Source organism: Bartonella sp. AU15XJBT (assembly GCF_028618615.1).
GTDB lineage: Bacteria > Pseudomonadota > Alphaproteobacteria > Rhizobiales > Rhizobiaceae > Bartonella.
Window position 1 is genome coordinate 288,358 of sequence record NZ_JAQITG010000001.1, and the last position, 44,205, is coordinate 332,562.

At 39.3% G+C, this 44,205-nt stretch carries 36 protein-coding genes and 2 pseudogenes; 21 read left to right on the forward strand and 17 right to left on the reverse strand.

The genetic code is table 11. The annotated features are described in order from the left end of the window. Positions 1–795: 795 nt before the first annotated feature. Positions 796–5,505 (reverse strand): NAD-glutamate dehydrogenase, encoded by a 4,710-nt coding sequence (locus PVV57_RS01040; RefSeq protein ID WP_273783264.1) that lies wholly within the window; start codon positions 5,503–5,505, stop codon positions 796–798. Between the two features lie 278 nt (positions 5,506–5,783). Here PVV57_RS01040 and PVV57_RS01045 point away from each other — a divergent pair, with 278 nt between their 5' ends. From PVV57_RS01045 to rpsP, 4 genes and pseudogenes are all read left to right on the forward strand, one after another. Then, positions 5,784–6,440 (forward strand): carbonic anhydrase, encoded by a 657-nt coding sequence (locus PVV57_RS01045; RefSeq protein ID WP_273717358.1) that lies wholly within the window; start codon positions 5,784–5,786, stop codon positions 6,438–6,440. A gap of 243 nt (positions 6,441–6,683) precedes the next feature. Continuing rightward, positions 6,684–8,246 (forward strand): signal recognition particle protein, encoded by a 1,563-nt coding sequence (gene ffh / locus PVV57_RS01050; protein WP_273717536.1) that lies wholly within the window; start codon positions 6,684–6,686, stop codon positions 8,244–8,246. Between the two features lie 24 nt (positions 8,247–8,270). Further along, a pseudogene (locus tag PVV57_RS01055) lies at positions 8,271–8,599 on the forward strand (chorismate mutase). Between the two features lie 16 nt (positions 8,600–8,615). Further along, the gene (gene rpsP, locus PVV57_RS01060; protein WP_273717356.1) at positions 8,616–8,999 is read left to right on the forward strand and encodes a 30S ribosomal protein S16; all 384 of its coding nucleotides are present in this window, start codon (positions 8,616–8,618) and stop codon (positions 8,997–8,999) included. 141 nt (positions 9,000–9,140) lie between these two features. Here rpsP and PVV57_RS01065 read toward each other — a convergent pair whose 3' ends face one another. Beyond that, a complete protein-coding gene (locus tag PVV57_RS01065) occupies positions 9,141–9,356 on the reverse strand; it encodes a DUF1674 domain-containing protein (RefSeq protein WP_273717355.1) in 216 nt (71 codons plus the stop codon). An 83-nt stretch (positions 9,357–9,439) separates the two neighbouring features. Here PVV57_RS01065 and htpX point away from each other — a divergent pair, with 83 nt between their 5' ends. The 3 genes from htpX (at position 9,440) to PVV57_RS01080 (ending at position 13,690) form a co-directional block, all read left to right on the forward strand. Next, entirely contained in the window at positions 9,440–10,486 is a 1,047-nt protein-coding gene (htpX, locus tag PVV57_RS01070) for a zinc metalloprotease HtpX (RefSeq protein ID WP_273717354.1), read from the forward strand. Positions 10,487–10,545: 59 nt separating this feature from the next. Beyond that, the gene (locus tag PVV57_RS01075) at positions 10,546–11,910 is read left to right on the forward strand and encodes an RsmB/NOP family class I SAM-dependent RNA methyltransferase (RefSeq protein ID WP_273783266.1); all 1,365 of its coding nucleotides are present in this window, start codon (positions 10,546–10,548) and stop codon (positions 11,908–11,910) included. Between the two features lie 64 nt (positions 11,911–11,974). Continuing rightward, the gene (locus PVV57_RS01080) at positions 11,975–13,690 is read left to right on the forward strand and encodes a heparinase II/III family protein (protein ID WP_273783268.1); all 1,716 of its coding nucleotides are present in this window, start codon (positions 11,975–11,977) and stop codon (positions 13,688–13,690) included. Between the two features lie 1,703 nt (positions 13,691–15,393). On the opposite strand, the gene PVV57_RS01085 is transcribed toward PVV57_RS01080, so the two are convergent. The 3 genes from PVV57_RS01085 to PVV57_RS01095 form a co-directional block, all read right to left on the reverse strand. Further along, on the reverse strand, positions 15,394–15,546 hold the full coding sequence (locus PVV57_RS01085) for a DUF1127 domain-containing protein (protein ID WP_273717351.1): 153 nt from the start codon (positions 15,544–15,546) through the stop codon (positions 15,394–15,396). A gap of 340 nt (positions 15,547–15,886) precedes the next feature. After that, complete coding sequence (purH, locus tag PVV57_RS01090; protein ID WP_273717350.1) at positions 15,887–17,506, reverse strand: bifunctional phosphoribosylaminoimidazolecarboxamide formyltransferase/IMP cyclohydrolase; 1,620 nt, start codon at positions 17,504–17,506, stop codon at positions 15,887–15,889. A gap of 1,114 nt (positions 17,507–18,620) precedes the next feature. Next, a complete protein-coding gene (locus tag PVV57_RS01095; protein ID WP_273717348.1) occupies positions 18,621–19,403 on the reverse strand; it encodes an SURF1 family protein in 783 nt (260 codons plus the stop codon). 299 nt (positions 19,404–19,702) lie between these two features. On the opposite strand from PVV57_RS01095, the gene rpmB reads away from it, so the two are divergent. Both rpmB and PVV57_RS01105 read left to right on the forward strand, forming a co-directional pair. After that, positions 19,703–20,020, forward strand: a complete 318-nt coding sequence (gene rpmB, locus PVV57_RS01100) for a 50S ribosomal protein L28 (RefSeq protein ID WP_100129022.1) — start codon at positions 19,703–19,705, stop codon at positions 20,018–20,020. Between the two features lie 146 nt (positions 20,021–20,166). Further along, positions 20,167–20,850, forward strand: coding sequence for a VUT family protein (locus PVV57_RS01105; protein ID WP_273783271.1), 684 nt, complete (start codon positions 20,167–20,169; stop codon positions 20,848–20,850). 1,125 nt (positions 20,851–21,975) lie between these two features. On the opposite strand, the gene cobT is transcribed toward PVV57_RS01105, so the two are convergent. The 3 genes from cobT to PVV57_RS01120 all read right to left on the reverse strand — a co-directional run bounded on the left by cobT (position 21,976) and on the right by PVV57_RS01120 (position 25,696). Then, positions 21,976–23,874 (reverse strand): cobaltochelatase subunit CobT, encoded by a 1,899-nt coding sequence (gene cobT, locus PVV57_RS01110; protein ID WP_273783272.1) that lies wholly within the window; start codon positions 23,872–23,874, stop codon positions 21,976–21,978. 15 nt (positions 23,875–23,889) lie between these two features. Then, the gene (gene cobS, locus PVV57_RS01115) at positions 23,890–24,870 is read right to left on the reverse strand and encodes a cobaltochelatase subunit CobS (RefSeq protein WP_273717345.1); all 981 of its coding nucleotides are present in this window, start codon (positions 24,868–24,870) and stop codon (positions 23,890–23,892) included. 205 nt (positions 24,871–25,075) lie between these two features. Continuing rightward, the gene (locus PVV57_RS01120) at positions 25,076–25,696 is read right to left on the reverse strand and encodes a J domain-containing protein (RefSeq protein ID WP_012232550.1); all 621 of its coding nucleotides are present in this window, start codon (positions 25,694–25,696) and stop codon (positions 25,076–25,078) included. Between the two features lie 124 nt (positions 25,697–25,820). On the opposite strand from PVV57_RS01120, the gene PVV57_RS01125 reads away from it, so the two are divergent. Continuing rightward, positions 25,821–26,093 carry a BolA family transcriptional regulator gene (locus PVV57_RS01125; protein WP_273717343.1) on the forward strand — a complete coding sequence of 91 codons (273 nt, stop codon included), beginning with the start codon at positions 25,821–25,823 and terminating at the stop codon, positions 26,091–26,093. A 561-nt stretch (positions 26,094–26,654) separates the two neighbouring features. Here the strand turns inward: PVV57_RS01125 and PVV57_RS01130 are convergent. Next, complete coding sequence (locus PVV57_RS01130; RefSeq protein ID WP_273783274.1) at positions 26,655–27,623, reverse strand: tyrosine recombinase XerC; 969 nt, start codon at positions 27,621–27,623, stop codon at positions 26,655–26,657. Positions 27,624–27,626: 3 nt separating this feature from the next. Beyond that, positions 27,627–28,448: a SapC family protein gene (locus PVV57_RS01135; protein WP_273719298.1), complete on the reverse strand. Its 822-nt coding sequence runs from the start codon at positions 28,446–28,448 to the stop codon at positions 27,627–27,629. Between the two features lie 142 nt (positions 28,449–28,590). On the opposite strand from PVV57_RS01135, the gene rimM reads away from it, so the two are divergent. The 11 genes from rimM to PVV57_RS01190 all read left to right on the forward strand — a co-directional run bounded on the left by rimM (position 28,591) and on the right by PVV57_RS01190 (position 37,463). Then, on the forward strand, positions 28,591–29,136 hold the full coding sequence (gene rimM / locus PVV57_RS01140; protein ID WP_273783275.1) for a ribosome maturation factor RimM: 546 nt from the start codon (positions 28,591–28,593) through the stop codon (positions 29,134–29,136). A 307-nt stretch (positions 29,137–29,443) separates the two neighbouring features. Continuing rightward, on the forward strand, positions 29,444–30,142 hold the full coding sequence (trmD, locus tag PVV57_RS01145) for a tRNA (guanosine(37)-N1)-methyltransferase TrmD (RefSeq protein WP_273783276.1): 699 nt from the start codon (positions 29,444–29,446) through the stop codon (positions 30,140–30,142). A gap of 211 nt (positions 30,143–30,353) precedes the next feature. Continuing rightward, on the forward strand, positions 30,354–30,794 hold the full coding sequence (gene rplS, locus PVV57_RS01150) for a 50S ribosomal protein L19 (RefSeq protein WP_273719301.1): 441 nt from the start codon (positions 30,354–30,356) through the stop codon (positions 30,792–30,794). 465 nt (positions 30,795–31,259) lie between these two features. Then, on the forward strand, positions 31,260–31,661 hold the full coding sequence (sdhC, locus tag PVV57_RS01155; RefSeq protein WP_273783277.1) for a succinate dehydrogenase, cytochrome b556 subunit: 402 nt from the start codon (positions 31,260–31,262) through the stop codon (positions 31,659–31,661). 18 nt (positions 31,662–31,679) lie between these two features. Further along, positions 31,680–32,066 (forward strand): succinate dehydrogenase, hydrophobic membrane anchor protein, encoded by a 387-nt coding sequence (gene sdhD, locus PVV57_RS01160; protein ID WP_273783279.1) that lies wholly within the window; start codon positions 31,680–31,682, stop codon positions 32,064–32,066. 6 nt (positions 32,067–32,072) lie between these two features. Then, positions 32,073–33,917 carry a succinate dehydrogenase flavoprotein subunit gene (gene sdhA, locus PVV57_RS01165; protein ID WP_273783280.1) on the forward strand — a complete coding sequence of 615 codons (1,845 nt, stop codon included), beginning with the start codon at positions 32,073–32,075 and terminating at the stop codon, positions 33,915–33,917. Positions 33,918–33,931: 14 nt separating this feature from the next. Continuing rightward, on the forward strand, positions 33,932–34,711 hold the full coding sequence (locus tag PVV57_RS01170; RefSeq protein WP_273719304.1) for a succinate dehydrogenase iron-sulfur subunit: 780 nt from the start codon (positions 33,932–33,934) through the stop codon (positions 34,709–34,711). A 683-nt stretch (positions 34,712–35,394) separates the two neighbouring features. Further along, on the forward strand, positions 35,395–35,808 hold the full coding sequence (locus tag PVV57_RS01175) for a hypothetical protein (protein WP_273719305.1): 414 nt from the start codon (positions 35,395–35,397) through the stop codon (positions 35,806–35,808). 20 nt (positions 35,809–35,828) lie between these two features. Continuing rightward, a complete protein-coding gene (locus tag PVV57_RS01180; RefSeq protein ID WP_273719306.1) occupies positions 35,829–36,233 on the forward strand; it encodes a hypothetical protein in 405 nt (134 codons plus the stop codon). Then, positions 36,221–37,066, forward strand: a complete 846-nt coding sequence (locus PVV57_RS01185; RefSeq protein WP_273783281.1) for a hypothetical protein — start codon at positions 36,221–36,223, stop codon at positions 37,064–37,066. Before PVV57_RS01180 ends, PVV57_RS01185 begins: the two co-directional genes overlap by 13 nt. After that, positions 37,050–37,463 carry a hypothetical protein gene (locus PVV57_RS01190; protein WP_273783283.1) on the forward strand — a complete coding sequence of 138 codons (414 nt, stop codon included), beginning with the start codon at positions 37,050–37,052 and terminating at the stop codon, positions 37,461–37,463. The genes PVV57_RS01185 and PVV57_RS01190 overlap by 17 nt, the downstream gene beginning before the upstream one ends. A 220-nt stretch (positions 37,464–37,683) precedes the next feature. Here the strand turns inward: PVV57_RS01190 and PVV57_RS01195 are convergent, their stop codons facing one another. From PVV57_RS01195 to PVV57_RS01225, 7 genes and pseudogenes are all read right to left on the reverse strand, one after another. Beyond that, positions 37,684–37,884 (reverse strand): AlpA family transcriptional regulator, encoded by a 201-nt coding sequence (locus PVV57_RS01195; RefSeq protein ID WP_273719311.1) that lies wholly within the window; start codon positions 37,882–37,884, stop codon positions 37,684–37,686. Between the two features lie 210 nt (positions 37,885–38,094). Further along, positions 38,095–39,257 (reverse strand): annotated as a pseudogene (locus PVV57_RS01200) (tyrosine-type recombinase/integrase). A 950-nt stretch (positions 39,258–40,207) separates the two neighbouring features. Beyond that, positions 40,208–41,269, reverse strand: a complete 1,062-nt coding sequence (virB11, locus tag PVV57_RS01205; RefSeq protein WP_273719312.1) for a P-type DNA transfer ATPase VirB11 — start codon at positions 41,267–41,269, stop codon at positions 40,208–40,210. After that, positions 41,244–42,386 carry a type IV secretion system protein VirB10 gene (virB10, locus tag PVV57_RS01210; RefSeq protein ID WP_273719313.1) on the reverse strand — a complete coding sequence of 381 codons (1,143 nt, stop codon included), beginning with the start codon at positions 42,384–42,386 and terminating at the stop codon, positions 41,244–41,246. Before virB10 ends, virB11 begins: the two co-directional genes overlap by 26 nt. Beyond that, a complete protein-coding gene (gene virB9 / locus PVV57_RS01215) occupies positions 42,386–43,192 on the reverse strand; it encodes a P-type conjugative transfer protein VirB9 (RefSeq protein WP_273719314.1) in 807 nt (268 codons plus the stop codon). The genes virB10 and virB9 overlap by 1 nt, the downstream gene beginning before the upstream one ends. A gap of 14 nt (positions 43,193–43,206) precedes the next feature. Further along, on the reverse strand, positions 43,207–43,908 hold the full coding sequence (locus PVV57_RS01220) for a virB8 family protein (RefSeq protein WP_273719315.1): 702 nt from the start codon (positions 43,906–43,908) through the stop codon (positions 43,207–43,209). Next, on the reverse strand, positions 43,905–44,048 hold the full coding sequence (locus PVV57_RS01225) for a TrwH protein (RefSeq protein ID WP_120121385.1): 144 nt from the start codon (positions 44,046–44,048) through the stop codon (positions 43,905–43,907). Before PVV57_RS01225 ends, PVV57_RS01220 begins: the two co-directional genes overlap by 4 nt. Positions 44,049–44,205 lie beyond the last annotated feature (157 nt).

Here is a 44,205-nt window from a genome sequence, read left to right on the forward strand (position 1 = left end):
GTGTTTCTCCTTCAATATGCAAAATGATAAAGTTATGATTGTAAATCAAGGCATTATATTTTTATGATGAAGGATATTGAATAGCAGAATTTTAATTTTTTTGGTTCAATCCATAGGGATTCTTGAAACCGTGCTGCGTTTATTGTCTGCGCAAGCTTAATAATCTTTAAGCGTTATTTTAGGGATTGCTTTATCTAAAAATGCGGGTTGGTGTCCCCGTTCTTCCCTTGTTGATTATAGCTTGCCAGCAGATATTTTGTATATTTTGACTTAAGTTTTGTACCAATTCATTTTATTTCTAAATGATTTTTAAGGGGCTCTCAAAGGGTCTTTAAAGAGCTTTCAAAGCCTGTCATCCTTTTTGTGACAAAATTTCGATTTTTACCATTTTTTACATTTTTTCGATTTTCAGATGTCAAAATCCATTTTTACAAAACGCGCATTTAATAGTAAAAAAATAGATACATATCACTTCCTAATTTTACTTGGTATAAAACCTATTGTCAGATTACATGGATATTGGTCACGAATTGATAGAACAAGGATAAAAGCTTAGTCGTTTTGTTCTGCTTTTAAATCTGAAAGTTGATGTTTTTACGTTGAGAAATCAATTGTTAAAATCCATTCCTGTCCTGTTGTCGTTTTGAAATGGTTACAAGCAATTCTGTTGTGATAATGAGCGAGGCTTTTATTTTGGATGCTGCATCTCCAAAACAAAAACTCCCGCTCTACCTTTGTTGGTTCGTTGTGGTAGGATAGAATGGGAGTTTTTGAGTGGGGCGTTTTATACTCATTTTAAGTTTGAAAGCCAATATTTTGAAGTTGAGAAATCAATCCTGCTGCAAAAGTAAAACGAGAAATATTGAGATCATTTTCAATAAGAGCGCTAATGCGGTTTGTGATATTGTGAATATCATCTTCTTTTGTTTTTTTCCAAATGGCAAAAGGATCCTCTTTTTTTCCATAATTTTTGAGGATTTTCATAACGATTTGTCGTAAGCTTTCGGAAACATTTTCTTTGGCTTGGTTTAAAGCCATACTATCATAGTAATCTAGGATAGGAATTGTTCTTCTCGCTTCGTTAATTCGGTTTATACGAATGATCTGCGCAAGTGAAAAATAGATCCCTGCGGTTTTAATAAGATCGCTGTTGCTTTGTTTTGCAATTAAAGAAATATCACAAATGGTTGGAGCAGCTTCCAAAAGAGCTAATTGTTTCGCTAATGCTTTTGGTGCTCCTTCTTCACTGTAGTGTCGTGCTTTTTCTTCAATTTTTTGCTTAATATCGTTATCGTTAGAATGCATAAGCTCTTTTTCAATAACACTACGGGCTTGTTTTATTGTTTTTACAATTTCTTCTAATGGATGTGAGAGATCCATGTTGTACAAACCCCAATTGGTTGTTTCAAAGAGCATTGGGGTCATTGCTGCGTAGAATTTGTTTTGGACAAGACCAGGTATTTTGTTATCAAGCTTATCAATTTGATCAGACAATTGAGGAATTTCAAAACCATCACGGATGGCAATGAAAACGCGAATAATATTTTCAGCCTTTTGTTCTGTTGCATCGTGGAGTTGATTAACAAAAGTGGGACCGCCACGATTGACAATATCGTTGGCAATCAGCGTTGCAATAATATTACGACGCAATTGATGGTTAATAACTTCCTTCTCAAAATTTTCTTGAATTTGGGTTGGAAAATAATTCAGCAAGGCTGCATTGAAATAGTGATCATCAACAATGGGGCTATTGGCAATTTCTTCTTTGAGCGTTAATTTAGCATAGGCAAAAATAACAGCAAGTTCTGGACGGATAAGACCTTTGCCTTGGGTTGTTCTTTGCCGTAAAACTTGCTCATCAGGAAGTACTTCAACTCTGCGATCGAGAAGCTTTTTTTGTTCCAAATCGTGCATAAAGCGTATTTGATAGGGTAAATCAGCAGTGCTTTGACTTTCTGCTAAAGAAAGAGCAAGGGGTTGTAAATAATTGTTACGCAGGACGAGTTGTTCGACTTGAGGCGTCATTTTTTTCAAGAGTTTATTGCGTTCTTCGCGGGTGAGTGTTTTAGCACGAAGGGCTGATGCAAGAACAATTTTGAGATTGACCTCAATATCAGAACAATTCACACCGGCAGAATTGTCAATGGCATCCGTATTGCAGCGACCACCATTTGAGACATATTCAATCCGTCCACGTTGCGTAACACCAAGATTAGCGCCTTCGCCAATAATTTTTGCACGCACTTGTTCTCCGGTAATGCGTATTGCATCATTGGCACGATCACCTACTTGGGCATCACTTTCTGTTGTGGCGCGGATGTAAGTACCAATGCCACCAAACCATAAAAGATCAACAGGGGCTTTGAGAAGAGCAGAGATAATTTCAAAAGGGGTTCCTGTTTGTTTTTCGAAACCAATAGCGCGTGCTGCTTCAGGTGAGAGCGTAATGATTTTTTCTTTTCGTGAGAAGATACCACCGCCCTTTGATAATTTACTTTGGTCGTAATCCTGCCAGCTTGAGCGAGGCAGTTTGAAGAGACGCATACGCTCTGCATAGCTTTCTTCTATGTTTGGATTTGGATCAATAAAGATATCGCGGTGATCAAAAGCAGCAATTAATTTTGTTTGTTTGGAAAGGAGCATTCCATTACCAAAGACATCACCAGACATATCGCCAACACCCACACAAGTGAAAGGCGTTGTTTGAGTATCGTGATTAAATGATTCTCGAAAATGTCTTTTGACGGCTTCCCATGCACCTTTCGCTGTAATACCAATGGCTTTGTGGTCATAGCCTGCTGAGCCGCCAGAGGCAAAAGCATCATCAAGCCAAAAATGGTTTGCTTGGCTGATGGCGTTGGCTGTATCAGAAAAGGTTGCTGTCCCTTTGTCTGCTGCGACAACAAAATAGGGGTCAGGATCATCATGACAGATGACATTGTGGGGCGCACTTATTTTGCCGTTAACCAGATTGTCTGTGATGGAGAGCAAAGCCGTGATAAAGTCCGTATAAGCTTGTCGTGCTGCTTCTATGATGAGAGCACGGTCATTTGTTTGAGGAAGGCGATGGGGATAGAATCCACCTTTTGCACCCGCAGGAACAATAACGGCATTTTTAACTTGTTGGGCTTTGACTAAGCTGAGCACTTCGGTGCGATAATCTAATGCGCGGTCAGACCAACGAATTCCGCCACGAGCAATAGGGCCAAAACGCAAATGGACCCCTTCAACTTCTGGTCCATAAACAAAAATTTCTCGATAAGGGCGTGGTTCAGGCAAACCTTCAATTTGGCGCGGATTTAATTTGGTGGCTAAAATACGCCGTGGACTGCCATCGCTAAGAGGTGTAAAGGCATTTGTTCGTAAACTCGCATCGATAAGATTACAATATCGGCGTAAGATGAGATCATCATCTAAACCAGATACTTTCCGCAATTTTTCTTCGATGCGCTTTTGAATAACCTGTTGGTTTTTTGCCCGTTCTTTTTCCGTATGGCTTTGATGAAATTTGAAATGAAATAAAGCATAAAGCTCTTTGGTAATGTCAGGATAAGCATTTAAAGTTTGGGCGACGCGGTCTTGCGAATAAGGAATTCCAGCTTGTTGGAGATAGCGCCCGTAATGGCGCAAAATAACAATTTCATGCCAATCAAGCTCAGCAGTTTGGGTGAGGGCATTAAAGGCGTCATTATCAGCATTTTGTGCCCAAATGGCTTCAAAGGTTTCGGCAAGCTTTTGACCGTCTTTTTCAAAATCGATACAGAGTTGGAAAATACTTTCTAGTTGCATATCATGAAGATATACGGATTGTCCGTTGCCATTTGGTAATTCAAGCGTTTGTTCCGCGATAACGCGAAATCCCATATTTTCAAGTAGTGGTACACGTTTGGAAAGAGCAAGGGCTTTATGGCGGTGAAAGAGCCGAAGAGAAATGTTCTGTTTTTCTTTGTTTTGCGCGTGATAAAAGGTCACGAAAAGAGGCTTCTTATCATGAAGACTTAGAATATGTCCAGCATCTTTAATGGCATCTTCCGCTGAGAATAAATCACGATAGCTGTTGGGAAATTCACTGGCTAGACGGGTTTGTGGCTCTGTTGTTTTGTGGGTAAGAGCGAAGGTTTGAACACTATCTTCCCAACTTTGTGCGATTGAACGTACATGTTGTTCAAGGGTGGTGCGCTCATGAAGTGGAACAGTTTCGCTACCTTTGCGATGGATAATATAATAGACACGGATAAGGGTGCTTTCTAAAAATAGCGGATAGGATTCAAAAAAGTCGCCTTTATAAAGCTCAACAAAATGTTCGCCAACTTTTTCACGGAGGCTGCTGCTGTATTGGTCACGTGGTACATAGACAAGGATAGAAACAAAGCGACCAAAAGAATCAGTGTGGACAAGCACCCGCAAACGTGGACGTTCGTCGAGTTGCAGGATAAGTTTGGCATTTTCTGTTAATGTATCAACATCCGTACGAAACATTTCATCTCTTGGATAGGTTTCTAAAACACTGATGAGTGCTTTTCCAGAATAGTCAGTACGATTGTATCCAAGGCGTTGAATGATGGTTTGGGCTTTTTCTTTTAAGAAAGGAATTTGCAAAATAGAGCGCGTATAAGCTGAAGAGGTAAAAAGCCCTACAATGCGTAATTCTCCGCAGAGTTGGTCTTCTTTATCAAAGATTTTAAGACCAATATAATCAAGCCAAACAGAACGGTGAATTTTGGAGCGGCTGTTCGCTTTTGTCACAATAAACAGGTTATCACTTTCCATAAAGGATAAGACTTCCTGAGGAGGTTCTTTCATACTTTCATCATCAACAATATGAATAGAAGCATCCGCGAGTATACCAAGTTCAATGTTACTCGCTGTAAAGGATTTTATAGGTTTTTGATCTTTGATGAAGTTGTAAGTGCGCATGCCAAGGAAGATGAAATTATCGTCTGTAAGCCAGTGAAGAAATTCAATAGCCTTTTCGCCTTCTTGTTTGTAGTGTGATGGAAGGCTTGTTTGATAGGCATGAATATGCTTTTCAACTTCTTCAAGCATAGGTTTCCAGTCTTGTACAGCAGCATTAACCTGCTCAAGAACTAAGGTGAGTTCATTTTCAAGTTTTTGTATCTGTTGTTCGTTTAACGACTCGATGTGAATTTGCATCAGACTGATGCGTTTTCCAGAAGCACAATCAAGAATGGGGTGTGCAATCAAATAAATATGGTTTTTATGTTGATTGAAGACATTTAAAATAGAATCGAGAAGGAAGGGTTTGTTATCATTGACAAGAGTGATAATAGTTATAGGTTTGTTATTGCGGGTCAAATTTTGTTCAAAGCAGATGGTATTTTTTCCTGCTTGATGGAGATTGAAAGCTCTTACTGCGATGGCTGCTGCTTTTTGAAGTTCTTTATTTTCGTAATAAACAATATCTTCTTTATCGGTTTGAGCAAAAAGGATCTTTTCTATTTTGTCTGGTGTGTTTTTTGTTTCTATTGTTTTTTGTTGTAACACATTCACTCTCCCTTTTTGCTCTTTGGGTCTTTTCTTGTTTTCATTATTTAAGAGCAGACCATTATATTTTCCTACACTGTAACACTTTCTTCCTAAAGAAAACAGCTCTTTATTTGGAAAGAATGACTTTGTTTTTGTTATTTTTTAGTAATAATTTACACTTTTAAAGAAATATTTTACATCAATGAAGGGGCCTTTTTAGTATTTTTGTATGTTAATAGTTTGTTTTTCTAATTATATGAAATGAAAGTAAAGAGAGAATTAGAAGTAAAGAGAGAATGACCCGTTTACCAGAAAGACTTTTAAGTGGTTACCAAAACTTTATAAATAATCATTTTTCATATAAAACAGCACATTATCAGCAATTGGCGATTGAGGGGCAGAAGCCTGAAGTTTTGGTTATTGCTTGTTGTGATTCGCGTGCTATCCCAGAAATGATTTTCGATGCTAAACCAGGGGAAATTTTCACCTTACGCAACGTGGCAAATGTGGTTCCTCCTTTTTCTCCTGATAACAAATATCATGCAACATCAGCGGCTCTTGAATATGCCGTGCAATTGCTTGAGGTGGAACATATTGTTGTTTTTGGTCATGCCCATTGTGGAGGCGTTCGTACCGCTCTTAAGGAGACGTATAAATCTTTATCGTCAAATGATTTTATTGGCCAATGGATTAGTCTTTTAGCGCCAGCCGCAGAAATCGTTTTGAATAATAAGTCGCTGTCTTGGCCAGAAAAACAAACCGCTTTAGAGCAGCTTTCTATTCGCCATTCGTTGAGAAATTTAGAGACGTTTCCGTGGATAAAGTTCCGCAAAGATCAAGGTATTTTAACACTGCATGGGGTTTGGTTTGATATCTCTAGCGGGAAATTATGGCGTATGGAACAGGAAACAGGTTGTTTTATGTGTGTTGAAGTTGAAAGTCTTAAAGTGTAGTATTTGTTGTTTTTATTTCTTCGTATAAAAAGACATTTTATGATAAAACTTGACAAAGCTGGGGTTTTATTGTTTGAAGGAGCAAGCTTTCAGTGACAAAATTAGCTTGGAGCCACCGACTGAGACCCCAATGCAAGGGTATGAAGAGATCTCAGAGGTCAACATTCGACGGCGCGATGCGTTCTCGGGTGCTATTTTGGTTTGTTCGTTATGTAACTTTGTTATGCAACAATGAGGTAAATGATGTTTGAATCCTTGCAAGAGCGACTTGGTTCTATCCTGTCTCATTTGACGGGGCGTGGTGCTTTGTCGGATCAGGATGTTGCAGAGGCGCTGCGTGAAATTCGGCGCGCTTTATTGGAAGCTGATGTTGCTCTTGATGTTGTCCGTTCTTTTACCGATAGGGTTCGTGAAAAAGCTGTTGGGACTGAGATTGTTAAATCAATTAAACCAGGCCAAATGGTGGTTAAAATTGTTCATGACGAATTGGTTCATATTCTTGGAAATGAAAGTGTTCTGAGTGATTTGAATGCACCAGCGCCTGTTGTTATCATGATGATTGGTTTGCAAGGTTCGGGAAAAACAACCACAACAGCAAAGCTTGCAAAACGTTTCACTGATAAGCACAATAAAAAAGTTCTCATGGCGTCATTAGATACACGTCGTCCCGCTGCACAGGAGCAATTGCGCCAGTTGGGAGAACAAGCAAAACTTGCAAGTTTGCCTATTATTGCCGGACAATTGCCCGTTGATATTGCATCACGTGCTGTGCAGGCTGCTAAATTGGGCGGTTATGATGTGCTTCTTCTTGATACTGCAGGACGTAATCATATTGATGAAGCTTTGATGCTTGAATTGGCTGAAATTAAAGCGTGTTCTCTTCCTCATGAGATTATGTTGGTGGCTGATAGTTTGACGGGGCAAGATGCCGTTCATCTTGCTCGTTCTTTTGATGAGCGTGTAGGAGTTACAGGGATTATTTTAACACGGATGGATAGTGATGGGCGTGGGGGTGCTGCTCTTTCCATGCGTGCTGTGACAGGCAAGCCAATTAAAGCAATTGGAACCGGTGAAAAAATAGAGGCTTTGGAAGAGTTTCACCCCAGTCGTATTGCTGATCGTATTCTCGGAATGGGGGATATTGTTTCTTTGGTTGAAAAAGCTGCTGAAACAATGGATCATGAGAAAGCTGCTGCTTTTGCAAAAAAAATGCAGGCCGGAAAATTTGATTTGAATGATCTTGCAGAACAGTTGCAGAAAATGAAAAAACTGGGTGGAATGGGGGGTATTATGAGCATGTTGCCAGGATTAGGCAAGGTCAAAGAGCAGATTGCGGCTGCTGGTTTTGATGATCGTTTGTTTAATCGTCAATTGGCTATTATTTCATCCATGACTCCCCAAGAGCGTGCGAATCCAGAGCTTTTAAAACATAGCCGTAAACAGCGAATTGCTAAGGGGTCTGGGACAACGGCGGCTGATATTAATAAACTTTTGAAAATGTATCGCCAAATGGCTGATATGATGAAAGCCATGGGTGGTAAGGGCAAGAGTAGTTTGATGGGAAAAATGCTAGGAGGCCTTGGTTCTAAAATGGGATTTGGAGGGATGGGAGGTGCAGATTCTCCAGCTATGCCTGATTTATCGGGAGTTGATCTGAAGCAGCTCTCGACGCTTCAAAAGCAGATTGAAAATGGACATGGAGGGAAGATCTTGCCCGGACTTCCCGGACGTGGTCCTACATTTCCTGGTCTTTCCAATAGCATTGCCGATAGGGGAAAACTTCCTCAACATCTTAAGAAAAAATAAGATGCAAAGAGGGAAAGGAATATGATGCAGGAAACAGTATTGAACGAATTAGCACATTTACGAGAATCGATTGATAATTTTGATGCAACTTTGATTCATATTTTAGCAGAGCGTTTTCGTTGTACGAAAGCTGTTGGGCTCTTAAAAGCGCGTTGTGATTTGCCTAAAGTAGATCCTCTGCGTGAGCAACGTCAGATAGCGCGTTTGCGGCAATTGGCTATGGACAGTCATCTTGATCCTGATTTTGCTGAAAGATTTTTAAAGTTTATTATTAAAGAAGTTGTGCGTCATCATGAAATTATTGCTGAAGAGCAAAAAACAAAAAAGTCAATTTAAACGAAAGCCAGAGCTGACAATAGGAGATAAAATATGGCATTGAAAATTCGTTTGTCCCGTGGAGGTTCAAAGAAACGTCCTTATTATCATATCGTTGTTGCGGATGTTCGTAGTCCGCGTGATGGGCGATTTCTTGAACGTGTTGGTGCATGGGATCCAATGTTGCCTAAAGATGGACCGAGGGTGAAACTTAGTGAAGAACGTATTCAATATTGGCTTGGGCAAGGGGCTCAACCAACAGATCGCGTTTTACGGTTTTTAGATGCAGCTGGCTTAAAAAAGCGCCCAACCCGTAATAATCCACATAAAGGTGAACCGGGCAAAAAAGCACAAGAACGTATAGCCGCAGCAAAACAAGCGGCAGAGGAAGCAGCAGCTGCGGCTGAAGCAGATTCTGCTTCAGCACAAGAAGCATGATTGTTTAATCAACGCCTCTTTAAAAACTTCTAGAAGAATAAATATGATCCGTTTTTGCCGATCAAAACGGATCTTCTTTAAAGGGGTGTTTATTTAAAACGGCGTTGGTTTTTTAAAGTTCAATTTTAGAAATCTATGGCTTTAAAAGTCGATGGCGCGGCCTTTAATTTCCCAGTCTCCATAGCGGGAAGGGTCTTGGCCGCCGCGTCCACCGTTTTCCAACGGTTGTTCCTTTTTTGCTTCGCCTTTTCGCCGTTCTTCAGCCTCTTTGAGGGCACGTTGTGCTGCGGGAGAAAGAGATGGCTGTTTGACGACAGTTGCATTTTTTTTGCTTATTTTTTCATCTTTTTTATGCATTTTAAACCTATTCCATTGAAGAAGCAGAAAGAAAACCCCATCATATAGTATAGATAGTATTTTATCATGGAGTTTTTTGAGTAATGAATATAATGCGTACAGCCATGCTTTTGGCTTTTATGACGGCTCTCTTTATGGGGGTTGGTTATCTTGTTGGAGGGGGCAGTGGTATGGTCATTGCTCTTTTGATGGCAAGTGGTTTAAACTTTTTTTCTTATTGGAATTCGGATAAAATCGTTTTGCGCATGTATGGCGCGCGTGAAGTTGATCAGCATTCCGAACCAGTTTATTATAAGATTGTAAGCGATTTAGCTAAAAAAGCTTCTCTTCCTCAACCAAAAGTTTATGTTATTGATAATGCACAGCCAAATGCTTTTGCAACAGGGCGTAATCCTCAAAATGCTGCTGTTGCTGCGAGTCGCGGCTTGTTAGAGCGGTTGAGTGCAGAGGAGATTGCTGGCGTTATGGCGCATGAGCTTGCACATATTGAGCATCGTGATACCTTAACCATGACTCTAACAGCAACGATTGCAGGGGCAATTTCAATGCTTGGTAATTTTGCTTTTTTTATGGGGGGACAGCGCAGCTCTTCGGAAGATTCTCATGGTGCTGGGGCAATTGGAGGATTTATTGCACTGCTCGTGGCACCTTTTGCTGCCATGCTTGTGCAAATGGCCATTAGCCGTACGCGTGAATATGCTGCAGATCGCAGGGGAGCTGAAATATGTGGTAATCCTTTATGGTTGGCTTCGGCATTGCGTAAAATTGCTGATGGGGGCCGTGGGGTTTATAATGAAGAAGCAGAGCATAATCCAGCAACAGCCCATCTATTTATTATAAATCCTTTGAGCGGTGAGGGAGCGGATAGTCTTTTTTCGACACATCCTGCAACGGCAAATCGTATTGCTGCTCTTTATCGGCAAGCAGAAGAGATGAAAGGGGCTCTTGTCGAAAGTGGGAGATGGAATGAAGAAGGCAGTATGAATAAAAAAAGCAACGAAATGAATTATGAAGATTTGCGCAGTGGTCAGACTCATGCATCAGGTGAGCAAGAAGACAGCACTTTTCAGCGGGTTACAAAACGTCCTTCTTGGCTTCGTTATGAAAATTCAAAAAGATCTCGTTCATAGAGTTTTTGAGAAGATTTCTGGCGGATCTCTTGAGGAAGCAGTGATATAAAGGTGTTATTTTGAAACACAAAAAGGCGGGGCATGTGTCTGAAAAAGATGTTCCAGGATTGGCTGTTCGGCAGGTGTGTGTGCGTCTTTTAGGGGCGGTCATTGATAAGTATACGCCTCTTTCTGGTTTAACGGATAATGAACACGGACACCCACAATATTTAAAGCTTCCACAACGAGATCGTTTATTGTGTCGGGCTATTTTGACAGCTTCATTGCGTCATCGCGGGCAGATTACGGCGGTTCTCTCACGCTTTTTAGCGCGTCCTTTGCCTTCACAAGCACTTTCACTTAAGCATCTTCTACATATCAGTGTGGCGCAAATTCTTTATCTTGATATTCCTGATCATGCGGCTATTGATGTAGCTGTGCGTGTGGCAAAATTTGATCCTCGTATGCGTCGTTTTTCAGGGGTGGTGAATGCTCTTTTGCGCAATGTTGCACGGGAGGTGGCGCCTTTACGCCAACAAGTTCCGACCATTGAAGGTGTTCCAGCATGGTTTTCTCAGCTTTTAGTATCAGCTTATGGAACAGAAAAAGCACACCAGATTATAGAAATTCAAAGTGTAGAACCTTCTCTCGATTTGACAGTGAAAGCTGATAGTGTTGGATGGGCTAAGAGGCTTGGCGGTGTCGTGTTGCCCAATGGTTCTGTTCGATTGAACCGTTTGGAGTGTTCTGTTTCTGATTTACCAGGCTATGGGGAAGGGGCTTGGTGGGTTCAAGATTTTGCCGCAGCGTTGCCTGCTTGTTTACTGGGAGAACTTCGGGGTAAACGCGTTGCTGATCTTTGTGCGAGTCCTGGGGGGAAAACAGCACAATTGGCTTTGCAAGGGGCAGAGGTGACAGCCATTGAGCTTTCTGCTAATCGCGTAAAGCGTTTAAAAGAAAATATGGAACGGCTTCATTTTTCCGTTCACATTTGGCAGGGGGACGTGAGAAATTTCCATCCTACACAGCTTTTTGATGCAGTTCTTCTTGATGCTCCTTGTTCTTCTACAGGAACGATTCGTCGTCATCCAGATATTTTATGGACGAAATCGTGGGATGATGTCATCAAGTTAGCGGCGTTGCAATATGATTTGCTTGTCGCAGCAATTGCTTTGGTCAAGGAGGGCGGGCGGATTGTTTTTTCCAATTGTTCATTGGCAAGAAAAGAAGGTGAAGATCTTATTGAGAAAATTTTATCGACACGCAATGACATTGTTTTAGATCCTATTTATCCAGAGGAAATGGGGGCATTGGCACATTTGCTTTGTGAGGGGATGGTGCGCACGACGCCAGCGGATTTTTGTCATAAAAATTTTGATGCTGAGAAAACTGCGCCTTTAGGAATGGATGGTTTTTTTGCCGCGCGCTTACGAAAAATTGCTTAATTAACGTTTCATTTATAAAAATGGTCGAAATTGTATCTGATTCAGCATAGATGGAGATGTAATTTTGGCGGTTGCGGTAAAAGCTCCTCAGGTAAAAGTGGCAGCCTGTGTCGATACGCTACAACATGTTATGCGGCGTTTATGGGTTGGACCCTTGTTTCGTTGGCGGTTTTCAGGGTTTCGCCCTCATAAAATTTTAGCGCATCCTATTGATCTTCATGTAGCTGATCCGATGATGGCGCATGAATTTTATCACGGTCGTTTTGCTTTTGCTGGTCATATTGTTCATTCTGGTGCTGTTTCGCCATTTTCATTGGTTGCGCCAACGCTGGAATGGGAAGCGTCTCTGCATGATTTTCATTGGTTGCGCCATATGGAAGCTGCAGAAAGTGATTTAGCTGTGGCGCATGCGCGCTCTCTTTTAGAAGATTGGCTTGACTATGCTGGCAAAAAGGTAAAAGGGCTTGCTTGGAGTGGTCCTGTTGTTGCACGCCGTTTGATTTCGTGGATTTGTCACTCAAAAATGTTGTTAAAAGGGGCAAGTGAACGGTTTGAAAAACGCTTTTTACGGGCACTTGGTTTGCAATTTCGTTACTTGCGCGTCACAATTTGCGGTATGGATCATGATGATAAACGTTTACAAGCAGCAATAGCTTTGACGTTCGCCTCTCTTGCTTTGCCTGTTTCTGCGGTCGTGAAAAAAAAGGTACAAACCACGCTTATAGAAGAGCTTTCGCGTCAGATTTTGGTTGATGGTGGGCATATTTCCCGTAGTCCTATCATCTTACTTAATTTATTATCAGATTTATTATCTTTGCGTTATCTTTTTATGCGAAGCAATGAAACAGCACCCCGTATTTTGATTGATTCTGTTGAGCGTATGTTGCCAGCTTTACGATTCTTTATCCACGAGGATCAAACATTAGCGCATTTTAATGGGGTTGGTCCCCTTGTGTCGGAACGGTTATCGGCACTTTTGGAACTTGATGAAACAGATGGGCATCCTTTTAGTTATGCCCGTTATTCAGGGTTTCAGCGCTTAAAAGCCAATCAAACAACAATTCTTGCCGATACAGGAAAATTTCCACCACGCTTTGTCGCCCAGCAGGCTTGTTCGGGTTGTTTGTCTTTTGAAATGTCCTCACAAGGACACCGTTTTATTATCAATACCGGCGTTGACCCTGATGGGCGGGAAGATTATCGACATTTAGGGCGTGTTACTGCAGCCCATTCAACAGCTACACTTAATGATTGTTCGGTGGGCGTTTTTTACAAAAAAAAGAAAAATGGTGCTTCCTTTTTGGTTGATGGACCCAAGGAAGTTCAAGTGCGCCGTATAGAGGATTCAGAGAAAACAGGTTTTATTGCTAGCCATAATGGTTATGTGCGACCCTTTAACCTTATTCATGAGCGTGGTCTTATTTTGGCGACAAGTGGAGATATGATCGAAGGCTTTGATCGCTTTTTTATGCCCAGTAAAGGGGGAAAGAGACATAAGAGGGCGCAAAGTGAACAAGATCATGTTGCTGTTCGGTTTCATCTTCATCCACAAGTTAAAGTTAACTATGATGGTGAGCGTGTGTGTTTAGTGGTAAAGAACGAGCACATGGAGGATGAGCAAGTATGGTACTTTATTTCGCCTGATGCGGATATTTGTCTTGAAGATTCGATTGATTTTGCCGAATTAGCAGGTCCGCAAAAGACACAGCAGATCGTTTTATATTTTCGCCCTGCATTTCAGGAAAAAGTTCGCTGGCGTTTTATCCGTAAAGCCGTTTGATAAAAAATCAAAACATTGTTCCAACCTGTAGTCTATAGGGTTTTATCTTTGTATAAAACATCATCGTTTATTGCGGTAATAGCCTATTTAAGGACCATGTAAATTTTTATACGTACGTATTTTGTGGGCGTATGGAATGGATATTTTGAAGCAAAGTTTGCCTATGGAATCCCATAAGGGAATGCTAAGAGGGGTTTCCTCTAGCAGAAACGGCACTGTTGACAGACTCTTATTTACAGATCGGTATTGGTTAAGAATCTTCATTCTTTAAGGGGGTGGAGAGAAAATTAAATGGTTGCTTATCTTTAAAAAGTTCTGGAGTGCTACTATGATCAATATTCCGCTCTGAGCGAGTTGCACGTTTAAGATAATAAAATATTTTCTTGCAAATTTATACTCTTGTTAAAAAAAACGTTTCTTTTATTACCCTTATTTCACAATGGTGCTCGTATAGAGTATAACGTAAAATTATAGAGCATAATGTAAAATTCTTGGCAAATGGTGTAGGGTTATTACACCTCCCCTTTTTCTCTTTATTTGGTTTTATGACTTTCAAAAGCCTCTAGAAGAGTATTGTTTAAAACAATATGGATCATGCTTTATTTCACACTTTCAATAAGTTAAGATATTGATTTATATTGTTTAAAACTTCAATGAAAATTTCGAAAATGGTAAGATTTTATCGTTGCGAATTTGTTCAGTTTAAATCAACGCATATATTTGTAGGCTCTAACGAGGGGTGGTGTGTAAACTTGCTGTAAGAAAGGGATAAAAATAGTTTTTCTGGACACTTTCAAGCGCTAAGGGTTGTTAGAACATTGAAGGATAATGGTATTTTACGCCTTTTATTTAAGCGTAAAGGAGAGAATGTTTAGAGGATTTTCTTCATAAGTATTACCATGGCGAGAGGGGGATGACGCGCATTGAGAGATATTTTTTTCAAACAAAAGCGTATGAGTGTGCACCATATGATGATGTTTTAATTTTGAATTTTCTATTTTGCGTAGGGGATATAATTTTTTATTAAAGAGCGAGAGAAAAAGGTGAGGGAGTGCACCCATTTTTTAAAAGATATAGATGTTTTTGAAGTCGTAAAACCGAATTAAAAAATGACGGTAAAGATGTGAATAGTTTTTTATCTTTGAGATTTCATATTTTTGCTAAACTAGGTTGTTTCTCATTTTAGAAATAGACTCTATCATATTCTTGCTCCCATCTCGCATATAAAAACTGATAGAGCAAAGCAATTAGATTACCTTAATCTTTGTTTTGATCACATTATTGCTGCTTATAGCGCAACACTTTGGAATCATCACATACCCTTTGCTAGTTTCCAGTGGCATCCGTTGGCGCTTGAGACGGTTCCTTATAAGCCTTTTTAGTTCTTTTTTGTATGTTTCATTCCACGCAAACACTCCTCGCTTGTCACAAACAAGAGACACGGTTTTAAAAGACTTAGAATAATACAATCAATAGAGCATCTCACCCAATACATAAAATAATAGACACCCTTGATAAATCAAAAGTCATTCATCATACATTGAAAATTCAAGAAACAAAATCACAGCAAGAGTGCAAGGAAAATCCTCTCAGAAAAAACTCCTTCTGCTTTGTGTCGTTATACTAAAACTGAAGTTATAGAAACCAGCCCCAAAATTCCTGTTTCTTTATAGCAAGGCATTCTCTCAAATATTCTTCAAATCTTAGAAAGATTTACGCGAATAGTACCGTGCAACTGAATCAATATCGCCTCGACAAATGCCAAGGTCATTGAGTTCATATGTTGAAAGACGGCTCAACGCATTAACGGTTCGGCGATAACGGCGCCAATTACTATAAGAACGTAGAATATTCATATCCTGTACTCAAACTTTGTTACACTCTTCAGCTTAAGATAGAGCATATTCTTCAAAAGAGTTGTGCTATAATGTCATAGCAGGCATGCATCTACATACAAAAAGAAACCCTTTAACACATATCTTATGTAAAAGGATAACTTAGCTATTTATAACGATAATATCTTATTGCTAAAACAATGGCTAAATTATTGCGCATTTTCTGCGGTAATAACTTTTTCATTACGCGTAGATTCTCTCGATTGAATAACTGCTTCCACTTCAACGATTATCAATCGACATATGATTTATGAAAAATCCTTTGAAACATTTGTCTCATAAGGAAATCACCCAAATTATATTAATGACGGAAATGCCTTATTCCTGTAAAAACCATTGCTAAACCTTGCTCATCCGCAGCAGTGATAACTTCTTCATCACGCATGGAACCTCCTGGTTGAATGATTGCTGTTGCACCTGCTTCAGCTGCTGCTAATAAACCATCTGCAAAAGGAAAAAATGCATCGGATGCAACCACTGATCCTTTTGTGAGCGTTTCTGTTAAGCCTGCTCTTTGCGCACTTTCTGCGGCTTTACTTGCAGCAATTTTTGCTGAATCAATGCGGCTCATTTGTCCAGCGCCAATACCAACTGTTGCGCTATTTTTTGCATATACGATAGCATTTGATTTAACGTGTTTTGCTACACGAAAAGCAAATTGAAGATCACGCATTTCATCTTGAGTTGGTGCTCGCTTTGTCACTACTTGCAATTTAAGATCATCAATCACTACATTATCACGTGATTGCACTAAAATGCCTCCTGCAAGTGTTTTCGCAAGAAGTCCTCCACAACGTGGATTAGGGATACCACCTGTAATGAGCAAACGAAGATTTTTTTTCTTAGCAATAATTTCACATGCTGCCATTGTTGCATCAGGAGCAATAATTACTTCCGTGAAAATTTTAACAATCTCTTCCGCACATTCTTCATCAAGGGTTTGATTTAAAGCAACAATTCCACCAAATGCCGATACATTATCACACATAAGAGCTTTCAAATAAGCTTCTTTCAAATTTTCCCCTTCCGCAACACCACAAGGATTGGCATGTTTAATAAGAGCAACAGCAGCAGTTCTATGTGGATCGAATTCTGCTACAAGTTCAAAGGCTGCATCTGTATCATTCAGATTGTTATAAGAAAGCGCTTTGCCTTGTAAAAGTTTTGCTGTTGCAACGCCAAAACGCTTTTCATTATTGCGATAAAATGCCGCCTGTTGATGGGGATTTTCCCCATAGCGCATAACACTTTCAAGATGACCAGAAAAACTCTGCCATGATGGTGTTTCAATTTTTAAATCCCGTGCAAACCATGCTGCTATTGCCGTGTCATAAGCAGCGGTGTGCGCATACGCATGCATTGCTAACTGATGACGCATGGATAAGCTTAAACATCCATTATACTGTTTTAATTCGGCAAGAATCGAATCATAGTCATTTATCGCTGTTACAACACCGGTATAAGCATAATTTTTTGCCGCAGCGCGAATCATCGCTGGTCCACCGATATCAATATTTTCAAGAATTGTTTTCCCATCGGCTCCTGATTGGATTGTCTCTTCAAAAGGATAAAGATTTACCACCAAGAGATCAATTCCATGAATGCTGTTCTTTTCCATAGCTTTCCTATGGCTAGGATCTTCTCTTACCCCTAACAAAGCACCATGAATCAAAGGATGGAGTGTTTTGACACGCCCATCCATTATTTCAGGAAATCCAGTAACTTCAGCAACATCTTTTACGGGCAAACCAGCAGCTATGAGGGTTTTGGCTGTTCCTCCTGTTGAAATCAATTCAACATTGTAAGCCGCATGAAGGGCTTGTGCAAATGCAACCACACCCGTTTTATCAGACACAGAAAGAAGAACACGACGAACCCGATGAAGATCAGGTATGGGAAAATTTTTGGCAACAACACCCATAACAGAAGCCTTAAAAATGAAAGAGTTAAAATTCCAGCAAAACAAGCTTATATGCTTATAGCATAAGCCTTTAGCAAATTACACTGAAAGGATAAACTGTCTTTTTAAAATATACGATGACTCACCTTTTTTCTTATACTGTAAAATGCCGTCATTTGATGTGTTGTGATAGGTATAAAAGTCTCATTGACACATTCAATGTTTTGTTGTTGCTTATAACTCAACCTCTTATTTTCATAGCTGGTTTGAAACAAAAACGCATCTGTACATTCTCTTCTATATTAGCTTTTTTATGTGAGATGAAGGCGAGAATATTGCATATACCCGTTTGAGTTATCTCTGAAACGGAAAATAACTGGCAAGAATATGAAATTGTAACGGCAGAAACGCGTGCTTATTTTTCCTGCTATTTTAAATTTTTATGTTTTTCAAAACTATTTATGACCAATGCTTTTAATAGAATGTGTTTTTAAGAGTGGAAATGACACATTGTCCTACATTTTTATGCATTGCCTTTTTAATGAGGTTACGCTGTTCATCAAAATAAAACGCTCTTATAGTGCAAATTCATCTGAGTTTATTTTAAAAAAGCATTTTTCAATGAATCAACTTTTATTTTATGGTGCTCTTGTGAAGAGTGTCGTATAAATCCTTCGGAATGTTTTAACTTACCCATTGTAGGTCCATGATCCATACTTAAAGGTAGCAGGTTGGGGGGATCATTCTCTTTATCTGTTTTCAATGCTTTAATAACTCTTTCTTTAACAATACTTTGCACTTGTGATGGAAGAGGAATTGATCTCCTTATTTTTAATCATTTTATTTCTTGCGGTTTTCTTTACTTGTGGGGGGAGCACGAGAATGATTTTGCTGGTTTTTAGTCAGAAGATTTGAAGTAAAAGAATCTTACGGATATTTGAGGTCTTATTTTAAGGTATAAAATGATAGAATTATTGTTATAAATCAAACAATTGATTCTTAAAAAAACAAATTTTGTGATGTGTAAAATTCTCAATATAACAGTGTTAAGATCTGCTCTATTGTGAGATGTATGTTTTTAAAGGCCAAACTGTTTAATGACTATATTGGGGATGGATATTTTAATTGTTATTTTTTAGTTTTTTTGCCGTAGCAGAAAAAGAAAAGCGCCTAATACTCCAGCAGCTAAAATAAACCACGTGATTGCGTAAACAAGATGATTATTTCGAAAATGGATAATCGTAAGACCAGCGATGGGAAGATTTGCTTGTGGAGATGTTTTTTTAGCATCAATGAAATAAGGGGCAACAGTGGATAACCCAAGTTTTTGTGTCATAGCGGGAAGATCACGCGTATACCACACATTCTTGTCAGGATTATTTTTGCGTGGGAAAAAACCATTTTTTTCACTCATGCGTAATAAACCGATAATTGTTGTTTGTTCTGTGTTTATGGTAGAATCTTGCTGAGATGAGGCATTTGTATGGGATTGCTCTGAGTGTTGAAAATTATTTCGTTCGTCCATGGGAATAAAGCCACGGTTGATAAAAGTCAGTGTGTTGTCAGCGGTTTGTAAAGGAGTCAAAACCCAGTAACCCGTAGTGTTTTGAGCAGCAGCAGTGACCAAAATATTTTTATTTTTTAAAAATTTTCCTGTGATAACAACAGGTTGATATTCACTTTTTTCAAAAGTAACATCAGCCCATTGATCTTTTTTAGGGGCATTTATGGGGGCTAAGTGAACGCGCTGATTGGCACTCGTGATAAGATTTGTTTTCCAGTTTAACCGTTGCACCTGCCATATGCCTAATGCACTGAAGAGAAGAAAAAAACAAATACATAAAGTTCCAAACAAAAAAGAAGAAAAACGGCAAGAATTTCCCTGAAGCTTTGTCATGGGGGGCTCTTTTTTGTTCATGATTTATGCTTCCTTTCAGGACAACCGGCTTTTATTTTAACACGGTATGCCTTTAAAAAAAGTATTTTGTACGCTTTTGGGTGGAATTTGCACGCCTTGATTTTGGAAAAAGATGAAGATTGAGCCAGCAAGAGATGAAAAAGGTTTGATAAAAGACTTGACCTTTTGTTGTCGAGCCCCTATTAGAGAGAGACTTCCCAATGATGCCCGTTCAAGGCCGCATTGTGCGTGCTATTGTATTCATTGTGTCCTTTGGGTATAGGGATTTGAAAGTTTCTTAGAGTTTAAGGGTGAAGTTTATGTCTCGTGCATGTGAATTGACAGGGAAAACGGTTTTGTATGGTAATAATGTTAGCCATGCGAATAATAAAACTCGGCGTCGTTTTTTACCAAATCTTTGCAATGTGACGTTGATTTCAGAGGTGTTACAGCAAAGTTATCGTTTGCGCATTTCGGCAAATGCGTTGCGTTCTGTTGAGCACCGTGGCGGTCTTGATGGCTTTTTGGTTAAAGCAGATGACAAAGAATTGTCGCAACGTGCGCGTTTGTTAAAACGCCAAATCGTTAAGAAAAAAGCTGAGCAAGAAAGTGAGAAAAAGGCTGAACAAGCAGCGTGATTGTTGTAACGTGATTGTTCGTGTCATTATTTTTGGTGAATTGACGCTTTAATCACGGAACTTGGTCTTAAAGAAGTGCGCTTTTGGGGCTTTTTTCTCTTTGATCGCTCTATTATTTTATTGGTTCCATACCCCAGGTTAAAAAAATGTTTTCAAGCGGTCTTTTATTAGAACAGCAAAAGAGAGGGTATGTTGTTTTTTCTGTTTTAGCAATGTGTCTTGCGGTCACTGCTTCTAATATTCTGGTTCAATATCCTGTCTATTGGTTTGGTTTGAATGAGCTGTTGACTTATGGGGCTTTTACTTATCCATTTGCCTTTCTAATCAATGATTTGACAAATCGTTTTTATGGTCCATCTGCTGCGCGGCGTGTGGTTTATGCTGGTTTTTTTGCCGGTGTTTTTGTTTCTTGGATATTGGCAACACCGCGGCTTGCACTTGCTTCTAGTTTGGCATTTTTATTTGGACAACTTCTTGATATTCTGGTTTTTACGCCTTTGCGACGGAAAACATGGTGGAAAGCTCCTTTAGCAGCAGCGTTGGTTGGTTCGGCGTTGGATACGGTGTTGTTTTTTTCTCTTGCTTTTTCGAGTTCTTTTGCCGTTCTTGATAAGATAACAGGGTATGCTGACAGTTCATTGGTGGAGAATACTGTTTTGGGAGGGATCGGCATGCCAGTTTGGCTCTCGCTTGCTTTTGGCGATTTTTCCGTAAAAATTGTTATGAGTCTGTTGATGTTGATACCTTATGGGACAATTCTTAACATTGTAAAACTTCCTCTTTATCAAAGTCATCCAAAGGATGATTCCTCTTTGGCTTGCAACAAGTAATAATCTTTGTTCTCTTGTTTTCTTTAAAACTTAAATTTCCGTTATGTTACACATGCGATAGCATTATTGATTGAGATAGCTTATCGCTTCATGGCTTATGTGAGAGGTCTGTATGTTTCTCTTATTTCAAGACTCTTTTTGTGAGGCAGCAATAAAAAATTATTTGTTTAGGCTTTCATAAAAAATGGATGAATAAACACTATTTGAAAAAGATCAAACACACCTTCTTATAAACCACATTGAGGTAAAAGAAATTTCAGTTGTGTATTGTTAACTTATTGAATTTATAAGAGTAACTCATCGTTTTGGAACATAAGAAAGCGGCATAATAATTCTGGCATATTATCAATCTTTTTAGACTGAATTCAATCAAAGCCATGCTTTGTATATCACAAGAAAGGGTGGTTTTCGGATAATACTCTTTGAAAAGATGCAAAACACGTTTTTATGAATAGCTTTAATAGAAGAGAAATTGTTGTTGGTTGCTATCAATGTGTTGATTTATATAAAAATATTAAGAGCTAGAAAATAGAGTTCCTCGCATAGGTAAAGATGATTGTGTTGGATTATATTTTATGTAACACATTAATTTATAAGGATAATTCATTTTTTATAGATTGAATAAAAGCCTTATATCGTAAAAACCTTTCGTTTCAATTTCTCTATGTATTGCTTCAGTCAAAGTATTTCTCTTGCATAGGATAAGCGGGGGAAGCCTGTGTCGTAAAACACCATTAAAGAAAAGATAAAAATGCCTCTTTATGTATTATCTAAAATGCCAAGGTTTGTTGGGATATGGGGGGTAGGCATAATGAAGGGATCGGTTTTCTTTTTTATGGTGCGTAAAGATGGTGATACTGAATAGATTTTACACTCAATATCGTTCCATTTATAAGTGCTTTGGTGCTTTTGTAAAATAAGCTTGGAAGTCAAGGTGAAGTATTTCTGTAAAATAGAATTATGCTTTTTTGCATCGCTTGTGACGTGCAAGCAAATGATTTGGATTGATTCAATGTGGAACAGATTTGAAATAAAAGAATCGTATGGTATTCAGGGGTCTCATTCCAGTTGAATAACGCGAGATTTATCATTTATAAATCAATGTATTGCTGATTTAAGGCCGGTTTATTTCTTATAAAGTTGAGGTGTTTTATCACTAAAAAGTGCTTCTAATTGTTTTGTTATGGCGTTTGCAAGCTCTTCGGCATTCATAATTGTTACAGCACGTTGATAATAACGTGTGACGTCATGACCAATTCCAATGGCAATGAGCTCAACAGGGGAATGTGTTTGGATTTCTTGAATTACTGCGCGTAAATGTTTTTCCAGATAATTGCTGGCGTTGACCGATAATGTTGAATCGTCAACAGGGGCTCCATCAGAAATAACCATGAGAATGCGACGTTGTTCACGCCGTGATAAAAGGCGTTGATGCGCCCAAATTAAAGCTTCTCCGTCGATATTTTCTTTTAATAGTCCTTCTTGCATCATTAAACCTAGATTGCGCCGTGCTCGACGCCATGGGGTGTCAGCACTTTTATAGATGATATGACACAAATCATTAAGACGTCCAGGATGATGAGGCTTATGTTTCTTAAGCCATTTTTCGCGTGACCTTCCCCCTTTCCAAGTTTTGGTGGTAAAACCTAAAATTTCAACATTGACACCACAACGTTCAAGCGTTTGTGCCAAAATATCGGCACAACTTGCGGCAACGCTAATGGGACGTCCGCGCATTGAACCAGAATTATCAATGAGGAGTGAAACGACCGTATCTCGAAATTGGGTGTTGCTTTCCCTTTTAAAAGAAAGGGGTTGCATGGGATCAATAATCAGGCGTGGAAGCCGTGCTGTATCAAGATATCCTTCTTCAAGGTCAAATTTCCAGTTACGATTTTGTTGTGCCATAAGGCGGCGCTGGAGACGGTTGGCTAAACGTCCAACAATGTTTTGAAGATGACTAATTTGCTTATCAAGACAACGGCGTAAGTGATCTAACTCATTTTCAGAACAAAAATCGGTTGCTTCCAAAATTTCATCAAATTGACGGGTGAAGATTTTATAATTACCAAGTCTTTCCATTTGTTCTGAATCAGAAAAAAGACGTTTGGGTTTGCTCTGCTTTTCTTGCCAAGGGCCATTTTTTTGCTCGCCGTCAGCTTGATCATTGTCGTTTGTTTGTGTCGCTTGTATTTTTCCTTCGTCTTGCACATCACTTTCTTGTTCAGTGCTGGTTTGTTCTTCACTTTGAGCGTGTTTTTTGTTTTTACTTTCTTCTTCTACTTGATCTTGAGGTTCACATTCGTTTTTTAATTTTTTATTGTTTTCACTTTCAGAAATTGCATCTTGTTGCACTGTCATTTTGAGTGTCGCAAGCATTTGGCAAACGATTTGAGCAAAAGCCTGTTGGTTGTAAATATGATGTGTGAGTTCATTGAGCTCTGCTGCGGCTTTTTGTTCAAGTTCTTGGCGCCACAATTCTAAAACTGGGCCTGCTTCTCTTGGAGCCGCGCGCTTTGTTATTTTTTCACGCAATAAAAGTGCCATCGCTTCTTGGATAGGGGCTTCACTTTGGTTGCTAATCTTTTCATAATGGGCTCTTTTGTATTTATCGGCGAGCATGACATCAAGATTTTTTGCAAGCCCCTCCATGGCTAAAGTACCGATTGCTTCAACGCGTGTTTGTTCAAGGGCATCAAAGATCGCCCGTGCTTCTGATTCTAGCGGAGCAAATTGCATGTGAATGCCGTTATCATGCCATGCTTTGCGCAGAGCCATGGAATCACCTAATCCGCGGGTAATCGTGATATCTTTATCTGTTGCGTGTTGTGGTAATTCTGGTAAGCGTGCACAATTTTCGCTCAAAGATGGTCTGTTGGGACTAAAAGAAACTTCTAAGTGGGACGTACCAGCAATAGCACGCATACAGGTGGAAAGAGCTTTCTTAAAAGCTTCATGATTAAGCGTATTGAGGGGAGGATTGTTTGTTAAATTTTTTCTGTTGTCGTCAGGGTTGATCGCCATAATCGACATATTCCTTTAAGATGAGACACCCTGCATGAGTGATTCGGGAAGCTCTTGTCCAAAGGCGCGTTGATAAAATTCTGCGACCGTAGCACGTTCGAGTTCATCACATTTATTGAGAAAGGTTAACCGGAAGGCAAAGCCAATATCTTGAAAAATTGTGGTATTTTCTGCCCAAGTAATGACAGTCCGTGGGCTCATGACTGTTGAAAGATCTCCATTGATAAAAGCTTGACGGACCATATCAGCAACGTGAACCATTTGTGAAATTGTCTTTTTCCCCTCAGCCGTTTTAAAAGATTTGACCTTTGAACACACAATATCAACCTCTTTATCATGGGGTAAATAATTGAGTATCGTAATAATAGACCAGCGGTCCATTTGAGCTTGATTGATTTGTTGGGTACCATGATAAAGCCCTGTTGTATCGCCAAGACCAATGGTATTGGCTGTTGCAAAAAGACGAAAGGCTGGATGAGGAGAGATAACACGGCTTTGATCAAGTAAGCTTAGTTTTCCAGAGGTTTCAAGAACCCGTTGGATGACAAACATAACATCAGGACGCCCCGCATCATATTCGTCGAAAACAAGAGCAATATTATTTTGATAAGCCCATGGCAAAATGCCCTCTTTAAATTCAGTAATTTGTAAGCCATCTTTTAAAACAATAGCGTCTTTTCCTACAAGATCGATACGACTTACATGGCTGTCGAGATTAATGCGAAGACAAGGCCAGTTGAGACGGGCAGCAACTTGTTCAATATGCGTTGATTTCCCTGTTCCATGATAGCCCGAAACCATGACACGACGGTTAAAAGTAAAACCTGCGAGAATCGCTAAAGTTGTTTGCGGGTCAAAAAGATAATCGGGATCGATATCCGGAACATGGGGGCTTTTTGTACTAAAAGCAGGGATTTTCATATCTGTTTTAATATGAAATAGATCACGAGCACAAACTGTAATATCGGGTGTATTTTCAAGGTTAAGATTTGTCATGATGTTTCTGGCAGGGAAAGGACGCTATTTATTTCATGAGAAAACGATACAAGAGTTAGAGCATTTATGCAATGCTCTATAACGAGAGCCTTAGAGATGAAGGAAGATCGTTTTCACGTATTCTATAATGTTTTGTGAAGATAAGAATGTTTTATGTAAAGAGTGATGGTCTCAATGAGAATGGGGTCATATAAGTGTGTATTTTTTAGCACAAACCAGACTTTTTGAGCAAATTATAAGCATGCAAAACATCGCGAAAGCGCTCTTCTGAAGCACGATTACCACCATTGGAATCAGGATGGTGCTTTTTTACCAACTCTTTATATTTCATTTTGATATCTTCTGCTGAAGCGTTTGCTTGTAGCCCCAGTGTATCAAAAGCTTTTGCTTCTAAGGGCTTTAATTTTCGTGAGAAATTATTGCTTGAACGCCGCTCAGTAAAAAGCGTGAAGGGATCGCGCATACGATTTTGATAGGCTGCTGTCCCAGAGCGAATTTTTGCATAATTGGCCGCTGTTTTTTTCGATGTACCATTGCTAAGATCTGTCGGCCATGTTGGGCGATGCCCTGTGAGAGCATCCTTTTGGAATTTTGCAATATCTTGATTGCTAAGACCTGAGAAGTAATTAAAATTTTTATTATAGGCACGCACGTGCTCAATACAAAAATGTAGATATTGCCCTTCGTGATTTCGACCTGCTGGTGCTTTATGGGTCCCTGTCTTTTCACAGCCTTCCCACTGACACTGTTGCGCTTCTGGCTCAGCTTTTTGTTTTTTATTTGAGCTTATGCGAATTGAATCGAATAATTTAGATGTTATCGTCATATTCTTGGTTTTATGCAAAATTGATTAATTTTACAAGAATTGACTTTTGAAAAATTTGTTTTCACACTTATTTGATTATGAAAAGGGTGTATTCTTGCACTTGCATTTTGTTAAGGAATGAAAAATGTCTGTAGAAACAATAATCAAGAGAAAGCTTCAAGATGCTTTTCATCCCCAAAAACTTGAAGTGATTAACGAGAGTCATCTTCATGAGGGGCATCCTCATAATGAACATGCTTTTGATGGTAAAGGAGAAACACATTTTCGCGTGAAGATTTTATCTTCTTCTTTTTCCAATATGACCCGCGTAGAAATTCATCGAGCGATTTATCAAGTTTTACAAGAGGAGCTCGCGACTTGTGTCCATGCCTTGGCACTTGAGGTTGAGAAGTTTTAATTTTTCTCTTAAAAAATTTTTTAGAGCAATTTTTTGTTTAAAGAAACATCTCTCAACGCTCATCACACTCATTTCGCGACGGCGTTCGTGAATGGTATAAGGGTAAGCCCCCATGAAGTGTATACAATCTATTGAGCATTCCCATCTTTACGCTTCATAAAAGAGCAAGCTACACGATCATACGCTTTTCCAGTTCGTGGGTGTTGCGCGGCTTTTAGCCCTTAAGATGATTCATAAGAGGCATACCTTTCTTGTATAGTTTTCCCATATGGTCCACCTGCTTATGATGTATGCAAGCAAGAGGTTTTGATTGCTTTGACTTTGGTTGATTTGACATGAAATAGATTTGAAATGAGAGAATCCTACGATATTCAAGATTCGCACTTAAATTGAAAAACGCTCTATCATCATTATAAATCAAAGCGTTGTCGTTTTTCAGATATGATGCGCATAGAAATCCATTGAGCGATTTTATTCTCTTTTTACAAGAAGAGTTCGCGATTTGTATCCGCGTTTTAGCACTTGAGGTTGCAACACTTTAATTTTTTTGATGAGGTGTTTTTAAGAACGAGGATGGGCCTTTTGATAAATTTCTAACAAATGGTCTGTATCGACATGGGTATAGGTTTGTGTGGTGGAAAGACTAGCGTGCCCAAGAAGTTCTTGAATTGTTCGCAAATCCCCCCCCCGTGATAAAAGATGGGTGGCAAAAGAATGGCGTAGTGTATGGGGGGTGGCTGTTTCTGGTAACCCGAGACTTGCACGTAAATTGCGCACAGTTTTCTGAATAATAGCGGGCTGTAGGGCCCCCCCTCGCGCACCGCGAAATAGGGGTTGGTTATCTCTTAAAGGATATGGGCAACATTTGAGATAATTTTGTACAGCTTCGTAAACAATTTTGATGAGAGGAACAAGGCGTGTTTTTCCCCCCTTTCCTGTTATGAATAAACTTGTTTTTTTAGGATCAGAAAATTGTTCTGGTGTGAGGCTTAAGGCTTCTGATATTCGCATTCCACAGCCATAGAGAAGCATGAGGACAGCAGCATTACGAGCAATAATCCAAGGTTCGTTTTCCAGCTGATTTTCTTGTTTAACGATGTGGAGGGCTGATTGTATCGCTAAAGGCTTTGGGAGTGATTTTGGATGTTTGGGGCTTTTGATCAGTTGAGCAGCGGGAACATTGACAATTCTTTCGCGGGATAGGTATTTGAAAAAAGAACGAATGCCTGCTACTCCGCGGCTTAAAGAGCGAGCACTGACATTGTTTGTACGTCGATAAGCAAGATAAGCACGTAAATCACTAACACGTAAATGAGCAAGATCGTTAAGGGTTGGGGCATGGCCTAAGTGTTTACAGAGAAAAGATAAAAATTGTCGCGTATCACGTTCATAGGCTTGCGCTGTTTGTGCGGACATACGACGTGTTTTTACAAGACACTCTAACCAATTTTTCCTTGCGGTTAAAACTGCATGGTCTGCTGGAATGAGAGGACTATTTTCATCTTTTCTCTTGTCATTTTTTATAGGCATTATCTAGTTGAGGGTTTCTTTCTTTTTAGGTTTTTCATCATCAGCTTGACCATTCTTTTTTTCGGGTTGCTCTTCACGATTGATAAGTTGCTTTTCACCTTTAAGAGAGAGTATTTTTAAAAGATTATGCGTTGACATCAAATGGGCAAAAATTAACCCTAAAAAGCCATTTTTATGAAGTTTGGCAAGTTGGCTTGCCGATAATTTATTCAATTTTTCTTCGTCAACAACCCAAAAATTTTCCAATTGCGCTGAGAGCCCCTGATCGTTTTTCACATTGATTGATTTTTGACTGAGAAGATCTAGTTCCACAAGAGCATCAATAAATTCAGAGGTTTTCTCCATAGCGATTTTAAAACTTTCAAGAAAACGAATACGTTCTTCCATAAAAGGAGAAATAGAGCCATCGGAATTAAAAAGTTCTGTTCCTGCGACTTCATTAAACATCCCTGACTGTTGATCAAAGCAAACAGAAAGTTCTTTTTCATTGCTAATTTGTGCCAAAACAAAAGGATAGCGACGAACAAAAGCCGGAACATAAGTATTGTTTTTCCAACTTTTATCAGAGGCAATATAGTCATTTTCGTCGTTAGAAAGACCAACAAGAGCAGCCGATGTATAGTGCCGTTTTTTTTGTTCATCTTCGGCGCACATAAATAAAATAGGATAGTCTAGGGCGGCTTGAAAATATTCAGTACTTGCTAAAGGAACCCAGTGCGTATCTTTAGCAAAAGACATGTCACTTGGCGGCGCAAATTTTAGATTTTTATGGGAAACTTTGTTGATTGGCGTGATATCTTTGTAAAATAGCATAATATTTGCCATAAGACTTTCTCCTTTATTAATTTGTTTTTGTTACCAAGAAAGGTCTTTTGAGAAGATTGTCTCATATGGCAACAAGATTGAATAAAAATGATATAGAAATGATTAAGATTGAGGGTCCATTTTTGAGAGATAATGTTTTTTCATGAAGTATAATAAAGAAAAGCTTAAAAATAAAGTCTATCTTGCCATTATTGGTATGCCTCATGGTATAAGAGGAGATGTTTTTGTTAAAATTTTAAGCGCTGAGCCACAGCGTTTCAAGTCTTATGGGACTCTTTATGATGATATGGGGCGTTCTTATGAAATTGTAACGCTTCGCATTAAAAAAAATAACGCGATTATCCGTTTTAAAGGGGTAGAAAATCGTAATGCTGCTGAGTCTTTAAAAGGGATTCGTCTTTATGTGATGCGTGATCAATTGATTGATGATTTGAGAGAGGATGAGTTTTATCAAGTTGATTTAATAGGCTTGCGTGTTCAAGAATATGGGGGGAAAATCTTAGGTGAAGTGTGTGGTTTTTGTAATTTTGGGGCTGGTGATTTGCTTGAAATACGTTTGAATACAGGCAAAAGAGTGCTTATTCCCTTTAGTAAGGTAGCGGTACCAGAAATTTGTATGGATTCTGGTTTTCTTATTGTTGATTCCATGGCCGCCGGCCTTAGCGATGGCGAAGAAAATGATCAATAAGGAAATGGCTTGAATCTAAAAAATAAAGGTGAAGATAAAAAAGAACTGAGGAATTTTGTCAATAAAAAGTGGAAAGTATGAAAATATTAAGAATACACTTTTGAGTTTGAGCAGATGTTGTAGCACTTTATCTCGAAATATTCCTGAGTTTTTAGAGTCTTTTTAAAGTGCAAATATGAGAAGGGTCCTATTGAATAGGACGCAGATAAAGGGGATTCCAATTAACGCTATGGCGTTATTTTGATTTAGTTTATACCATTTTTACTTTAAAAGAGTTTGTTGAATAAAATGAGGATGAAAAATAAAAATGAAGTTTCAGGCGCGCGTTTTAACTCTTTATCCTGAAATGTTTCCTGGTTTTCTAGGATATTCTTTAGCAGGGCAAGCTTTAGAACGCGGAATTTGGTCACTGGAGACAGTGCAGATTAGAGATTTTGCTTTAGATAAACACCATAGCGTTGATGATACACCCGCTGGTGGGGGCGCTGGTATGGTGATGCGGGCAGATGTCTTGGCAGCTGCACTTGATCGTTGTCCACAGGATTCGCCAAGATTATTGATGAGTCCACGTGGGCGCCCTTTTGATCAAGCTTATGCGCGTCGTTTGGCTGGTGATTCGGGTATAACATTGGTTTGTGGACGTTTTGAAGGGGTTGATGAGCGAGTCATAGAAGCACGGGAATTAGAAGAAATTTCCATTGGTGATTATATTCTTTCAGGAGGTGAAGCCGCCGCACTGGTTATCTTAGATGCTATTATACGTCTTCTCCCCGGTGTGATGGGAAATGAAGTTTCTGCAAAGTGTGAAAGTTTTGAAAATGGTTTGCTGGAACATCCCCAATACACCCGCCCTTCTCTTTTCGAAGGACGTGCGATTCCGCCCGTATTGACCTCAGGCCATCACAAAGCGATTGCAGATTGGCGTCAAAGCCAAGCCGAATTGTTAACACGTCAACGTCGTCCTGATCTTTATGCCCGTTATGATAAAAATCGTCAGAAAACTTGATTCATAGGATAAGGTAGTGTATGGCATGGCTCTCTTTTTTAGAGAGTTTTTAATAAAAGGTTTTCTGTAGTTCCAAAATTAAAATGAAGGAATGGTGTATTCGCTCCTGTGTAAGGCATAGCCTAAAGAGTATCTTATTTGTAGTACAAGGCTTTTTTAGGTAAGAGTTGAGCGCTCTGACTGTTCGATAAAGAACATGAAGGATAAAAAAATGAATATTATCGCACAGCTTGAAGCTGAACAATGTGCAAAAATTGAAGAAAAGCGCCAATTTCCAGCCTTTAAACCAGGAGATACAGTCCGTGTCATGGTGCGTGTGACGGAAGGTACGCGGACGCGTGTTCAGGCTTATGAAGGGGTTTGTATTGCCCGTTCAGGCGGTGGGTTGAATGAGACCTTTACTGTACGCAAGATTTCTTATGGTGAAGGGGTGGAACGTGTATTTCCTGTTTATTCTCCTTTGATTGAAGCTGTTGAGCTGGTGCGCCGTGGTAAAGTGCGTCGGGCAAAACTTTATTATCTTCGTGGTTTGAGAGGCAAAGCTGCCCGTATTGCTGAAAAGAGAGATTATCGCAAAAAGGGTGAAAAGGGTGTTGAGAAAGTAGAAACAACACCTATAAGCGCAGATATTGAAACGCAAGTTGCTGAGTAAAAATTATATCGGTTAAACTTTATGCAAAAGCGGCTTTACTTGTTTCTTTTGTGATTCGTTTTACCATTTACAAGGCTTGGGAGGGACATAAAAATGTTTAACCTATCCAAATTTTTGCTCTTTTTTATTCTTAATAATGGATGAAATGTAGGATATCATTGCACATGTCGTAGATACTCAAACGGAATAAGTATCATTTGAAAAAATGTCTGTTTATAGTTTGAGAAAAGATGTTAGACCTTTGACGTGAAGATAAAAGTGTATTAGATTAAGGCGAGTTTTGCGGATCATATCCGTGGAGTAATCGGTTTTTTTATGCGTGACCTTTAATCCGTTATTTGAGACAACCGACCTGTAATATCGGTATCTTGAGATGCCAAACAAGTAAAAACGAGATATATATTTAATCGTTTTGTGCGAATTTTCTCGTTCATTGTGGTTGCAAAAACCAGGTCAGGATATTTTATGACAGAGACAACTAGGATAAAAGAGCGCCCTCGTTCCCCTCATATCAGTATTTATCGTTGGACAATTACTATGGCCATGTCCATTGCACACCGCATTACGGGTATGGCCCTTTATGTTGGAACGGTTTTTTTTGCTGTTTGGTTAATTGCTATTGCGTGTGGCGAGGAGGCATTTAGAACAGTTCACGAAATTTATAGTTCTTGGTTTGGATTGTGTATTTTGTTTCTTTATACTCTGGCAGGGGTTCATCACATGGTTGGGGGTGTTCGCCACATTGTTTGGGATCTGAAGCCTTGCCTTTTGGCAAAAGAAAAGGCAACAGCCACTGCTTGGGCAACAGTGTTTATTTCTCTTATTGTTACTTTTGCGATTTGGATTATTGGATATACCGTTGTTTAGCTGGGGGAGAAAAGAGATATGAAAAAAGATTTTCGAACGGAACTTGGAAAAGTACGGGGGCGTGGGAGTGCTCATGAAGGAACAGAGCATTTTTGGCTAGAGCGTTTGACAGGGTTTATCAATCTACCTCTTTTGATATTTTTGATTGTTCTTATTCTTTCTCTTGTGGGCAAGGACTATGCTGTTGTGCGTGCAAGACTTGCACACCCTATTGTTGCTATTTTGATGGGATTGATGACTCTTTCAGTCATTTATCATATGAAACTTGTTATGCAGGTGGTGATTGAAGATTATATTCCACGCGAAGGTTTCCGGTTATTCTTTTTGATATTAAATATTTTATTTTGTTTTTTCATAGGCGGTGTCATTATTTTTTCTCTTTTGAAGATTGCATTAGGGGGTTAAACAAATATGGCGGGTACAAGATCATCTTTGGGCGCTAAAGCAGGTAACGCCCCTTATCATACTGTAGATCATAAATTTGATGTTGTTGTTGTTGGCGCAGGTGGTGCAGGGTTACGTGCAACATTGGGTATGGCAGAACAAGGATTAAAGACAGCTTGTATCACAAAGGTTTTCCCAACGCGCTCACATACGGTTGCAGCACAAGGGGGGATTGCGGCATCGCTTTCAAATATGGGACCTGACAATTGGCAGTGGCATTTATATGATACCGTGAAGGGTTCTGATTGGTTGGGCGATACCGATGCTATGGAATATTTGGTGCGTAATGCCCCAGCTGCTGTGTATGAATTAGAACATTATGGCGTTCCTTTTTCACGAACGCAAGAAGGAAAAATTTATCAACGTCCTTTTGGTGGACATACGACACAATTTGGTGAAGGTCCCCCTGTTCAACGGACTTGTGCTGCAGCAGATCGTACAGGACATGCCATTTTGCATACGCTTTATGGACAAAGCTTAAAGCATAATGCGCAATTTTTTATTGAATATTTTGCACTTGATCTCATCATGACAGATGGTGTTTGTACGGGGGTTGTGGCGTGGAATCTTGATGATGGTACAATACACCGTTTTTCTGCCAAAATGGTTGTTCTTGCGACCGGTGGTTATGGACGTGCTTATTTTTCTGCGACATCGGCGCATACCTGTACGGGTGATGGTGGAGGAATGATTGCACGGGCTGGATTGCCACTTCAGGATATGGAATTTGTGCAATTTCATCCTACAGGGATTTATGGTTCTGGTTGTCTCATTACAGAGGGAGCTCGGGGTGAGGGGGGGTATTTGATCAATTCTGAAGGTGAACGCTTTATGGAGCGCTACGCACCTTCCTTTAAAGATTTGGCTTCACGCGATTTGGTTTCGCGTTGTATCACACTTGAAATTCGTGAAGGGCGTGGCATTGGACCTAAGAAGGATCATATTCATTTGGTTCTCAATCATATTGATCCTGCAATCTTGCACGAGCGTTTACCGGGGATTTCCGAATCAGCACGGATCTTTGCAGGGGTGGATGTTACAAAAGAACCGATTCCTATCTTACCAACGGTTCATTATAATATGGGCGGGATTCCTACCAACTACTATGGGGAAGTTCTCAATCCAACCGCTGATTCACCTGATCGTATTCAACCAGGACTGATGGCTGTAGGTGAAGCGGGATGTGCTTCTGTTCATGGTGCTAACCGCTTAGGATCAAATTCATTGATTGATCTTGTGGTGTTTGGGCGTGCTGCTGCCATTCGTGCAGGTGAAGTGATTGATCGGAATGCAGAAATTCCACCTTTGAATGAAGAAGCTGTTGACGAAATTATGGCGCGTTTTGATCGTTTACGCTTTGCTCAAGGCGCAACGCCAACAGCCCTATTGCGTGAAAAAATGCAACGCACAATGCAAGAAGATGCTGCTGTCTTCCGTACAGAAGATTCTTTGCAACAAGGGTGTCAACGGATGAGTAAAATCTGGGGAGAGTTGTCTGATCTTAAAGTCACAGATCGTTCCCTGATATGGAATTCTGATTTGGTTGAAACATTAGAACTTGAAAATCTCATGGCGAATGCAATCATGACGGTTCATTCTGCGGAAGCACGTTTAGAAAGCCGCGGCGCTCATGCCCGTGAAGATTATCCAGACCGTGATGATAAAAATTGGCGAAAACATACCCTTTCACATTTGTCAAAAGATGGTAAGGTAACCTTGTCGTATCGACCTGTCCATGTCGATCCCTTAACATCTGAAGCAGATGGGGGTATCGACTTAAAGCGCATTGCACCTAAAAAACGTGTTTACTAAGGGGAGAATGAATTATGGTACAAATTAAGCTTCCCAAAAATTCTCAAGTAAAACCCGGAAAGGTTTGGCCTAAACCTGAAGGTGCAACAAAACTGACAGAATTTCATGTTTATCGTTGGTCGCCTGATGATGAAGAAAACCCTCATCTGGATACCTATTATGTGGATCGTTCTGCTTGTGGTCCTATGATTCTTGATGGGCTTTTGTTTATTAAAAACCATATTGACCCAACTTTGACATTTCGCCGATCATGCCGTGAAGGCATCTGCGGTTCCTGTGCGATGAATATTGATGGGGCCAATACATTGGCTTGTACCAAAGGTATGGATGATGTAAAACACCCCATTAAGGTCTATCCTCTGCCTTCCATGCCGGTTGTTAAAGATTTGGTTCCTGATTTAAATCGCTTTTATGCCCAACACCGAGTCATTGAGCCTTGGTTGCAAACTGTTTCGCCTGAACCTGCGAAAGAGTGGTTACAAAGTCACTCCGACCGCCAAAAAATTGATGGTCTTTATGAATGTATTTTGTGTGCGTGTTGTCAGACATCATGTCCAAGTTATTGGTGGAACGGTGATCGCTATTTGGGCCCCGCTGTTTTGCTCCAAGCTTATCGCTGGATTGCCGATTCACGTGATGAGATGTGTGGTGAACGCCTTGATAATTTAGAAGATCCTTTCCGCCTTTATCGTTGCCATACGATTATGAATTGTGCGCAAACTTGTCCAAAGGGATTAAATCCAGCGAAAGCGATTGCTGAAATTAAAAAACTTATGGTTGAACGCCGCCTTTAAAGAATTATTCATTCATGAAAGTGAAGGTCAAGGCTAGAAGCTTTGGAGATTTAATCTCTAAAAGCGCGCTGGCTTCTTATGAGGGGGAGTAACTGTAATCATTCTAAAAATGAATTAATTTTTGTAAAAGAAATCCTCGCAATGGCTGATAAAAAGCTCATGGTTGCGTCCTATCTTTGCAAAGTGATCGATTCATGAACAGTAAAGTGAAACACGGAAAACTGTGTTTTTTTGTGCTTTTTGAGGTTTAATCTCTAAAAGTTTATTGGCTTCCATAAGATAGTCAACATAATTATAATTGCTTTAAAAAGACATTAGTCTTCTGAGTAAAATAAACACTTAAAACAGCATTCTATGTAAAAATAATATGCCATGTGTTTTTATTTTCATTAAATTCGTATCAAAATTCTCACCTTAATGTATGATTCAATTGATCATTTTTTATAAAAAAGATTATCTTATATAAATAGAGCGCAAAGGACAGAGAATAATACAAATATTATAACGCATGTAAATTATTTCAATGAAATACAAATAAGTGACGACAGTTCGTAATTGTATGATACGTTTATTATAATATCAAAAATACTGCTGACATTCAGTGATTTGGCGCGGGTTACCAGAAGTTTCTGGAAAATAATTTTTGGGGTTTGACCAATTCAATACAAGAAGCAAAAGATCTAATGTCTCGCTATGGTAACACAGGATTGCATTTTGATGCCCATAGTCGTGGCAGTTTGACGGGTTTTAATATGATGAATTCTTTCAAACAAGAAGGTATAAATGATGTAGCTGGCAAGACAACGATCAGTTTTCATGGACCAGCGGCTAATGTTTTGGCAGCAGCCGGTCTGTTAAGGTATGTAAGTGGTGGCAAGCAAACCACGATTGGCTTTGATGGTCATAGATTTGACTTTGTCAGCAGAATTATTGGAGGCAATGGCTATACCTACGAGATAATGCCTGCTGGTAGTAACATGTGGAAAGAATGGTGGAGAGTGGTCACAAATCCCATAAGTCCCCATACTTGTCTTGGACATGCGAGTGATAAGTGTAAAGTGCGCTATGGCACATCTCATCGTGAACAAAAACCTTGAATTAAATAATGGAGGAAAAAATGAAACAAACTCTAAAGCTATTAGGTGCTGTAACTTTGTTAGGTATTGCAGGATGTCAGTTTAATAAAACTCCCACACCATATCTAGGGATGTGGGAAAAGCCTGGAGCAGGTTTTACTGAGGTAGGAAAAGCATTATTAGAATGTGGTATGCCAACCCCTGATGATGTCGACCCAGAAAATAAAAAGCTAAGCAACAATGCATGGGCAACAATTCATGCCTGTATGGTTCAATCAGGATTCCGCTATAAAGATCAAAGAGGGGGGGGGTGGTGTTATACTTTTAAAGCCGAAAACCTTCCGATTTGTCGACCAGGCGCTGTTGTTCCACAGAGAAGTGTCAAGAAGCGCTTAAACAGCCCTTTTTGTAAAAGGTACAAAAATGCGGATGAATGCCAACCTTAAGTATTGTTATTTGTGGAAACTACAATCCCCACATTCATGTGTTCTCATGCTTATGCGGGATTGTTTTCTCAACAAACAATCACAATAAGGAATATTTACAAAAAGGCTTTGATGGCGCTGTTCATATGTTCTACAATGGCATTTTTAATTCACCCGATGATGCAGCGGGTAATGCTGTGCAAATGGCTGTTAATAAAAATGGTCACCTTTATTTTACATACTTCCCCCAAGCTGAAGACTGGGAAGTAGAGTTAGGGATAGCATTTTATCAAAAGTTTTGGGAGGGGGATACTTTGGGTTTGAGTAATTCGACGAAGAAATTTCAAGATTTTCTCTCTCGTTATGGCAATGACAAAGCGATTGTGAGTGCGCATAGCCGCGGTAGTTTGACAGGGAGCAATGGATTGCGTGACCTTAAAAATCGTGGCATCCATAGTATAGGAGAAAAAACAGATATCTATCTTTTTGGACCAGCGGATTACGCTCTATCGATAGCAAATGTACACTATTATGTAAACGGTGGTAAAAAAGATCATATTTATTTACAAAACCATATATTAGATCCCATTGGTACGGTGATTGGTCACACTGCTTATAAGGTACCCTTGAAGTTTCCCTATGTATTATTTCCACAAGCAATTCCAATGATAGAGCAAGTGGGAGCGCTACGCGGCCATAATCCTAGTACCACCCATAAGTGTTATGGTGATGCAAGTGATGCATGTAAACATGATTATGGAACACCTCATGATGCAATAATTTATGCACCTCATGCGATTTTAGATAATTTAGGTTTAGGTTATTTATGGAGAAAAAATGAATACACTGTTTAAATTATTAAGTGGAATAGTCCTGTTAGGTGTCACTGGGTGTGACATATCAAATATTGACAAACCTTCTCCAGCATACGTGAGTATGTGGGAAAAACCTGGTGCAGATTCTACTGAGGTAGGAAAAGCTCTTTTAGAATGTGGCATGCCAAGCCTTATCGATCTTGATACAGAAAATCGAGAGAGAAGCAACAATGCAAGAGCAACAACTTATGCTTGTATGATTCAAGGGGGATTCCGCTATAAAAATGAACATATGGGAGGGTGGTGTTACACTTACAGAGAAGAAAATCTTCCTATTTGTCGTCCTGGTGCTGTTATTCCGAAGCGAAGTGTTGAAAAGCGCTTAAACAGCCCTTTTTGTAAAAGGTACAAAAATGCGGATGAATGCCAACCTTAAGTATTGTTATTTGTGGAAACTACAATCCCCACATTCATGTGTTCCCATGCTTGTGCGGGATTGTTTCCTCAACCAATCGCCTCAATACTGTATGTGAAGCAGTATAACGTAGGGAATACACTTAGTAATCCTATGATTATTACGTCATAGGACGGATTGTGCTATCCTTAGGGTGATGAATTTGAGAAAGCCTTGTCCGTCCTTACGTGACAAGTTTTTTTTATGCCGCATCACTTTGACGTTGCTGTTTTGCTTGTTCGATTACATTTAAGAGATCCGATTGTAACCAACGCGATAAAAAACCAAATTTTAAAGATTTTGGGAGAGAGCCATTGGTAACATGACGCCGGAAAGTTGAGACACTCATATGAATCAATTTTGCACTTTCACGGTTTGTTAAAAGAATATCGTTTTCTGTCATTCTAAAATCCTTTCATAGTAAAAACATAGAAACAAATCATGCCTATTTATTAAGCACATTTTGGTTCAGTTTTTGAAGGTATTTTATTTATAGAAAACAATATTTTACAATAAAAAAACTTATGTGACACGTGATGAATTTTATTGAGATGGAATGAGAGAAAAAAGAGCTAAAGTTATCCATAGACCATGGGGTATTGCACCCCATATCTTAAGATTGACTCGTAATATAAGCCGCCCATTTTTCCATATAGATACGGCGCTGTTCTAGATAGTCAGTACGACGATAAGCACGTTCTACTTGTTCTCCTACTGTATGACTTAGAATGGTTTCAGCGACCTCATAAGGAGCATCAGTTGTTTCAGCGAGCCAATCACGTAAACTAGAGCGAAATCTATGGGGACAGGCTTCAAGTCCAATTTTTCTCATATATTTTGCCATAACCATCGGTAAAATAGGAGTCCGACTAGAATAAGAAAAGATGAAATTACTTTTAGAAAAAAAACGGGCTTGTTCAATTACTTTTAGTGCCTCTGATGATAAGGGCACGCGAAATTCTGTTGTAGCATCACGTTTTTTTTCATATTTTCAGCAGGGATGGTCCATATATCATTATCCATTTGGTCTTTATGATGACGTAAAGGGTTAGAGCGAACAGCTGTCAGAATAAGCAAACGCAAAGCCAGTTGTGTAAGGGTTGATTCTTCGTAAAGTGTTTTATAAAAAGTAGGCACATTTCTCCAATCCATGGCTGCTAAATTTTGTGTTTTATGGCGTTGTTTTCCTAAGAGAGCGCGTGCTTTTTCTGTTGCTTGTAAATCAATATCCAAACCCAAAGCAGCCGCATGTTTGAGACAAAGATTAAGACGGGTAAGAGCTCTATTAGCTGTTCCAGCTTTTGAATGCCAAATAGGGGCAAGAGTATTGCGTATCTCTATTTGCGTAATCTCAGAAACGGGAACACAACCTAACTTAGGGAGAATATGAAGGCGTAATGGTAAAAACCAATCACTAGCCTTACCATCATTCTTTAATTCAGCTTTACGACTTTCAAAAGCATCTAGAGCAATATCTTTTAAATAATGGAGATTACGCATTGCCTCACGCTTTTGTTTTTCACGTTCTTTAATGGGGTCACGTCCTTCACGTAAAACAGAGCGCCACCCAGTTGCACATTCATGGGCTTGTTTTAAGCAAACATTTTTCAACGTTCGTCACCCCTATTTTGTGATGGCACTTGTGAATGGTAAAACGATAAAGCTCCCGTGGAAATAATATAAAATCTATAGAGCACTCCCATCTTTACGCTTATGAAAGAGCCAGCCGGTACTATCACACACTTTGTTCGCTCCCAATTTAAACGTCCTTAGCATTTGAGATGGTTCATAAGAGGCATTTTTAGTGCTTTCTTATATAGTTTTTTCCTCGCTTGTAACATGCAAGCAAGTTATTGTGGTTAATTCACTATAAACAGATTTGGATAAACAGATTTGGTATGAAAGAATCCTACAATATTGAGGCCTTTTATCTAACATGCAAGACAATGAAAACTCTTTATAAATCAATATGACGCGTCTTAAGAAAGTGAGATTGTCGATCTGGCTTGTCGGAACTTTCGCTTTTTTGAAGTCTTGAGAAGAGGGCAGGAATATTCATGAGTAGGATTTGCCTATATAGTTTATGAACATTGTTTTTGAAGGTGGGGATATGAGCTCCACGTGATATGGTTGGCAAAGCTTTCTTTAGAGAAACTTGATTGTTTACAACTTGGTGTAGGATAAGAATCTTTTTTCATCCGAGGAAGAAATCGATAGGCGACTATATGTTCTATTCTTGAATAGAATGTGATTTATAGATGCTAAATCAAAATGATCGTGTATTTGTATGAGTTCTCTGTCTCTGAAGATTGTTTGGGTAAAAAATATTTATTGATTATTTAAAATAAGCTTTTGTCTTTATGACGATAATTATTAGTGATGATCGGTATCTATTTCACGAAGCTCTTATTGATAGGTGAATCAAAATTTATTTTTTTCTTTTTGTTGAAATATTTATTTTGTCATCATTTTTTTCTCTTGTGCATCAAATATACATTTTCAAAAGATAAATAGAGAGTATGATCAAAGGCAAAATAATGGAATCTCCTATGCGATTTTGTTTTCTTGTGAAGTTGTCATCTGTTCACTTTTTTCTTCTTTTTTTCATGAAGAGTGTAGAAAGTGTATTGAAGAAGCAAAGAAAAGAGGGGGCGCACAATAAAAAGCCGTAACCAATTGTTACGGCTCTTTTTGTTTGTGTGCTATTATCGAGAGAGTACCCTCCCTTAAGCGATTTTTGATTTAGCAAAAATCGGGTCGTAAAAGACCTCAGAAAGTTTTCTATCTTTAAAGAACAACACGACATCAACTGTTGTGTAAAGGACAATCTTTATCATTTCTAACTCAAGTTGGCGGCCAACTGCTGATCTTTTAATCAAGGTGGCACATCGTTCAAATGTCTGCAAAGCATTATTGGCATGCGTCGTTGTAATCGATCCAGGATGACCCGTGTTGAGTGAATTGAGATATTCCCATGCTTCATTACCTCGTAATTCAGCAAGGAAAATTCGATCAGGTGATTGACGCATACATGCATCTAGACATTCTTCAGCTGAAACACGCCCCACATTATTACCATAAATCATATTTACGTGATTAGGATGATTAGGTAGAAAAAGCTCATGAACATCTTCAATCGTGATAATACGCTCTTCTACAGGGACTTTTTCAATGAGCGAGCGGGCAAATGTTGTTTTACCAGATCCTGTCTTGCCTGCAATGATAATGTTACGTTTGTGAAGGACGCATTCTTCCAAAAATTCAAGAATTTTTCCCTCACGTTTACGTTGTAAGAGCTGAACTTCAAATGGTTCCAACCGTGTGAAGTCCTGCTTCGATAACAAGCTGTTGGCTTCTTTTGCTGAAGGCTTATTAAAACTTACATCGGAAAAATCATCAAATGCCCCTTCTTCTTTGAGTTCTTCTAACGTTTTAACTATGAGAGAATGTTTACGAATTACAAAGGAAAGAGTACCATCAACAACAGCTGGCGTTTGTATAATTGTACCACGTTGCCCACCAGGCAAGAGCACATAATTAATACTTCTGGGAGCCATACCGTTATAAACGATAATAGCTGTAATAAGCGTTTGCAAAAAAGCTGTTGTTAACTCTGGTACGCTATGGACCTGCCACCCGTTGAAGCTTTTTGTCCATACTTCACAGGGGCGGCAGATCGATACTTCAGTGATCTTCGGATCTTCTAAAAAACGATCAAGCGGTTGCAGAAGCTGAGAAACTGCTTGATCTTTTTGTATCGGGTTAACGTGTGACGAGACTGTAGACATCGCTGAAATCCAGATCACGAGCAACAAAAATATTCACTCGTTCGCCTTGGTTTTTGTAAAGAGTTGGTGCTATATTGATTGAATTTTGAAGAACATCGCTTACTACAAGTTCAGCATTATGAGCTCCTTGAGGTTGTGCGTTCTCTTTATTCTCTTTGCTGCTTTTGTTAATTTTACCTCTCACCCATTCTCCTAAATCACCAATGATACTCACCATAATTGCGCCACTAAATCGCTCCCAAAAGTGTCTATCAACCCAGCCGCCGATACCTGCTTCACCAAGAGGACCTGTACCAGGTGAATCAAGATTGACAACAACACCAGAAGGCGTCTCAATACGTAACCATTGTACAAACACACGTGTTTGTCCTTGCTGTAAACCACTTTGGTAAAAACCAACGACTTTAGAACCACGATCGAGCAAAACAACACGACCACTCGTAGAATAAACATCCCGTGTTAAATGACATGTCGTCATTCCTGGTTGTGATGTGATGATTTTTGTTTCCAATGTACAATCTATTTGGGTTCCTTGTGTAATTAAGAGGTCACGGTTACGAAGTTGCACCGCATGTGATTGACCTAAACGTACCGGTTGGAGATTTAATGCACCACTGTTGTCATTCGATGTTTTTTTCGTATCTGTAGATCCCTCACTTCCACCATTGTTAAGACTAGAACTGAGCATACGTTTGCGCGCTAATTCTTCAGAATCTTGGAGCAAATGTGGGGGAACGGTTGTTTGAAGAAGTTTAGCCAAGGCCGGTGAAATATCTAGGCTTGAATCTTCTGTTTGTGTTGATTTTTCTGGTTCTTCTAAAGGTTTTGGCTCTTCTATAATCCGAGGGATATAGTTTGGTATAATTTGCTGTACCGCTTGTTGTGGTTTTTCTTCCTCAACTTCTACGGTATTATGCATTTTAAAAGCTTTCCAAGTCAAAGCAATCGGTACCGCTATTATGACAATAAGTCCTACGATTAATAATGCACGGGTACCTGGAATTGTCGGACGGCGTTCTGAACCTAATTCGGAGCTTCCATAGGCATCTTCAATATGTTTTTGCTCTATATTGTCCAGTTTTCTACCTTTTTCATCTCCTTCCTTATTGTCAAACATTATTTTCCTCCTTTATTGATACGATAAACCACCGAAGATACTGTTCCTGTCGTATTTGGTATACCATGGGGGTCATAGGCTTCATTAAAAACGGCTAGAGCACGTTTACCAAGTCGTATGAGCCATTTAGGATTAACTTTATGAACGGCGACAATATCATTAGAACTGCCGATAATGGTGCGAGGTATTAAGCTTTCATTACCTTCAGCGTCTACGACATAAATCGATGGCATATCCATGTTAGCGGGAAACTTGAAGTAAGTAATACGCCCATTGTCCCAAGCATTGATCGGAGCAATATCTTGATGACCGCTCATGGTGTAACTGAGATTATAGCCTTTTACGCTTTGGTGAAAACCATGTTCAATCGCAAGGCGTCGGCTGTTTTCTTCTGATTTTTCATCGGTTGAATCGGGATAATGGAAAGCCAATTCATAGGTCGATCCTGCACGGTCATTTCGAAATTGCAGCCGGAATTTGTAACTTCGTTTGTCAGTTACAATGATGAGATTGGTATTGGCAAGTTCTGCTTTTGGTTTAATAAAAATATGCCGCCCTTTATGAGCAAAGGCATAGGCTTCTGAATCACCAAAGGCATGGGTAATATACTGTTCACCTTCTTCAAGAATAATATGTGTTGCCACACCAAGAACTGTTTCAATTTGAACCACATCGGCTTCGTTATATGTTATATAACGAATGCGGTGATCATATTGTGAATTTGATGGACTTTTGAGTGCCTGCACAGGTACCGTATAAAGAGAAGAAAACGAAGACAATAGAACAATGAATGCAAGTTTTTTCATAACAATTCAATTCCTTAATCATTCAACAGTATTTCTGGGTCAGAACGGTAACTTGTTACTTGAAAACCAAGGGGGTTAAGCAATCGATCAGATGACTTCATGGGTGCACCGACATAGGTGTAACCAATTGTTGCAATCTGGTGCTGTTTTGGTCCAGTAGCAGCACCGCTGCTGTCAAGTTGTTGAGTCGTAAAACGTACAGTTGCTTGACCGATTCCATTAGGTTGGATCGATCGTACTTTAACTGTGATACGCGCTTTGTTGGAAAGCACTTTATCCCGTGCATTTTCCCCATCATAGATTTTATAATATTCTTGTTGAACAGTTGCCGCACTTAAAAGTGCTGTTGTGTCATAGTTCAGTTGAATGGTATCGTAGTCATAAGTTTCGCGGTTAAGCACATATTGGTTGAGCCAATATCTATCGACAACTTCACCATAGCTTTCTTCGTGTTCGCGCATAACTGAAATAACATCAACAGCACCTGTTGTATTATCAACGCGTAACACTAAAGGTGTAGGCGCTGGTTGAGAAAATCCAATGACACCACATATCATACCGAATAAGCCAAAAAGACCAACAGCACTCGCTACACGCCATGCCGTTCTGCGCGACCTTATAAATTCGTTTATGAGATCCCGTTCTAGACCACGGCTTTCTTCGTAATAACTGCTAAGTTGTTCAGCTTTCACTGGTTTTGCTTGTTTTGTTTTCATCTGTCTCCTCGCTTGATTTCGGCAGGGATTGTTTTATTAATAGGCACACGGTTCCTATCATTTGGTTGTTTGAGCTTTGGTGCTAATGCACAAGCCGATAGAATATTTGCAATCAAAATCATAAGAATGATATTTTTCATTTTTAATATTACTCTTTTTTACAATTAAATAAAGTCAATATTTTTTATCATTATTATAATTTTAATGATAAAGTAAAGTGCATAGTTTGCGATAGTTTATCTTTTCTTAATTTCATTTTTTATATTGATAAAAAATAGCTCGATTTCAGTGCAAATA

Bases quoted from the DNA above. Each gene is read 5' to 3' on its own strand.
- PVV57_RS01045 (WP_273717358.1), top strand. From the start codon at position 5,784: ATGACCCGTTTACCAGAAAGACTTTTAAGTGGTTACCAAAACTTTATA.
- ffh (WP_273717536.1), top strand. From the start codon at position 6,684: ATGTTTGAATCCTTGCAAGAGCGACTTGGTTCTATCCTGTCTCATTTG.
- rpsP (WP_273717356.1), top strand. From the start codon at position 8,616: ATGGCATTGAAAATTCGTTTGTCCCGTGGAGGTTCAAAGAAACGTCCT.
- PVV57_RS01065 (WP_273717355.1), bottom strand. From the start codon at position 9,356: ATGCATAAAAAAGATGAAAAAATAAGCAAAAAAAATGCAACTGTCGTC.
- htpX (WP_273717354.1), top strand. From the start codon at position 9,440: ATGAATATAATGCGTACAGCCATGCTTTTGGCTTTTATGACGGCTCTC.
- PVV57_RS01085 (WP_273717351.1), bottom strand. From the start codon at position 15,546: ATGAATATTCTACGTTCTTATAGTAATTGGCGCCGTTATCGCCGAACC.
- purH (WP_273717350.1), bottom strand. From the start codon at position 17,506: ATGGGTGTTGTTGCCAAAAATTTTCCCATACCTGATCTTCATCGGGTT.
- PVV57_RS01095 (WP_273717348.1), bottom strand. From the start codon at position 19,403: ATGAACAAAAAAGAGCCCCCCATGACAAAGCTTCAGGGAAATTCTTGC.
- rpmB (WP_100129022.1), top strand. From the start codon at position 19,703: ATGTCTCGTGCATGTGAATTGACAGGGAAAACGGTTTTGTATGGTAAT.
- PVV57_RS01105 (WP_273783271.1), top strand. From the start codon at position 20,167: ATGTTTTCAAGCGGTCTTTTATTAGAACAGCAAAAGAGAGGGTATGTT.
- cobT (WP_273783272.1), bottom strand. From the start codon at position 23,874: ATGGCGATCAACCCTGACGACAACAGAAAAAATTTAACAAACAATCCT.
- cobS (WP_273717345.1), bottom strand. From the start codon at position 24,870: ATGACAAATCTTAACCTTGAAAATACACCCGATATTACAGTTTGTGCT.
- PVV57_RS01120 (WP_012232550.1), bottom strand. From the start codon at position 25,696: ATGACGATAACATCTAAATTATTCGATTCAATTCGCATAAGCTCAAAT.
- PVV57_RS01125 (WP_273717343.1), top strand. From the start codon at position 25,821: ATGTCTGTAGAAACAATAATCAAGAGAAAGCTTCAAGATGCTTTTCAT.
- PVV57_RS01130 (WP_273783274.1), bottom strand. From the start codon at position 27,623: ATGCCTATAAAAAATGACAAGAGAAAAGATGAAAATAGTCCTCTCATT.
- PVV57_RS01135 (WP_273719298.1), bottom strand. From the start codon at position 28,448: ATGGCAAATATTATGCTATTTTACAAAGATATCACGCCAATCAACAAA.
- rimM (WP_273783275.1), top strand. From the start codon at position 28,591: ATGAAGTATAATAAAGAAAAGCTTAAAAATAAAGTCTATCTTGCCATT.
- trmD (WP_273783276.1), top strand. From the start codon at position 29,444: ATGAAGTTTCAGGCGCGCGTTTTAACTCTTTATCCTGAAATGTTTCCT.
- rplS (WP_273719301.1), top strand. From the start codon at position 30,354: ATGAATATTATCGCACAGCTTGAAGCTGAACAATGTGCAAAAATTGAA.
- sdhC (WP_273783277.1), top strand. From the start codon at position 31,260: ATGACAGAGACAACTAGGATAAAAGAGCGCCCTCGTTCCCCTCATATC.
- sdhD (WP_273783279.1), top strand. From the start codon at position 31,680: ATGAAAAAAGATTTTCGAACGGAACTTGGAAAAGTACGGGGGCGTGGG.
- sdhA (WP_273783280.1), top strand. From the start codon at position 32,073: ATGGCGGGTACAAGATCATCTTTGGGCGCTAAAGCAGGTAACGCCCCT.
- PVV57_RS01170 (WP_273719304.1), top strand. From the start codon at position 33,932: ATGGTACAAATTAAGCTTCCCAAAAATTCTCAAGTAAAACCCGGAAAG.
- PVV57_RS01175 (WP_273719305.1), top strand. From the start codon at position 35,395: ATGTCTCGCTATGGTAACACAGGATTGCATTTTGATGCCCATAGTCGT.
- PVV57_RS01180 (WP_273719306.1), top strand. From the start codon at position 35,829: ATGAAACAAACTCTAAAGCTATTAGGTGCTGTAACTTTGTTAGGTATT.
- PVV57_RS01185 (WP_273783281.1), top strand. From the start codon at position 36,221: ATGCCAACCTTAAGTATTGTTATTTGTGGAAACTACAATCCCCACATT.
- PVV57_RS01190 (WP_273783283.1), top strand. From the start codon at position 37,050: ATGAATACACTGTTTAAATTATTAAGTGGAATAGTCCTGTTAGGTGTC.
- PVV57_RS01195 (WP_273719311.1), bottom strand. From the start codon at position 37,884: ATGACAGAAAACGATATTCTTTTAACAAACCGTGAAAGTGCAAAATTG.
- virB11 (WP_273719312.1), bottom strand. From the start codon at position 41,269: ATGTCTACAGTCTCGTCACACGTTAACCCGATACAAAAAGATCAAGCA.
- virB10 (WP_273719313.1), bottom strand. From the start codon at position 42,386: ATGTTTGACAATAAGGAAGGAGATGAAAAAGGTAGAAAACTGGACAAT.
- virB9 (WP_273719314.1), bottom strand. From the start codon at position 43,192: ATGAAAAAACTTGCATTCATTGTTCTATTGTCTTCGTTTTCTTCTCTT.
- PVV57_RS01220 (WP_273719315.1), bottom strand. From the start codon at position 43,908: ATGAAAACAAAACAAGCAAAACCAGTGAAAGCTGAACAACTTAGCAGT.
- PVV57_RS01225 (WP_120121385.1), bottom strand. From the start codon at position 44,048: ATGAAAAATATCATTCTTATGATTTTGATTGCAAATATTCTATCGGCT.